At 45.2% G+C, this 57,671-nt stretch carries 51 protein-coding genes and 2 pseudogenes (2 of these 53 cut by a window edge); 27 read left to right on the top strand and 26 right to left on the bottom strand.

Going from position 1 to position 57,671, the window contains the following annotated elements; genetic code table 11:
- The 3 genes from MFP28_RS09795 to MFP28_RS09785 form a co-directional block, all read left to right on the top strand.
- Positions 1-240: the 3' portion of a CapA family protein gene (locus MFP28_RS09795; protein WP_002907283.1), read on the top strand. Its footprint begins 1,143 nt before the window's first position; 240 of the gene's 1,383 nt are visible here — the last part of the coding sequence; its start codon lies beyond the left edge, outside the window; its stop codon occupies positions 238-240.
- Positions 241-425: 185 nt separating this feature from the next.
- Positions 426-626, top strand: coding sequence for a hypothetical protein (locus tag MFP28_RS09790; RefSeq protein WP_002907282.1), 201 nt, complete (start codon positions 426-428; stop codon positions 624-626).
- A gap of 89 nt (positions 627-715) precedes the next feature.
- On the top strand, positions 716-1,387 hold the full coding sequence (locus MFP28_RS09785; RefSeq protein WP_002907281.1) for a hypothetical protein: 672 nt from the start codon (positions 716-718) through the stop codon (positions 1,385-1,387).
- Positions 1,388-1,506: 119 nt separating this feature from the next.
- Here the strand turns inward: MFP28_RS09785 and MFP28_RS09780 are convergent, their stop codons facing one another.
- Entirely contained in the window at positions 1,507-2,379 is an 873-nt protein-coding gene (locus MFP28_RS09780) for an AraC family transcriptional regulator (protein WP_002907280.1), read from the bottom strand.
- A 105-nt stretch (positions 2,380-2,484) separates the two neighbouring features.
- On the opposite strand from MFP28_RS09780, the pseudogene MFP28_RS09775 reads away from it, so the two are divergent.
- Positions 2,485-3,930 (top strand): annotated as a pseudogene (locus MFP28_RS09775) (glycoside hydrolase family 1 protein).
- A gap of 69 nt (positions 3,931-3,999) precedes the next feature.
- On the opposite strand, the gene MFP28_RS09770 reads toward MFP28_RS09775, so the two are convergent.
- From MFP28_RS09770 to MFP28_RS09760, 3 genes are all read right to left on the bottom strand, one after another.
- Positions 4,000-5,724, bottom strand: coding sequence for an ABC transporter permease/substrate binding protein (locus MFP28_RS09770; protein WP_002907277.1), 1,725 nt, complete (start codon positions 5,722-5,724; stop codon positions 4,000-4,002).
- Positions 5,725-5,738: 14 nt separating this feature from the next.
- The gene (locus tag MFP28_RS09765; RefSeq protein WP_002907276.1) at positions 5,739-6,929 is read right to left on the bottom strand and encodes a quaternary amine ABC transporter ATP-binding protein; all 1,191 of its coding nucleotides are present in this window, start codon (positions 6,927-6,929) and stop codon (positions 5,739-5,741) included.
- A 248-nt stretch (positions 6,930-7,177) separates the two neighbouring features.
- The gene (locus MFP28_RS09760) at positions 7,178-7,819 is read right to left on the bottom strand and encodes a GntR family transcriptional regulator (protein ID WP_002907274.1); all 642 of its coding nucleotides are present in this window, start codon (positions 7,817-7,819) and stop codon (positions 7,178-7,180) included.
- A gap of 184 nt (positions 7,820-8,003) precedes the next feature.
- Here MFP28_RS09760 and MFP28_RS09755 point away from each other — a divergent pair, with 184 nt between their 5' ends.
- The 7 genes from MFP28_RS09755 to MFP28_RS09725 all read left to right on the top strand — a co-directional run bounded on the left by MFP28_RS09755 (position 8,004) and on the right by MFP28_RS09725 (position 15,187).
- On the top strand, positions 8,004-8,861 hold the full coding sequence (locus tag MFP28_RS09755) for a Cof-type HAD-IIB family hydrolase (protein ID WP_002907273.1): 858 nt from the start codon (positions 8,004-8,006) through the stop codon (positions 8,859-8,861).
- Positions 8,861-9,493 (top strand): SGNH/GDSL hydrolase family protein, encoded by a 633-nt coding sequence (locus tag MFP28_RS09750; protein WP_002907272.1) that lies wholly within the window; start codon positions 8,861-8,863, stop codon positions 9,491-9,493. The genes MFP28_RS09755 and MFP28_RS09750 overlap by 1 nt, the downstream gene beginning before the upstream one ends.
- 143 nt (positions 9,494-9,636) lie before the next feature.
- Complete coding sequence (locus MFP28_RS09745) at positions 9,637-10,032, top strand: CopY/TcrY family copper transport repressor (RefSeq protein WP_002901456.1); 396 nt, start codon at positions 9,637-9,639, stop codon at positions 10,030-10,032.
- A gap of 18 nt (positions 10,033-10,050) precedes the next feature.
- Positions 10,051-10,422 carry a cupredoxin domain-containing protein gene (locus MFP28_RS09740; protein WP_002901455.1) on the top strand — a complete coding sequence of 124 codons (372 nt, stop codon included), beginning with the start codon at positions 10,051-10,053 and terminating at the stop codon, positions 10,420-10,422.
- Positions 10,423-10,432: 10 nt separating this feature from the next.
- Positions 10,433-12,655, top strand: coding sequence for a heavy metal translocating P-type ATPase (locus tag MFP28_RS09735; RefSeq protein WP_032916084.1), 2,223 nt, complete (start codon positions 10,433-10,435; stop codon positions 12,653-12,655).
- Positions 12,656-12,953: 298 nt separating this feature from the next.
- Complete coding sequence (gene spxB, locus MFP28_RS09730; protein WP_002907270.1) at positions 12,954-14,729, top strand: pyruvate oxidase; 1,776 nt, start codon at positions 12,954-12,956, stop codon at positions 14,727-14,729.
- 110 nt (positions 14,730-14,839) lie between these two features.
- Positions 14,840-15,187: a VOC family protein gene (locus MFP28_RS09725; RefSeq protein ID WP_002907269.1), complete on the top strand. Its 348-nt coding sequence runs from the start codon at positions 14,840-14,842 to the stop codon at positions 15,185-15,187.
- A gap of 135 nt (positions 15,188-15,322) precedes the next feature.
- Here the strand turns inward: MFP28_RS09725 and MFP28_RS09720 are convergent, their stop codons facing one another.
- The 4 genes from MFP28_RS09720 to MFP28_RS09705 form a co-directional block, all read right to left on the bottom strand.
- The gene (locus tag MFP28_RS09720) at positions 15,323-16,198 is read right to left on the bottom strand and encodes a cysteine ABC transporter substrate-binding protein (RefSeq protein WP_002907268.1); all 876 of its coding nucleotides are present in this window, start codon (positions 16,196-16,198) and stop codon (positions 15,323-15,325) included.
- An 88-nt stretch (positions 16,199-16,286) separates the two neighbouring features.
- Entirely contained in the window at positions 16,287-17,036 is a 750-nt protein-coding gene (locus MFP28_RS09715) for an amino acid ABC transporter ATP-binding protein (RefSeq protein ID WP_002907267.1), read from the bottom strand.
- 8 nt (positions 17,037-17,044) lie between these two features.
- A complete protein-coding gene (locus tag MFP28_RS09710; RefSeq protein WP_002907266.1) occupies positions 17,045-17,722 on the bottom strand; it encodes an amino acid ABC transporter permease in 678 nt (225 codons plus the stop codon).
- Positions 17,682-18,362: an amino acid ABC transporter permease gene (locus MFP28_RS09705; protein ID WP_032916081.1), complete on the bottom strand. Its 681-nt coding sequence runs from the start codon at positions 18,360-18,362 to the stop codon at positions 17,682-17,684. The genes MFP28_RS09710 and MFP28_RS09705 overlap by 41 nt, the downstream gene beginning before the upstream one ends.
- A gap of 332 nt (positions 18,363-18,694) precedes the next feature.
- On the opposite strand from MFP28_RS09705, the gene MFP28_RS09700 reads away from it, so the two are divergent.
- Positions 18,695-19,843, top strand: coding sequence for a DUF3592 domain-containing protein (locus MFP28_RS09700; RefSeq protein ID WP_223331368.1), 1,149 nt, complete (start codon positions 18,695-18,697; stop codon positions 19,841-19,843).
- Positions 19,844-20,071: 228 nt separating this feature from the next.
- Entirely contained in the window at positions 20,072-21,511 is a 1,440-nt protein-coding gene (locus MFP28_RS09695) for a 6-phospho-beta-glucosidase (RefSeq protein ID WP_002907263.1), read from the top strand.
- A gap of 96 nt (positions 21,512-21,607) precedes the next feature.
- On the opposite strand, the gene MFP28_RS09690 is transcribed toward MFP28_RS09695, so the two are convergent.
- The 3 genes and pseudogenes from MFP28_RS09690 to MFP28_RS09680 form a co-directional block, all read right to left on the bottom strand.
- The gene (locus tag MFP28_RS09690; RefSeq protein ID WP_002907262.1) at positions 21,608-22,555 is read right to left on the bottom strand and encodes an alpha/beta fold hydrolase; all 948 of its coding nucleotides are present in this window, start codon (positions 22,553-22,555) and stop codon (positions 21,608-21,610) included.
- Between the two features lie 395 nt (positions 22,556-22,950).
- Positions 22,951-23,616 (bottom strand): HXXEE domain-containing protein, encoded by a 666-nt coding sequence (locus MFP28_RS09685; RefSeq protein ID WP_002907260.1) that lies wholly within the window; start codon positions 23,614-23,616, stop codon positions 22,951-22,953.
- 16 nt (positions 23,617-23,632) lie between these two features.
- Positions 23,633-25,414, bottom strand: a pseudogene (locus tag MFP28_RS09680) (serine hydrolase domain-containing protein).
- A gap of 259 nt (positions 25,415-25,673) precedes the next feature.
- On the opposite strand from MFP28_RS09680, the gene MFP28_RS09675 reads away from it, so the two are divergent.
- The 4 genes from MFP28_RS09675 (at position 25,674) to MFP28_RS09660 (ending at position 29,246) form a co-directional block, all read left to right on the top strand.
- Positions 25,674-26,354: a response regulator transcription factor gene (locus tag MFP28_RS09675; protein WP_002907256.1), complete on the top strand. Its 681-nt coding sequence runs from the start codon at positions 25,674-25,676 to the stop codon at positions 26,352-26,354.
- A gap of 1 nt (position 26,355) precedes the next feature.
- Positions 26,356-27,231: a sensor histidine kinase gene (locus tag MFP28_RS09670; protein WP_002907255.1), complete on the top strand. Its 876-nt coding sequence runs from the start codon at positions 26,356-26,358 to the stop codon at positions 27,229-27,231.
- Between the two features lie 454 nt (positions 27,232-27,685).
- Complete coding sequence (locus tag MFP28_RS09665) at positions 27,686-28,519, top strand: CPBP family intramembrane glutamic endopeptidase (protein ID WP_002907254.1); 834 nt, start codon at positions 27,686-27,688, stop codon at positions 28,517-28,519.
- A gap of 109 nt (positions 28,520-28,628) precedes the next feature.
- Entirely contained in the window at positions 28,629-29,246 is a 618-nt protein-coding gene (locus MFP28_RS09660) for a helix-turn-helix domain-containing protein (protein ID WP_002907253.1), read from the top strand.
- A 110-nt stretch (positions 29,247-29,356) separates the two neighbouring features.
- On the opposite strand, the gene MFP28_RS09655 is transcribed toward MFP28_RS09660, so the two are convergent.
- The 8 genes from MFP28_RS09655 to pabB form a co-directional block, all read right to left on the bottom strand.
- Entirely contained in the window at positions 29,357-30,079 is a 723-nt protein-coding gene (locus tag MFP28_RS09655) for a lantibiotic ABC transporter permease (RefSeq protein ID WP_002907252.1), read from the bottom strand.
- On the bottom strand, positions 30,072-31,004 hold the full coding sequence (locus MFP28_RS09650) for an ABC transporter ATP-binding protein (protein ID WP_002907251.1): 933 nt from the start codon (positions 31,002-31,004) through the stop codon (positions 30,072-30,074). The genes MFP28_RS09655 and MFP28_RS09650 overlap by 8 nt, the downstream gene beginning before the upstream one ends.
- Positions 31,005-31,149: 145 nt before the next feature.
- On the bottom strand, positions 31,150-31,845 hold the full coding sequence (locus MFP28_RS09645; RefSeq protein WP_002907250.1) for an ABC transporter permease: 696 nt from the start codon (positions 31,843-31,845) through the stop codon (positions 31,150-31,152).
- Between the two features lie 12 nt (positions 31,846-31,857).
- Positions 31,858-32,766 carry an ABC transporter ATP-binding protein gene (locus MFP28_RS09640; protein ID WP_002907249.1) on the bottom strand — a complete coding sequence of 303 codons (909 nt, stop codon included), beginning with the start codon at positions 32,764-32,766 and terminating at the stop codon, positions 31,858-31,860.
- Between the two features lie 144 nt (positions 32,767-32,910).
- Positions 32,911-33,603 carry an ABC transporter permease gene (locus tag MFP28_RS09635; protein WP_002907248.1) on the bottom strand — a complete coding sequence of 231 codons (693 nt, stop codon included), beginning with the start codon at positions 33,601-33,603 and terminating at the stop codon, positions 32,911-32,913.
- 37 nt (positions 33,604-33,640) lie between these two features.
- Entirely contained in the window at positions 33,641-34,399 is a 759-nt protein-coding gene (locus MFP28_RS09630) for an ABC transporter permease (protein ID WP_002907247.1), read from the bottom strand.
- Positions 34,400-34,415: 16 nt separating this feature from the next.
- Complete coding sequence (locus tag MFP28_RS09625) at positions 34,416-35,324, bottom strand: ABC transporter ATP-binding protein (RefSeq protein WP_002907246.1); 909 nt, start codon at positions 35,322-35,324, stop codon at positions 34,416-34,418.
- Positions 35,325-35,427: 103 nt separating this feature from the next.
- Entirely contained in the window at positions 35,428-37,197 is a 1,770-nt protein-coding gene (pabB, locus tag MFP28_RS09620; RefSeq protein WP_002907245.1) for an aminodeoxychorismate synthase component I, read from the bottom strand.
- A gap of 132 nt (positions 37,198-37,329) precedes the next feature.
- Here pabB and MFP28_RS09615 point away from each other — a divergent pair, with 132 nt between their 5' ends.
- From MFP28_RS09615 to MFP28_RS09575, 9 genes are all read left to right on the top strand, one after another.
- On the top strand, positions 37,330-37,701 hold the full coding sequence (locus MFP28_RS09615) for a hypothetical protein (RefSeq protein ID WP_002907244.1): 372 nt from the start codon (positions 37,330-37,332) through the stop codon (positions 37,699-37,701).
- 88 nt (positions 37,702-37,789) lie between these two features.
- The gene (locus MFP28_RS09610; RefSeq protein ID WP_002907243.1) at positions 37,790-38,872 is read left to right on the top strand and encodes an AI-2E family transporter; all 1,083 of its coding nucleotides are present in this window, start codon (positions 37,790-37,792) and stop codon (positions 38,870-38,872) included.
- A gap of 240 nt (positions 38,873-39,112) precedes the next feature.
- The gene (metE, locus tag MFP28_RS09605) at positions 39,113-41,365 is read left to right on the top strand and encodes a 5-methyltetrahydropteroyltriglutamate--homocysteine S-methyltransferase (RefSeq protein ID WP_002907242.1); all 2,253 of its coding nucleotides are present in this window, start codon (positions 39,113-39,115) and stop codon (positions 41,363-41,365) included.
- Between the two features lie 137 nt (positions 41,366-41,502).
- Positions 41,503-42,381 (top strand): methylenetetrahydrofolate reductase [NAD(P)H], encoded by an 879-nt coding sequence (gene metF / locus MFP28_RS09600; RefSeq protein ID WP_002907241.1) that lies wholly within the window; start codon positions 41,503-41,505, stop codon positions 42,379-42,381.
- Between the two features lies 1 nt (position 42,382).
- Positions 42,383-43,327: an AraC family transcriptional regulator gene (locus tag MFP28_RS09595; protein WP_032916287.1), complete on the top strand. Its 945-nt coding sequence runs from the start codon at positions 42,383-42,385 to the stop codon at positions 43,325-43,327.
- A 108-nt stretch (positions 43,328-43,435) separates the two neighbouring features.
- Positions 43,436-45,673 (top strand): alpha-galactosidase, encoded by a 2,238-nt coding sequence (locus MFP28_RS09590; protein ID WP_002907239.1) that lies wholly within the window; start codon positions 43,436-43,438, stop codon positions 45,671-45,673.
- Positions 45,674-45,918: 245 nt separating this feature from the next.
- Positions 45,919-46,761, top strand: a complete 843-nt coding sequence (locus MFP28_RS09585; protein ID WP_002907238.1) for a Cof-type HAD-IIB family hydrolase — start codon at positions 45,919-45,921, stop codon at positions 46,759-46,761.
- 11 nt (positions 46,762-46,772) lie between these two features.
- On the top strand, positions 46,773-47,369 hold the full coding sequence (locus MFP28_RS09580; protein WP_002907237.1) for a histidine phosphatase family protein: 597 nt from the start codon (positions 46,773-46,775) through the stop codon (positions 47,367-47,369).
- On the top strand, positions 47,366-47,968 hold the full coding sequence (locus tag MFP28_RS09575; RefSeq protein WP_002919643.1) for a histidine phosphatase family protein: 603 nt from the start codon (positions 47,366-47,368) through the stop codon (positions 47,966-47,968). The genes MFP28_RS09580 and MFP28_RS09575 overlap by 4 nt, the downstream gene beginning before the upstream one ends.
- 58 nt (positions 47,969-48,026) lie before the next feature.
- On the opposite strand, the gene MFP28_RS09570 is transcribed toward MFP28_RS09575, so the two are convergent.
- From MFP28_RS09570 to MFP28_RS09555, 4 genes are all read right to left on the bottom strand, one after another.
- On the bottom strand, positions 48,027-48,500 hold the full coding sequence (locus MFP28_RS09570; protein WP_002923265.1) for a hypothetical protein: 474 nt from the start codon (positions 48,498-48,500) through the stop codon (positions 48,027-48,029).
- Complete coding sequence (locus tag MFP28_RS09565) at positions 48,481-49,392, bottom strand: phosphodiester glycosidase family protein (protein ID WP_002907233.1); 912 nt, start codon at positions 49,390-49,392, stop codon at positions 48,481-48,483. Before MFP28_RS09565 ends, MFP28_RS09570 begins: the two co-directional genes overlap by 20 nt.
- On the bottom strand, positions 49,389-50,438 hold the full coding sequence (locus tag MFP28_RS09560; protein WP_002907232.1) for a bifunctional glycosyltransferase family 2/GtrA family protein: 1,050 nt from the start codon (positions 50,436-50,438) through the stop codon (positions 49,389-49,391). Before MFP28_RS09560 ends, MFP28_RS09565 begins: the two co-directional genes overlap by 4 nt.
- A 293-nt stretch (positions 50,439-50,731) precedes the next feature.
- Positions 50,732-51,553 carry a PrsW family intramembrane metalloprotease gene (locus MFP28_RS09555; protein ID WP_002907231.1) on the bottom strand — a complete coding sequence of 274 codons (822 nt, stop codon included), beginning with the start codon at positions 51,551-51,553 and terminating at the stop codon, positions 50,732-50,734.
- Positions 51,554-51,713: 160 nt separating this feature from the next.
- Here MFP28_RS09555 and MFP28_RS09550 point away from each other — a divergent pair, with 160 nt between their 5' ends.
- Positions 51,714-54,770, top strand: coding sequence for an AAA family ATPase (locus tag MFP28_RS09550; protein WP_002907230.1), 3,057 nt, complete (start codon positions 51,714-51,716; stop codon positions 54,768-54,770).
- 61 nt (positions 54,771-54,831) lie between these two features.
- Here MFP28_RS09550 and hutG read toward each other — a convergent pair whose 3' ends face one another.
- From hutG to MFP28_RS09535, 3 genes are all read right to left on the bottom strand, one after another.
- Positions 54,832-55,821, bottom strand: coding sequence for a formimidoylglutamase (gene hutG / locus MFP28_RS09545; protein ID WP_125336415.1), 990 nt, complete (start codon positions 55,819-55,821; stop codon positions 54,832-54,834).
- Positions 55,822-55,963: 142 nt separating this feature from the next.
- Positions 55,964-57,505: a histidine ammonia-lyase gene (gene hutH, locus MFP28_RS09540; protein WP_032916282.1), complete on the bottom strand. Its 1,542-nt coding sequence runs from the start codon at positions 57,503-57,505 to the stop codon at positions 55,964-55,966.
- Positions 57,506-57,510: 5 nt separating this feature from the next.
- Positions 57,511-57,671 carry the 3' end of an APC family permease gene (locus tag MFP28_RS09535; protein WP_002907227.1) on the bottom strand. It continues 1,192 nt past the right edge of the window, so 161 of the gene's 1,353 nt are visible here — the last part of the coding sequence; its start codon lies beyond the right edge, outside the window; it ends in the stop codon at positions 57,511-57,513.

Here is a 57,671-nt window from a genome sequence, read left to right as displayed (position 1 = left end):
ACACCAAAGGGCACGCAGATAAAAAGTGCTCAGGCTCATCCGAGCTGGGTCAGCCGAGTTGAAAAGGGCACTACTTCGGCAGACGGTCTACCTTTATACACTTACCAAACCTGGATTTTGGACGACTTTGTCGAAGGTGGCAAGTATCGAGACAAACTGGATCAAGAAACCAGAGCACGGATTGATACCGCCTATCAGGAAATGAATTCTCATGTTGGACTGAATTGGCCGGAGCAATAAATTACTTGACTAAGATTTTTAGCCAGATTGGATTTGCCAATCTGGTTTTTGCTGTTTTAAAATTGAGGACTTTGTTATAATTAAAAAGGATTATAGAACTGTTAATGAGTGAAACTGACAGCTTTCGAGCTCGTCTATTATTTTGACTTATTTGATTAGAAAGAAAATGAAATGCATTTTGGTTTGTGGCTGCTTTTGTATTTTATACCCATGTTTATCTTGTTTTTGTTGCTAGTGTGCTCCATGGTCTTGTTGATTTTCTGTCTGTTTCTGAGAAGAAATCTCTTCAAGGAAAAGCAGGGACGCAATTTGTTGCTAGCTATCTTTTGGCTGGGGCTCTTCAATCTTCTGCTGAACTTGCTAGTATAAAAACGATGAGGTCGTAAGGAGAACAATCCAAATGAAATGATAGGGACTAGCTTTATCCTTGTTTGTTGAAACTAAATATTGATCGAGTATTAAAGAAAGGCGAAATATGAATTTTTTTGAACAACTTTTTCTTTTAATAGACTTTTTAATTCACTTTTTACCACTCTTGTTTATCTTTGTTGTTTTTATCGTTTCATGGATAGTTTATATCTGTATAAAGAAGCCTTTCTACAAAAGCATTTATGGGAAAGTGATTAGTCTACTCTTTTTGGGAACTTTGATTTGGAATATTGTTTATTTTGGCGGAGAAGATCATGGTGGCTCTTACCAATTAGTAAAATTAAAGCCAGGCGAAGCTGTTTATGTAAAGATTAAAAAGCCTAATTTTGAGCTAATACAGGGTTCAGGAGTCAGTGTTTTAAAATTTAAAGATAAAACAGATGGGAAAATTAGAATATACGATTCTTATTTGAGAGAGCAGATAGGTGAAAATGAGTATATCTACGATGCAGAAAAAAAGTCTGTTCACTACTATAATGAAAATGATGGAGGGATAACAATCCCAAACGAACAGGCTTTATCCGATTTAGGTATTGAGTTTAACGAAAGCTATAGCATTGATGTCAACTTTACCCAAAATAGAGCGTTTGTTTTTAGTGTAAGCGACAGTGATCAAGATATCACTGTCCAAAACGAATCAGATAAACCCATATCTTTTTATGTCAAAGCCTATCACAGAGTCTATGGCTCAGAAGGCAGGGACCGAGATCTAGAATAATATCTTACAAAATACGTTGCTATTTCTATCCTTCTTATAATATTAGCATTACAAAAAACGAATACCTCAAAGTTCACTTAGCTTAGCAGGTATTCGTTTTTTATTTTCTATTTAGAGCTTCATTTCTTCCGATACTGGCTTGGTGTCATTTGGTAGTATTTTTTAAACTGGCGGTTGAAGTTGGACAGGTTATTAAAGCCTGCTTGGCTGGAGATTTCCAGTACAGAGAGGTTAGAGTGCTGCAGGAGTTCGGCTGCCTTGCGCAGGCGGAATTGGATCAGGTACTCAATGCAGGAAACACCCAGATGCTTCTTGAAGAAGTTCATGAAATGGGTGGAGCTGTAGCCACAAATGCCAGCCAGTTGGTCAATATTCAGGTCTTCTTGGTAGTGGGCATTGATGTAGTCAATGATGGAGCGGATTTTTTCTTCCTTGCGGTAGCCTTCTGGTGATAGGTCTTTGGAAATGACATAGCCGTTCTCAAAGAGCAGGTAGAAGAGCTGGTTGAGTTGGGCTTTGAGCTGAAACTCGTAGTGAGATTTACGGAAATAGCCTGTTTCCATAGCTGCTAAGAGGCACTGGCGAATCTCCGCATAGGCTGTATCATTGGGCTTGATCACATGAGTCAAGTCCAGCTGACCATTGTAGAGGGGCTGCAGGTAGTTGATGCTGGCCTGATCCATGGCAGAGTAGCCCATCAGATCCAGATGAAAATTAATGGCGTCCATATAATGGTGCTCGTCGTTGATGGGGTGGATGGAGTGTAGGGCATTGGGGCGAATCAGGATAATATCACCTTTTTCGCTGTTAAAGTAGTCGTCGTCAATATGAAATTGTGCTTTTCCTTCGTGGACATAAATCAGTTCAACATCGGTATGCCAGTGGAAAAGAATATCTGGATGACCATTCTCAGTGATGGTGCGGGTCAGAGAATAAGGGGTTCCTTGGTTTTTGAAAACGGTATTTTTATGTAGTTGGCCTAAATCAATCATGGGGACACTCTTTCATAGAATAGTACAATTTATTAAGATAATTGTGTTAGAAAATATGTTTGACAACTATTATAATATAAATATAAAAAAAACGAAAGCGAGAAAATGCAAATGGGTAAATTTCCGCAGAATTTCCTCTGGGGCGGTGCAACTGCAGCCAACCAATATGAAGGCGCCTATAATCTGGATGGAAATGGCCTGTCTGTTCAGGATGTGACTCCAAAAGGCGGAGTGCCAGCCAAGCCAGGTGATCGCAATCCTTTGATTACCGAGGGGCCGACACCAGATAATCTTAAGCTGTAAGGGATTGATTTCTATCATCGCTATAAGGAGGACATTGCCCTCTTTGCAGAGATCGGCTTCAAGGTCTACCGGACTTCCATTGCCTGGTCTCGGATTTTTCCAAACGGAGACGAGCTGGAACCTAATGAAGCTGGTCTGCAATTCTATGACAATCTTTTTGATGAACTGGCCAAATATGGCATTGAGCCGCTGATTACCCTGTCTCACTATGAAACACCCCTGTATTTGGCTCGTCAGTACAATGGTTGGGCCAACCGTGATTTGATCAGCTTCTACGAGCGCTATGTCCGCACGGTTTTTACTCGCTACAAGGATAAGGTCAAGTATTGGCTGACCTTTAATGAAATCAACTCTGTTCTCCATGCGCCTTTTATGAGCGGAGGCATTGCCACGCCAGCTGAAGAACTATCCAAGCAGGACCTCTATCAAGCAGTTCATCATGAGCTGGTGGCTTCTGCATTGGCAACGAAAATCGGTCATGAGATTAATCCTGATTTTAAGATTGGCTGTATGGTCCTGGCTATGCCAGCCTATCCTATGACACCTAAGCCTGAAGATGTGCTAGCAGCTCGGGAATTTGAAAATCAAAACTATCTCTTCTCTGATATCCATGCGCGTGGGAAATATCCAGCCTATATCAATCGTTTCTTCAAGGAGAATGGGATTGAGATTCAGTTTGCGCCAGGTGACAAAGAGCTTTTAGCTGAAAATACTGTAGACTTTATTTCCTTCTCTTACTATATGAGTGTGGTCGCGGCTCATGATCCAGAAAATTATTCTTCCGGCCGAGGCAATCTTTTAGGTGGCATTATGAATCCTCATCTGGCTAGCTCAGAATGGGGCTGGCAGATTGACCCAGTTGGCCTGCGTTTGGTATTGAATAGCTTTTATGACCGCTATCAGCTCCCTCTCTTCATCGTGGAAAATGGTCTCGGGGCCAAGGATATCTTGGCGGATGGTCCAAATGGTCCTACGGTTGAAGATGACTACCGTATTGATTATCTCAAACAGCACTTGCAGCAGGTAGGAGAAGCGCTGGAAGATGGCGTAGAATTGCTAGGTTACACGACTTGGGGCTGTATTGATCTAGTCTCAGCCAGCACGGCAGAACTTAGCAAACGTTATGGCTTTATCTACGTTGACCGCAACGATGATGGCACCGGTAGTTTAGCCCGTTACAAGAAGAAGTCCTTTGACTGGTACAAAGAAGTCATCGCGACGAATGGAAACAGTCTCTATCAGGATTGAATGACTTAAACAAAATGGCTCCTTATAAAAAAAGGATGAATCAAAAGATTCATCCTTTTTTATATACTTTTATTTCTTCCAGCTTTCGACTTCTTTCTGGTGGTTTTTGATCCACTCTTTGGCTGCAGCTTCTGGTGAGCTGCCTTCGTTAATCTTAAGCATGACTTCTTCCATGTCCTTTTGAGTCCAGTTGAAGTTGTCTAGGACCTTATTGACTTCTGGTAAGTCCTTTTCTAGATTTTTCCGAGTCATAGTGTGGATAGCTTCCTTACCGCCCATGGTTCCCTTAGGATCCTTGAGGTATTTGAGGTCGTATTTGGAGAACATCCAGTGTGGTGACCAGCCGGTTACGATAATATCTTCTTTATTCTTAATAGCCTGATCCAGAGCAGTGGTCATGGCTCCAGTTGAGGAAGAAGAAAGATTCCAGCCACTGAGATTGCTGTATTCTTGCATAGTCTTCTCAGTCGCGGTCATGATACCAGCACCGGGCTCAATACCTGTGATGGTTTTCTTGGCTTGGTCTGACAGGTCTTCGATAGAGTCGGCATCCATATAACTTGGTACGACTAGCCCTGTCTTAACGCCCTCAAGGTTTGGCCCCAAGTCCACTAGCTTATCCTTGTACTCCTCATAGAGAGCAGCGTGGGTGGTCGGCAACCAGGCAGAAACCATGGCATCGGCTTCGCCATTAGAAACGGACTTCCACATAACGGCATTGTCCAGCGGTGTGATGGTGACATCGTAGCCCATTTCCTTGAGAGCTTCCGCTACGACATTGGTTGAGGCAACTTCGGAGTCCCATTCAACATAGGCAAGGTTGACCTTTTCTTTTTTGTTTTGCTGGAGCTTGGTTACTTGATTTCCGACAAAGGCTGTCAGGATAACAGCAGCCAGAGCAGACCAGAGCATAATCTTGTTGCGTTTTTCCTTAGTAGTGACCGGTGATTTTTTAGCCAGAGGTTGGTTGAGCTTCTGGGTCAGGCGGTCAATGATAATGGCCAGGATAACCAGAGACACCCCATTGACAAATCCGGAACCGATGTCGGCATGCTGCAAGGCAGAGAGAACGCCGCGGCCCAGTCCTGGCGCCCCAATCATAGAGGCAGTAACGACCATAGACAGAGCTAACATGATGGTCTGATTGACCCCAGCTAGGATGGTATTTTTAGCCAGAGGCAGCTCAACTTTGAAGAGCTTCTGCTTGCCAGTGCCCCCGAAGGAGTCTGACGCTTCAATCAGCTCGGTCGGAATCTGACGAATGGCTAGATTGGTAAAGCGGACAGTCGGTGGCAGGGCAAAGATGACAGAGGCAAAGACCCCAGGCACCATACCGATACCGAAGAAGGCCACGGCCGGTATCAGGTAGACAAAGGCCGGCATGGTCTGCATAAAGTCTAGCAAGGGCTTGATAACGGCTTCGACACGGTTGCTCTTAGCCATCCAAATCCCCAGTGGAATACCGATGATAATGGAAATGGCACTGGAGACGATGACCAAGGTCACAGTGTTCATGAGATTTTCCCAGAGGCCTTGGTTGTAAACAAAGAGCAGGCCTAGGAAGGTGAGCAGGGGCAGCCCCAGCTTACGCTTGGAAATCAAATAGGTAAAGATAGTGATGACTGCGATAAAGAGCAGGGGCGGAATGAAGAGCAGGGTGTCTGTCATCCCATTCATGATGGCATTTCCGATAGCCTGAAGGACCGAGAAAAGCCCGGAGAAGGTATCTGTTACCCAGTTAGTAAAGGCCTCAACCCATTGAGAAACGGGGATTGGCTGTTGTAAAATATTCAAAATGCGAACCTCCCTTATTCTTCAGATTCAGTAGTATTGGCCAAGGCTTCGATGACTCGACCTTTGATAATAACGCCGACTAACTTGTCCTTATCATCTACAACGGCCAGAGGCGCTGGTGAATCGTAAATCAGCGGGAAAATATCAGTAATCAGGGTTTCCTGAGTAACCTTGCGTACGTTCTTATCAATCACTTCAGCCAGTGCTTGATGCTGCTTGCGGGCATCGCGGGCGGCTTCGGCAGTTAGACTGCCCTTGAGCTGCCGCTTCCTATCCACAGCCAGCAGCATACTGACCTCTTCTTTTTTCATGCGATTGAGAGCAACAGTTGGTCCGTCGATGTCAATGTTGGTGGTCAGTGGCGTTGTCATGATATTCTGGGCAGTCAAGACCTTGGAGCGGTCCACATCTTCAACGAACTCTCGAACGAAGTCGTTGGCTGGATTGGTCAGGATTTCCTCACCCGTGCCAATCTGCATAATCTGACCGTCAGCCATGATGGCAATGCGGTCACCGATACGCAGGGCCTCATTGAGATCGTGGGTGATAAAGATAATGGTACGCTCATGCTCTGCCTGCAGATCCAGTAACTCATCCTGCATTTCTCGGCGGATGAGGGGATCTAAAGCTGAGAAGGCTTCGTCCATGAGCAGAATATCAGGATTGTTGGCCAAAGCTCGAGCTAGGCCGACCCGCTGCTGCATCCCACCGGAGAGCTGATCGGGGTATTGGTCCTTGAAGGACAGGAGACCGGCATTGTCCAGAGCTTGTTCAGCTAGGCGCGTGCGCTCCTCCTTATCAACACCTCGGACTTCCAGACCAAACTCAGTATTTTCTAGAATAGTCCGATGCGGGAAGAGTCCGAAGTTCTGGAAGACCATATTGAGCTTGTGGCGGCGAACGTCACGCAGCTCCTCTTCGTTCATCTTGGCCACATCTTGGCCGTCGATGTAAATGTCGCCTGATGTCGGGTCAATCAATCGGTTGAGCAGGCGGATAAGGGTAGACTTCCCACTACCGGACAGTCCCATGATGACAAAAATTTCTCCGGTCTGAACTTCAAAGTTTACATCGTAAACTCCGACAGTAGCACCGGTTTTTTCTAAGATTTCCGTTTTGCTTTTGGCTTGCTGCACCATTTCCAGTGCCTGCTTTTGCCTTTTCCCGAAAATTTTAGTCAAATGTTTTACTTTTAGTTTATTCAACTTATTTCTCCTTTTGCATAAGTGACTACATGTTTATTTTATAGAGTTGTCACTTAAAAGACCATCACAGTATAACACCGTGTGGTCACTTTGTCAAACCCAAAAGACCGTCAGACCGGCATTTTTCGGCTATTATAAAAAAGGGAGGGTGATTTTCTGGAATATTTCTGAAAGTCATAAAAACCTTGTCAGACAGCGGATTTGCCTGTCTATTCTGTTTTTTTGACAAAGAAAAAACAAGTGCTGTTTCACTTGTTTGTTTCAATTTCATTAAAAAATAAATTATGCATCAAACCAACCGATAATTCGTTGCCAACAAAGTAGATAGTATTGCCGGCTTCCAGTTTAGTATAAGGACCAGGCGAGATTAGGAGTTGGTCGCCCTGCTGGACTGCGACAATGGTAGCGCCAGTCGAGTGCCAGATATTGAGCTCATTGATAGATTTTCCTAGGTTGAGGGCGTCTGCTGAGAGTTGGAGCTCGTAGGGATTGAAAGGGAAGCGCTGCTGGACATCCTTGGTACGACTGAGAAGCTGATTGAGTAGCTGGGAAAAGTTGGCAAATTCTTCCTCTTGGCGCTGGATGCTCTGGTGGAGCTTGCTTTTGAGGTCCTGCAGAGAGTTGACATCTTTATAGGTCTCAAGGAACTGCTGGGCTTTTTCCTTGGAAGAAATGAAGGCTCCACTGCCGTGGCGGACTTCCATGATTTCCAGATCTACCAGCACATTAATAGCCTTGCGGGCTGTCTCAGGTGAGACATTGAAGTTGCTGGCTAGGGTAGAGCGGGCATAGATCTTGCTTCCGATGGGATATTTGCCGTCAACGATTCGCTCGGCAATGGCGACGGCAATCTGCTGGTAGCGTGGGAATGCGACTTCTTTTTTGCTCATGAGGACCTCCAATTTTACGACAGGAATATAGCTATGATTATAATATAAAACTGGAAGATTGAAAAGTGTCCTTCGTAAAATCGACTGTCTTATTCGCCTCTTCTCGCCTTTCTTTTTACTTTTTTAAGTAGTATAATATGTCTAAAAGTTAGAGGTCTTCTGGAAAAGGAACAGTAAAAACCAGATGATAAAGATAGGAATGGATAAAAAGATGACTGTAAAGATGATAGCGACAGACATGGATGGAACCTTGCTAGACGGACAGGGCCAGCTGGATTTGCCGCGTCTGGCTACTATTTTAGAGGAGCTGGAGAAGAGAGACATTCGCTTTGTGGTGGCTACTGGTAATGAAATTCCACGGATGCGACTGCTATTGGGAGATTTGGTAGAACGAATGACCTTGGTAGTCGCCAACGGAGCGCGGATTTTTGAAAAGAACCAGCTAAGCATGAGCAGCTTCTGGGAACCTGGATTGATTAGGGATGCGCTGGATTACTTTGCTGGGCGTGAAAGGGAGCTTCAGCTGGTTGTGACCTCCGAAAGAGGCGGCTTTGTCCAAGAGGGGACAGAGTTTCCCTTGATTGAAAAGGTTATGACCAAGGAAATGGCTCAGCTTTTTCACAAGCGGATGAACTTTGTGCCAAGCCTTCAGGATTATCCCTTTGACAAGGTCTTAAAAATGAGTATGATGGTAGAAGAGGCTGCAGCAGCAGAGCATGCTCGTCTGATTAATCAGCATTTTGCAGGCCGATTGAGCGCGGTTGCTAGTGGTTATGGAGCCATTGACATCCTCCAAGATGGGATGCACAAGGCATGGGGCTTGCAGCAACTGATGGCTAAGTGGCAGATTCAAAGCTCGGAAATCATGGCTTTTGGCGATAGTGAAAATGATATAGAAATGCTTGAATTAGCTGGTATTTCTTACGCTATGGAGAATGGGGATGAGCGGGTCAAAAAGGTAGCAGATTACCTAGCACCGGCCAATACAGAAGCCGGTGTTCTACAGGTGATTGAGCAATACTTAGAAGAGGAAAAAGAATAATGGCAGTACAATTATTAGAAGAATGGCTTCTCAAGGAGCAGGCAAAATTGCAGCAAAACTACAGAGAACTCAATCAACTCTCCGTCAAGGAGCCAGACATCATCTTTATCGGAGACTCCATTGTGGAATACTATCCTCTCTATGAGCTCCTGCAGACGGATAAAAGACTGGTCAACCGTGGCATTCGGGGCTATAAGACTGATTTGCTTTTAGACAATCTAGATGCCCATCTTTTTGGGCAGGCTCTGGATAAGGTCTTTATCCTGATAGGTACCAATGACATTGGCAAGGAGATGCCTCAGACAGAAACGCTAGCTAATTTAGAAGCCGTTATTCAGGAGATTTCTCGTGACTATCCTCTGGCTCAGATCCAATTGCTGTCGGTCCTGCCTGTCAATGAAGCTCCAGCCTACAAGAGCACGGTCTATGTCCGCAGCAATGAAAAGATTCAGGCACTCAATCAGGCCTATCGCCAGCTGGCCAGCGCCTACACAAACGTCCAGTTTATCAATCTCTACGCTGCTTTTCTGGACGAGGAAGGTCAGCTGCGCCCAGACTACACAACTGACGGCCTCCATCTGACCATTTCTGGCTATGCAGCCCTGTCCAAGGCTTTGCAGGAGACGTTATAGAGATAAAAATAGGGAGCGAAAAAAGCCCAACCAGACAAATCTTCAAAGGAAGATTTTTTTAAAACTTTTGGTTGACAAATGTAAATCTTAGGGGTAAAATAGGATTATAAGATTTACAAATGTAGATTTAGAAAGGAGAGGTCATGCAAATTTCCAATGCGGAATGGCGCATCATGAAGATTATCTGGATGGAAGGCAAGCAGACCAGCACGGATTTGATTGCCGTCTTGTCCGAGCGCTTTGACTGGTCGAAGTCGACGGTCAAGACTCTCTTGACCCGCTTGGTGGAGAAAGGATGTTTGACTAGAGAAAAATCAGGCAAAGCCTTTGTTTACTCGGCTTTGTTGAAGCAGGACCAGAGTTTAGACTTGGTCGTTGAGGATGTGAAAGACAAGGTTTGCTCCAAAAGGATTGTCCAGGTGCTTGAAAACTTGATTCAGGCGAGTGACTTTACGCTTGCAGATCTTAATCAGCTGCAGCAGGTCCTGGAAGAAAAGAAAGCAGAGGCTGTCGAAACAGTCCCTTGCAATTGTATGTAATAGAAAGAAGGAAATTCCATGTTTGGATTGTTGATTAGTATTGTTTGTTTACTTGTGGTTGCTTTTATTGCTTGGTGGTTCTTTGCAGAGCATGAAAAGGTAAGCGGCCACGCTCGTCAGAAATCAGGTTATCAAGAAATTGAAGTCGAAGTTATGGGGGGCTATTCGCCTGAAACCATTGTCCTGAAAAAGAATGTTCCAGCCCGGATCATCTTTAATCGCAAGGATCCATCTTCATGTCTGGCTCAAGTGATCTTTCCAGATTTTGGCGTTCATGAAGATTTGCCTTTAGGTGAAAAACATGTCATTGAAATTACGCCAGAAAAAGCGGGCGAATATGGGTATTCATGTGGAATGAACATGATGCATGGTCACATGATTGTGGAATAAAGGAGTAGGTATGGTAGAAAAACAAAAAGCAGTTGTGGAAAACGGAGTGCAAAAGATCCGTATTACAGCAGAAAAGGGCTATAGTCCCAAAGAATTTCAACTTCAAAAAGGGATCCCTGCTGAAATCACCTTCCATCGGGTCAATCCTTCCGGCTGTTACAAGGAAATTTGGTTTGAAGATCAGGGGATTTTAGAGCCTTTGGAAGTCGGTGTGGATAAGGTGATATCCTTTACCCCGACAGAAACAGGGGACTTCGAGTTTTCATGTGGAATGAAGATGCAAAAGGGTTCCTACACGGTTGTGGAAAAACGCCGTCGTGTCTTAAGTTTACGGGATCGCTTTTGGTTTACTAGTATCTTTACCCTTCCTTTATTGATCTTGATGATCGGGATGATGGCAGGATTTGTATCCCATACAGTCAGTCGCTGGGGGACTTTTCTAGCGACAACGCCGATCATGTTGGTAGCAGGAGTTCCTTTTATCAAGAGTGCCTGGGCCTCATTTAAGAAGCACCATTCCAATATGGATACCTTGGTAGCTCTTGGAACCCTGGTAGCCTATGTCTATAGTGTATTTGCCCTTTTTACTGGTCAGCCAGTATACTTTGAGGCTGCGGGTTTTATCATCTTCTTTATCCTCTTAGGGCAAATCTTTGAAGAACGGATGCGTAACAATGCCTCCGAGGCTGTGGAAAAGTTGTTGGATTTGCAGGCAAAAACGGCTCAAGTTCTCCGTGATGGGAACTATGTCGAGGTGGCGGCAGAAGATATCCAAATTGATGACTTGATTCGGGTCCGTCCTGGGGAAAAGATTGCGGTTGATGGGACGATTGTAGAAGGAAGTACGACCATTGATGAGTCAATGGTGACAGGTGAAAGCTTGCCTGTGGAAAAATCAGTTGGTGATGCAGTTATCGGCTCCACTATCAACAGCAATGGGACCATTCTCTTTAAGGCTGAAAAAGTCGGTAGTGAGACCCTCTTATCTCAAATTGTGGACTTTGTCAAAATGGCCCAATCCAGTCGTGCTCCTATTCAAGATTTGACGGATAAGATTTCAGGTATCTTTGTTCCAGTGGTGACGATTTTGGCCATTGCGACTTTCTGGGTTTGGTCCGTGCTTCTGGGCGCGTCGCTTCAAGAGGCCATGCTCTATGCAGTCTCTGTCCTCATTATTGCCTGTCCTTGTGCCCTTGGTTTAGCAACCCCAACAGCCCTGATGGTCGGAACCGGCCGTAGTGCCAAGATGGGGGTTCTGATTAAAAATGGAACGGTTCTTCAAGAAGTGCAAAAGATTCAAACCGTTGTGTTTGATAAGACAGGGACTATTACCATTGGCCAACCACTTGTAACCGATGTTGTAGGAGATGAAGCGCGTGTCTTGACACTGGCTGCTAGTCTTGAAACTTTTTCAGAACATCCACTAGCCCAAGCGGTGTTATCCCAAGCAGAAGAAAAAGGTTTGGTGTTATTCCCTGTGGAAAACTTCCAAGCGATTGAAGGAAAAGGGGTCCAAGGTCAGATCGACCAGCAGTTGGTGACCTTGGGAAATGGCAAACTTCATGACGGGACAGCGATGGATCCGGAGCTTGAAAAACGGATGGTAGAGTTGCAAGAGCAGGCCAAAACAGTGATTAGTTTGTCTGTGGATGGGCAAGTGATTGGCTTGATTGCCATTCAAGATGCTCCGAAGGCCAGCTCAAAAGAAGCGATCAAAAAGCTCAAAGAACGGGGCTTGAAAACGGTCATGTTAACGGGGGATAATGAACGGGTGGCCCAAGCTATTGCTAAGCAAGTGGGAATTGACACCGTCATTGCTGATGTCCTTCCTCAAGAAAAAGCTAGCGCCATCCAAAAACTGCAAGAAGCTAGCAAGGTCGCCTTTGTTGGAGATGGGATCAATGATGCTCCAGCTCTCTCGATCGCGGATGTGGGGATCGCTATGGGATCTGGAACGGATATTGCGATCGAGTCCGGTGGCATCGTGCTCACGCAAAATGATTTACTTGGCGTTGTGCGCGCCTTTGACATGAGTCAAAAGACCTTCCGCAGGATCTTACTCAATCTCTTCTGGGCCTCTATCTACAATATCCTTGGGCTTCCAATTGCTGCTGGAGTCTTTGTAGGACTGGGATTGACCCTCAATCCAGAACTAGCAGGTCTTGCTATGGCCCTTAGTTCTTTGTCTGTTTTGACTAGCTCGCTGCTTCTCAATGTTGAGAAAATTGATTAAATGAAATAAAAAGTGATACAGAATTTTGTATCGCTTTTTGTTCGATTTCCTACAGCTACAAGTCTTAGAGGTGCATGCAAATTATAATAAAATATCCTATTCTACTATAAGTTTGTGAAATTTTCTCAAAAAGAACATCTGTCATGTAATAGGGATTGAGCATCTCTGAGCATATTCTTATACAAGTGAGAAAAAACATGGTAAATTGATATAGTAAAGTTTCTTGAAGCGTTTTCATTCACAAATGGAAATGTTTTCAATAACTGAAAATTTAATTTATTGAAGGAGAGTTATTCTTATGACTCAAGGAAAAATTACTGCATCTGCAGCAATGCTCAACGTATTGAAAACATGGGGTGTAGATACCATCTACGGTATCCCATCAGGAACACTCAGCTCACTCATGGATGCTTTGGCTGAAGACAAAGATATCCGTTTCTTGCAAGTTCGACACGAAGAAACTGGTGCTCTTGCAGCGGTGATGCAAGCTAAATTCGGAGGCTCAATCGGGGTTGCAGTTGGTTCAGGTGGCCCAGGTGCGACTCACTTGATTAACGGTGTTTACGATGCAGCTATGGATAACACTCCATTCCTTGCTATTCTTGGATCACGTCCAGTCAACGAACTCAATATGGATGCCTTCCAAGAGCTTAACCAAAACCCAATGTACAACGGTATTGCTGTTTACAACAAACGTGTAGCTTATGCTGAGCAATTGCCAAAAGTGATTGACGAAGCTTGTCGTGCTGCTGTTTCTAAAAAAGGTCCAGCTGTTGTTGAAATTCCAGTAAACTTCGGTTTCCAAGAAATCGACGAAAACTCATACTACGGTTCAGGTTCTTACGAGCGTTCATTCATCGCTCCTGCTTTGAACGAAACTGAAATCGACAAAGCTGTTGAAATCTTGAACAAGGCTGAGCGCCCAGTGATCTATGCTGGATTTGGTGGTGTTAAAGCTGGTGAAGTAATCACTGAATTATCACGTAAAATTAAAGCACCAATCATCACAACTGGTAAAAACTTTGAAGCTTTCGAGTGGAACTATGAAGGCTTGACAGGTTCTGCTTACCGTGTTGGTTGGAAACCAGCCAACGAGGTGGTCTTCGAAGCAGACACCGTTCTTTTCCTTGGATCTAACTTCCCATTTGCTGAAGTGTACGAAGCTTTCAAGAATACTGAAAAATTCATCCAAGTGGATATCGACCCTTACAAACTTGGTAAACGCCATGCCCTTGACGCTTCTATCCTTGGTGATGCAGGTCAAGCAGCGAAAGCAATCCTTGACAAAGTGAACCCAGTTGAGTCTACTCCATGGTGGCGTGCAAACGTTAAGAATAACCAAAACTGGCGCGATTACATGAACAAACTCGAAGGTAAAACTGAGGGTGAATTGCAATTGTATCAAGTTTACAATGCAATCAACAAACATGCTGATCAAGACGCTATCTACTCAATCGACGTAGGTGACACTACTCAAACATCTACTCGTCACCTTCACATGACACCTAAGAACATGTGGCGTACATCTCCACTCTTTGCGACAATGGGTATTGCCCTTCCTGGTGGTATCGCTGCTAAGAAAGACAATCCAGATCGCCAAGTATGGAACATCATGGGTGACGGTGCATTCAACATGTGCTACCCAGACGTTATCACAAACGTTCAATACGACCTTCCAGTTATCAACCTTGTCTTCTCAAATGGTAAATATGCCTTCATCAAGGACAAATACGAAGACACAAACAAACACTTGTTTGGTTGTGACTTCCCTAATGCTGACTATGCGAAAATCGCTGAAGCGCAAGGTGCTGTAGGATTTACAGTTGACCGTATCGAAGACATCGATGCAGTTGTTGCAGAAGCTGTGAAACTCAATAAAGAAGGTAAAACTATTGTTATCGATGCTCGCATCTCTCAACATCGTCCACTTCCAGTAGAAGTACTTGAATTGGATCCAAAACTTCACTCAGAAGAAGCAATCAAAGCCTTCAAGGAAAAATACGAAGCAGAAGAACTCGTACCATTCCGCCTCTTCTTGGAAGAAGAAGGGTTGCAATCACGCGCAATCAAATAATTCCTCTCGTCGAAAATCAAGTGTAAACTTTGTAGACTTTATTCTTTGATTTTCTTAGAGTGGAACTTGAAAAGATCGGAGCAATCCGGTCTTTTTATGGAGAATAGTAAATGAATTTAAATCAATTAGATATTATCGTTTCAGATGTTCCCCAAGTCTGTGCTGACTTGGAGCGTATTTTTGATAAAAAAGCCGATTATGTTGATGATGGTTTTGCTCAGTTCACGATTGGCAGTCATTGTCTCATGTTGTCCCAAAATCATTTGATTCCTTTGGAAAATTTCCAGACAGGAATCATTCTTCATATCGAGATTGAGGATGTAGACCAGAATTACCAGCGGTTGAAAGAGCTTGGTGCTGAGATTTTACACGGCCCAGCTGTAACTGATTGGGGAACGGAATCGCTGCTAGTTAAAGGCCCTGCTGGTCTAGTGATTGATTTTTATCGAATGAAATAGGTCTGTTAAAATAGAAAAAACGCATAAAATCAACTGATTACAAAAGTGTTGATTTTATGCGTTTTTATGTGAACTATTATTATATTTCGGATAGAAATTAAGTTTTTGTCAACTTCTTGCTCTATATCAGCAGGTTTATTTAACTTCCCCGCCTTCAACAACTAGGTCGTCAGCCTTAGCAGCTTCGCCGTATGTTGGGTGGAGAGTTTCTTCATAGGCCTTGTGGAAGAAGTTTTCTTTGCCGAGTTTCTTGATTTCGTCGTTAATGTAGTTGAGTAGCTCGGTATTGCCTTTCTGCACAGCTGGGGCAATGGTATCTGGATCACCTAGCGAAGTGATGCCGACTTCAAAGCCTTTGTTTTCCAGCGCCCAAGCTAGGACTTCAGTATTGTCTGTAGAAAAGGCATCGCCGCGGCCGTCCAGCAGGGCTTGGTAAGCATCGCTGTACTGATCATACTTTTGCAGCTTGATATTCGGATAGTTCTTTTCAAAGTAGGTTTCAGCCGTGGTTCCCTTGGTGATGATTAGGGTCTTGCCTTCCAACTGCTCAGGCTTGGTGATAACTGAGCCTTTTGGTGATACGACTCCGAGAGATACTTTCATATAGGGCAGGGCGAAGTCAACTTGTTTTTTTCGCTCATCTGTGACAGTGAAGTTGGCTAGGGTAATATCGACCTTGTTGGAGATTAAGTATTCAGCCCGGTTGGCAGCATCTACAGGCACATACTCTGGCTTAACACCCAAATCTTTGGCTAGCTGGTCGCCCAGATAAATGTCATAGCCTTGATATTTGCCCTTGTTATCTACATAACCGAACGGTTTCTTATCGCTGAAAACCGCAATGCGGAGCTTACCGCTCTTTTTAATTTCCTCCAGACTGCGGGCCTTGACTGTTTTGCTGGAAGCTGCGTCTTTGTTACCAGCATCTTTCTTGCTGGAATTGCCACAAGCGACAAGGAAGAAAGCCAGAGTAAGGGTTGTTAAAGCAAAGATTGTTTTAGATAATTTCATAAGAGACTCCTTTATAAGATATGGAAATGCGAAGAAAACACAGAGCTACCAAAGAGCAGCCACATCAGAGGTGGGGTAGGCATCACTGTCAGCCTAGATGGCTGAAGTCAAAGACATTGAGAAATTCCTGGGCTCGCTGGGTTTTGGGTTGGCTGAAGAACTGCTGGGCGGTATTTTCCTCGAGGATACCACCTTGGTCCATGAAGATGATCCGATCTGCAATGGCTCGGGCGAACTGCATTTCGTGGGTCACAATCAACATGGTCCGGCCTTCCTCAGCCAGGTCATTAATGAGCTCTAGCACTTCACGGACCATTTCGGGATCTAGCGAAGCTGTTACTTCATCAAAAAGGATGATTTCTGGGTGCATGAGGAGCGAACGGACGATCGCCACCCGCTGCTTTTGGCCGCCAGACAGTTGGCGAGCAAAACTGTGCTTTTTATCCGCCAGGCCGACCCGCTCCAGCAGGCTTTCAGCTTCCTTGATGACCTCGTCCTTCTTGCGCCCTTGAGCCTTTATGGGGCCAAGAATCAGATTTTGCAGGACATCCAGATGGGGGAAGAGCTCATAGCTTTGAAAGACCATGCCGATCTTCTGACGAACGAGATGGAAGTCCTTTTTCTGACTGAGGATGGATTGGCCGTCTAGCAAAATATCGCCAGATTGGATGCTTTCAAGGCCGTTGATACAGCGAAGCAGGGTCGACTTGCCGCAGCCAGATGATCCTAGAATGACCACGACCTCTCCTTTTTGGACAGAAAGAGACAGACCTTTAAGGATGGCATTGCTGCCGAAAGACTTGCGAATGTCCCGTAATTCTAAAATGATTTCCGACATGGTGTCCGTTACTCCTTCCAGATGGTTTCCAAATAAGAGGACAGCTTGGAAATAGGGAAGCAGACTGCGAAGTAAAGCAGCAGAATGCAGCCATAAATCCAAAAAGCAGCAGAAGGGATAGACAGACGATTGCTGTCAATGATCTGCTGGCCGACCTTGACAACCTCAATGACTCCGATAAGGACGATGAGTGAGGTTGTCTTAATCATCCGCGTGATTAGGTTAATCGCCTGCGGCAAAAGCCGTCGCAGTACCTGTGGGATGATAATGTAGACATAGAGCTGGCGCTGCGACAGTCCCAGTGCCTGACCACTCTCAAACTGATGCTTGGGCAGGGAAGTAATGGCACCCCGTACCAAGTCACCCATCTCCGCAGTTCCCCAAAGAGAGAAGACGATGATGGCTGAAAGCTCACCAGAGATATTGATGTCGAAGTTTCTGGCTAAGCCAAAGTAAACCAAAAAGAGCAGAACCAGCTGGGGCATGACGCGGATAAACTCTAGATAGGCTCTGGACAGAAAGCGCACGACTTTTGAGTGCGAGGTCATGATGATGCCAAAAAAAGTTCCTAAGATAAGGGAGATGATGACCGAGAGGATGGAAACGCCAATGGTAACGCCCAGCCCCTGTAAGATACGTAAGAAATTATTCCCCTGAAAGAGAACCTGAATGCCCAAATCTTGCACGCCGCAGCCTCCTTTCTATCCAGCTAAAGCCAAGTGAGATTGGCAACAAAATAATCAGATAAGCGATGACCAACATGAGCAGAGCCGTATCTGTCTCGTAGTAAAGGCCAATCAAGTCCTTAGCAACAAACATTAGGTCTGCCAAGGCAACAGCTGAAAATACTGAGGTTTCCTTGATTAAAAAGATGACATTGGCACTAAAGGAAGGCAGGGCAATAGCTGCAGCTTGAGGCAGGATGACATAGTAGAAGACTTGTACTGGTCGTAGGCCGATAGAGAGTCCGACCTCCCTCTGCGTCCGGCTGACTGCTTCAAGGCCGCTTCGGAAAGACTCAGCCATATAGGAACCGCCCAGAAAGATTAGCCCAATCGTCGCACAAGCCTCAGAGGATAGAACGATTCCAACACGAGGCAGGCCGAAGAAAAGAAAGAAAAGCTGCAACAACAGCGGCGTATTGCGGGAAAACTCGATATAGGCGGTTGCTAGCGGCTTCAAAACTGGGATCTTGTAAAAGCGAATCAGACTGACTAAAAATCCAACAGCAATCGACCCCAAAATCCCCCAAAAGGCGATGAACATGGTTAAAAGAAAGGCCTCTTGATAGAGGGGATAGTAATCACTGACGACGTCCCAGTTCACGGCTCTCACTCCTTAAACACTTGATGTTCCTAGTGTAGCATAGATAACAGACCTTTAGTAATATGTATTTTTTATCGCACTGATAAGGAAAATCTATCACTGGTTTGAAGAGAAATGCCAGATTGGGAATTTGTTATTTCAGTTGTGAGCTCGATTAAACCAAGGTGGTTATAAAAAATTGCGCTTTGATTTTGGATGAGTATAAAAAGGCTAAAAATCCCTGACCTATGGTATAATAGGATAATATGACAAAAGACAATACTATTTCAAACAAATTATACAAACTACTCTTTGCTTTATTCAGCTGTTTCGTGGGGCTGTCGTTTCTGTTCATGATGCTGAAAGATGTCTCGTCCACTAATTGGTATAAGAGTCGATTTCAGGGGTGGAAGACCATAACGGCTGAGGTGAGCGATTTTACGACCAGTCCGGAAAATCGCTCTACGCCCGCTTACTACCCTATTTATCACTACATTGTTGATGGCCAAACCTACCAGGGGATTTCAGACATCTATCAATATGAGGTGCCTAAGTCTGGGGAAACCATTAGCATTCTCTATAATCCCAATTCGCCTGAGCAGAGCCAATATAAGAATGACATCCCCATCCCTATCCTTGTACTCATGCCATTGCTGGGATTCTTATTATTTATGGCATTTGCTGCCGGCTCCCTCTATCAGGCCTTTAATCCTCTACAGGAGCCAAAGTCGCAACCTAAGGCTGCAAAAAGGATTAGTATTGTTGAGGGAACAGTTCGTAAAGAGAATCCCATTGTATCTTTAGTCTACCTAAGCCTGATTATGATAGCCCTCACTTATATCTGTATCACTGCAACAGGGCAATTCAAAGCCGTATTTTATGGTTGGAAAACTACATCCGCTCAAGTCATTGACTATGATGTGTATGAAACCGGAGGAAGTAGAGGAGGAAGAGGATTAAGTCTTTATAATAGCATCTACCAATATCAAGTAGACGGCGTAACTTATGAAGGCCATTCTGTTCTCGGTAGATTTACACAACCCAAAATTCACAGTCAAATCCCTATTGCCTATAATCCTGAGTATCCCTATCAGAGTGCTTCTAGTGAAAACCGTCATTTCTTTTATATAGTCTTCTTGCCTGGCTTTAGTCTATTGCTAGTCGGCAAGATTCTCTCTCTAATTATTGCTGCTTGGATAAAGAAGGCTAGACTCGCTCAAGCCAGAAGACTAGGGCCTGTCTATGACGGCTATATTATCGATGTTATCCCCGCTGAACAGTTTAGAGAGTATAATCAGTTGCATGAGATTTGGCTTGAATTTGATATTAACCAAGTGCCCTATCAAACCAGCATTTGCCTGCCCTTAAGAGAACATCATTTTATCTCTTACAGCCAGAATCCTAGACCTATACCAGTCTATGTGGATCCTCATGATGATAGCCAGTTCCTGATAGATGACAATGATATCTATGCTATTACAAATAAAATACAGATTAGTTGATTCTCCTCCTAATGCCAGCTCCCTCATCATTGACCAGCAACTGGCTGTCCTACTGTCTTGAACTGCTTTGAGGTGCCTCCACATGAGTTGAAGAATATCGGGAATGCCGAACCTTACAGACACCGTGGGGCTTGGAATAGTACCAGTTTTCCGTAGGATGCTAGAAGTTTATTTGCTGATTGTTTATTATAATATAAGAAAACACTTGATTTACAAGGAGGCAAAAAGATGACTGAAAAACTGACTTTTCCTGATGGTTTCTTGTGGGGCGGAGCGACAGCTGCCAACCAGTGTGAGGGAGCTTATGATGCAGATGGTCGTGGGTTGGCTAATGTAGATGTGGTGCCGATTGGTGAGGACCGTTTGGCCATCATTACGGGTAAGAAAAAGATGTTTGACTTTGAGGAAGGCTATTTCTACCCAGCCAAGGAAGCTATTGATATGTACCATCGCTTCAAGGAGGACATTGCTCTCTTTGGTGAAATGGGGTTTAAGACCTATCGTCTGTCCATTGCTTGGAGCCGGATTTTCCCTAAGGGGGATGAGCTGGAGCCCAATGAAGCTGGCTTGAAATTTTACGAAGACCTCTTTAAGGAATGCCACAAGTACGGCATTGAGCCTTTAGTGACCATTACTCACTTTGACTGCCCCATGCACTTGATTGAGCAATATGGTGGTTGGCGAAATCATCGCATGCTTGAATTTTACGAGCGTCTCTGCCGCACTCTCTTTACCCGCTACAAGGGCTTGGTCAAGTACTGGCTGACCTTTAATGAGATTAATATGATCCTCCATGCACCATTTATGGGGGCTGGGCTCTGCTTTGAAGAAGGCGAAAATGAGGAGCAGGTCAAGTACAAAGCAGCCCATCATGAGCTGGTCGCGTCAGCCATTGCTACCAAGCTAGCTCATGAGATTGACCCGGAAAACAAGGTTGGCTGTATGTTGGCGGCAGGGCAAAATTATCCTAACACCTGCCATCCACGCGATGTATGGGCTGGTATGGAGGAAGACAGGAAAAACTATTTCTTCATCGACGTACAAGCGCGTGGTGAATATCCCAACTACGCCAAGAAAGCTTGGGAGCGCGAGGGCATCAGTGTCGAAATGACAGAAGAGGACCTGCAGCTGCTCAAGGAGCATACGGTGGACTTCATTTCCTTCTCTTACTATGCTAGTCGGGTGGCTTCGGGCGATCCTAAGGTTAATGAGCTGACCGAGGGCAATATCTTTGCTTCTCTCAAGAACCCTTATTTGGAAGCTTCTGAGTGGGGCTGGCAGATCGATCCTCTGGGCTTGCGCATTACGCTTAATACCATTTGGGATCGTTATCAAAAGCCCATGTTTATCGTGGAGAATGGCCTGGGTGCAGTGGATAGTCCGGATGAAAATGGCTATGTAGCTGATGACTACCGCATTGACTATCTGGCGGCCCATGTCAAGTCTATGAGGGAAGCCATCAACGAAGACGGCGTGGTTCTGTGGGGCTACACAACCTGGGGCTGTATTGATCTAGTATCAGCCGGCACTGGCGAGATGAAGAAGCGCTATGGATTTATCTACGTGGACCGGGACAATGAAGGTAAAGGAACACTCAAGCGCTCCAAGAAAAAATCCTTTGACTGGTACAAGGAAGTTATCGCGACTAACGGAGCATCTGTGAAATAAACTAAGGCTGAGATATGAATGTCTCAGCCTTTTTTAAGTATGTATTTTTAATAGGAACTTTAGTCTAACTGAAATTTAAATACTTTACAAGATTCATTATTTCAAGAATTCCTTTATTTGCTGGGCGATTTCCTCTGGCTTTTCATCATGGATATAGTGGGAGCCTTCTAATGTCACAAGTTTGGATTGGGCATTCTGCGCGACAAACTCTTTTTCCAGTTTGGGAGCTTCTCCGCCTTTCTGGACAGCTGCAAAGATAAGAATTGGAATCTGCGGCACAGGTTCTTTATTAATCGTTTCAACATTTTTCTTCCGATTCTTGACTTCGTTCATGACCGCCTGGGTGATTGACCGCTGGTGGAACAAGGCTTTAAAGACAGCTTTTTCCTGATCATTGAGAGCCCCAGACTTTATGGCCGGGCTGCTATTTTCATCAAAGAAAATCGGCAGGCGAGCCAAGCCTAGCATTCTCCCCAGCTGGATAGTCTGATAAGAGCCATAAAATTTCTGCTGGTCGGACACCTCCGTATGAGGCATGGTCATATCCAGCCCGATAATAGCTTCTATTTCTTCTGGGTAATGATTGGCCCAGTGAATCGTTTCTAAACCGGCAATCGAATGCGGAACCAAAACATAAGGACCGGATATCTTAGCAGCTTTGAGGGCCTTACGTGTCTGCTCCACTTGTCTATCCAATGAGCGGTCATCGTTTCCATCATCGCTGTAACCATAGCCCAGACGTTCTACCACGACGATACGATAATCATCCTCCAGCTTGGAATAAAGAGCTTTGAAATCCAGAACCGGAGCATTGGTGCCCAGTCCTGCTAGAAAAACTAAGGTCTTCTTGCCCTTGCCGGCAGTGTAGACATTAAGCTTCTTACCCTCTACCTCGACTAGCTGACCAATCGGCTTCTCAATGAGCTTGCTTTCCTGAGCTATTTGAAAGCGGTTATAGAGAAAGATAGCCAATAAGGCCAGAGCTAAGATTCCTACCAGCCAAGTGATTGTTTTAAGGATAAATATAAAGATTCTTTTCAACATAGGGATTCCTTTCTGTTCATCATATTTTAGACTCGCATACTTTTATTTATAATCTTTACTCCAAGCGGTCGTATGGTGATTTACACTAAAAGCGAATAGAAGTTTAATCAGGTGAAGTGATAAAAGAGCTGTCATACTGATTGGCAATTTACTGTAACTAATAAGAAGAATGCAACCCAACCCCGCCATAGAAGCACCAGTTAATGCTTGCTCCCTGCAATCTTTCAGTAGTTCGCTGACAAACATTAGATATGTCTGGTTGGCCGCAAGGCCAAACTTAAAATAGCAGAATAAAACTAGGCAACTTTTTGGTTTTCGGTGAGTATTAGTCACTCAGCTATGCCTTCGACTTCTCATAGAATTTTTAAAGAAGATTATGAAATGGGAAAGGGAATTCAGTTTTTTTCTCTTGCGATATATTTTTCATAATAACGATTGCTATCAAAAGGATAAGGGGTCTCTTTTGATTTGAACAGTTGCTCAGGGATAAGAACGACACTACTTACAAGAACTATTCCACTGATAATGGCTAAAATGATTATTGGCAAACTGGGGAGATTTGTAGGATACTGAATCAGAACATAGTAGAGAGCATGAAGCGTAAAGACAACCGCTGTCGCAAAACCTGGGTTATAAATGGTTCTTTTTCCTACTGTTCGAAAACGTCGGTACATACTGAACCCAAAAATCAGGTGGCCAATCATTTCAAAAAAGCAAAAGATAAGATTCCAGATGACAATGATCTGATTGACACCGTAGAAAAGACAGACAATACCAATTAATTCAGCTAACATAATAGTCAGCATATCAGAAAATTGATTCATAGGATAGCGATCGGGCTGTTGAGAGCGCCGAAGCATGTTGTAGTTATAATGAAAACCGCCAGGAAATCTCCATTCTTCTAGACAGTGCAAAGGGAGCATGACATAGATTATAGCGACAAATCTGCTTCCAGCATCTAGTGTGGTCCAATTTGTGATAAGATATAAGAGAATACCGATTCCCATAACAAAGAGAATGGGAATCCAGATTTTTAACCAAGCAGAAATCAGTTTGAACATAACAACACCTCATTTATCAAAGTACCCACCACTGGTAAAGAGACCAGTAAAGGATATTAGCGGCCACTGCTAAAGCAGATAGGCTGGTCACGGCTGTTAGGAAGAGGCGTCCTTTACTGAGCTTTTCTCTGAACTTTCTGAAGAGAGGTAACAGAGCGGATACGGTTAGCAGGAGTCCCAAGGCAGCAAAGAGCATGTAGCGCCACTGAGCGATTTCGCTGAAATCTCCTGAAGTTGCTGACATGAATAGCAGAAAGAGATTGATTGGAACAGCCAAAATACCAACAGCTGTTAGGAGGTTCCAGACCTTCCAAGTGCGGTCTGGCTGGTCTTGTTTTTTATGGAAGATGAGTCGATAGGCTCCTAGAAGCGGGCTGATGAGGAGCAGGCCGAGGGCGTAGATGATACCAAGTCCGGCCAAACCTAGAACAACATAGTCTTTAAAGAAATCAAAGTCAGAGACTTTCTCATAGTCTGCGACAGCCACTGCGATACGGGTCTTGCCTTGGCTCTGATAAATGGTCCAGAAGTTGTTTGGCAATCGCTGATCGTCAGATGGTTCCTGCAAGTAGTCTGCGGAGACTGGAATCATTTTAAAGATAGCTAGAGGGCCTTGATTAAAGTTGCGCAGAGTGCGATAATAGCCTGGACTGAACTGCTCTTGCGTTTCTTTGCTGGCCGTTTTACGTGGCCCAAAGACGAGCTCTGGCATTTGGAAATTATAATTTTGCTCTGCACCTTGATTGGTCATGACGACATAGCCGATACCGTGCTTCAAGTCCAACATTATCCGTGAAGTAGCGCCAGCTGTATTTCCGCCGTGGCCCAACACAGTAGTACCGTATTCGTTGGCCCAGAAACCGTGGGCATTGCGGATGATATCCGTGTCAGGGTAGGTGGAACTGACAGTATAGAGGGTGTTCCAGGTCTCTGGGCGATCAAAGAGCGTCTTGCGAGCCAGCAGGGCTTGGGCGAACTTCTCCAAGTCTTTAAAGGTGCCAGTAGCCGCTCCGGTAGGATAGATGCTAGTGATGAAATGGTCCTTGCTCAGCAAGTTTCCTTTAGTGTCGTAACCCTTGGTTTCTTGACGCTTTTTCTAAACGTAGGAATTGTCTGATAGATCCGGCAAAATAGCCGTTTTATCCATGCCCAGTGGTTGGAAAATATGCTCATGGGCATAGTCGGAAAAAGTCTGACCAGAGATCCGCTCGACAATCAGAGCAGCCAAGCCAGCACCGTAATTTGAATAAGCTGTGACTGTACCGGGTTCAAAGGACTGGATAGGTTGTTGTTCTTTAAGGATTTCTTCGATACTTTTGTCACTTCGCATGTAGAAGGTAGTCTCGTCAAATCCTGCCTGATGATTCATCAGATCCAGCATGGTGATAGGTTTGTCATAGCGGAGATTTTTGAGGAAGCCTTCTGGCAGATAGGTGCGGATGTCTTCTTCTAGGTTAATCTTGCCTTGTTCCCAGAGCTGCATAACAGAGAGCCAGACGGTCAGCTTGGTTACAGAGCCCCATTCAAAGACGCTATCATCATCGGCCTTGATGTCTTTTTCCTTATCCATGTATCCAAAGTTGCCTTGATAAATGGTACCGTCCTTGTCAAAGACTGCCGTTGCCATGCCGGCTGTTGTCTTTTCATGTTCCTTGACATAGTCTTGGATTTTCTGGCCGATCTGGTCCCGTTCGATACCAGATGGCAGCTTTTGAGACTCCTCAGCCAGTGCAGTAGCTGGCTGGAAGAGCCCCAGAGTTATAATGGTTAGAAGTGTTAGAATCAATGATTTCTTCATGCGGCTCTCCTTTTTCCTTATCCCTCAAGGGCGAAAGTAATACTTCTAAAAATGATTTTGCAAAAAATTTTAAACATTTTGAGCCTCCTTTTTATAGCACATACATTTCTTATTTCTTTCTATTTTAAAGTTCAATTCTCAAATATCCTTCAAGTAATTCTAAAATATTTCTAAAGTTTTTCGAATAGTCCATCTTTTATTGACTTAGCCTCTTATCCTTGCTACACTAGTGATAGGAAATTTCTGGAGGCGAGTGTTTATGGCTCATATTTTACTCATCGAAGACAATAGTGATATTCATGAAATTCTAAAAGATCTTTTTCAGAAGGAACACACGGTTTATTCTGCCTATTCGGGGACGGAGGGCATTTCGCTGTTTGAGCGGGAGGAGATTGATTTGGTCCTTTTGGACATCATGCTGCCGGGGAAGAATGGCGATGAAGTGTTGAGGGAAATTCGCAGCAGCAATGCTACGGTGCCGGTGGTTATGCTGACGGCTCTTGGGGAGAAAGCGCTGGTTAGCCAGTACCTGCTGAATGGTGCTAATGATTATATCGTCAAACCCTTCAATCTGGATGAGGTTTTTGCCCGTATCACCGTGCAGCTGCGCAGCCAGCAGGCTTTGACTGGCGAAGAAGAAGGCCAGTCCTTTAAAAATATTCGTCTGCTCAAGGCTACCTTTGAGGCGGTCTGCGGTGAGAAAAGCGTCCGTCTGAGCAAGAAAGAATATCATATTCTCCAGCTCTTGCTCCGTCATCCCAAGAAGATCTACACCAAGGAAGAGCTCTTTGAGCAGGTCTGGGAAGAGAGCTATCTGCCTGGGGATAATACCCTGAATACCCACCTCAGCAACCTACGTAAGAAACTGGCTCAGTTGGACCCGACAGAGGAATACATAGAGACTGTTTGGGGACTAGGTGTTCGGCTCAAGGAGGACTGATATGTTGGTGTTAGTGATTTTATTTGCCCTCATCAGTCTGTTTCTGGGCATTGGTTTCATACGCTATCATCTGGCGGTCAAGGATGTAGCTCAGCAGATTCGTCGGAAGCGGCAGACAGGGAGCCAGAATCGTCTGGCTCCTGCTGCTCATGCACCCAGTATTTTAGAGCTGACAGAGGAAGCAGAGTTGCTCTTTCGGGAGCTAGAAAAGACCACCTTTGTTGTCCAGCAGGAAAAGAAGACGCTGGATATGGCTATCAGTAATATCGCCCATGATATCCGAACCCCTCTGACCATTGCCAGCGGCTATACCCAGCAGCTCTTGAAGGATGAGAGTCAGGAAAGTCAGCAGCTAATCAAAATTGCAGATAGTCTGGGAATGGTATCCAAACGGCTGGAAGCCTTGATGGAGTATCGCCGGCTGATGGAGGGTGCCATTCGAGCCAATGTCCAGCCGACAGATATATCCCAGCTAGTAACCCAGCAGCTTTTTACTTATTATGACGCCTTTCAGAAAGCCCAGATTGACCTGCAGGTAGAGCTGGCTGAAGGTCTAGAGTTAGAGACAGACCCAGAAATTCTGGAGCGCATTGTCCAAAATATGATAAGCAATGTCCTCAAGCACGGCCGTAAGGCCGCCAGCATTTCTCTGAAAAAAGAGGGCGAGCATTGTATCTTTACTGTCAAAAATATCGTCCAGCAGCCTATCCAATATCTAGATAAGCTGACCAATCGCTTTTATTCAGAAAATCTATCCAGCAGCGAGGAGTCTTCAGGGCTGGGGCTATACATCACCCAGCAGTTAGTCGAAATCCTAGGCGGGGACTTGACAATGAAAGCCGAGGACGACTGGTTTGAACTAGTTGTGACATTGTAAAAAAGACTTGAAAAAGCAAAATAAGGAAGGCTCAGCTCTATCAGCTAGTCTCAAAATCCGCTCATAAACCTCAGCTAATTTTTAAATTGGCTGAGGTTTATTTTTAGATTAAATCGAAGAAAGACATGATAAATATGCCTTTTTGTTTTGTAATTTGAAAAGCAAGCCATATTAGCTAGGTCATTTTACCGGTCAAGGTGAAAAACCAGCCAACTGCTCTAAACCCTTGATATAACTGACTTGCAACTGACGGTTGACAAAGATTCCAAGTTCAATCACTCAATAAGCAACTAGATTTTTTCTTTATTCCAAGTCCAGTCGCTAGAAAGGCAACTGGCTTTTTTGTTAATCTGAAAGCAGAAGCCGAGTTTTTGATTTCGGAATGAACGAGTCGCTGTCTTTGAAGATTTGGATCAAAAACTTGAGTTTAATTATATTATAAGGAGGTATTCTCATGAATACAGAAACAACTATCAAACCACAACCCAAACTAATTTTGCCGTTCCTGGCTTGGAACTTCGGCTGGACATGGGGATTCTGGCTGCTGGACATTATCCTCAAAAACCTTTGGCCAGACAGTCCACCTACAGCCTATCTAGCTCTTGAAGCTATTCTAAATGGTATTGCTATGTTTGGGCCTATGCTAGCCAGCCTAATCGTACTGAAAAAGAAAGGCTTCAAGGCCATTTGCTCCTATCTCTTTTCAGGCAAGAAAGAGACCTGGCTCTACTTGCTAATCTATGGTGGCGGTCTGACCGCTTTCTATGTCCTAGCTTCTGGCGGCAAGCTGGTAGACGGCGCTTTAGTAAGATTTCCTTGGTTTTTTATCTATTGTATTGTCCTATCGGGCGGGATTGAAGAATTTGGCTGGCGCGGCTTCCTACAGCCGGCCTTAGAGAAAAAGTTTTCTTTCTTTGTCTCTACCTTGATGACCGGTATTATTTGGGCCATTTGGCATATTCCTCTCTGGTTTTACGATCGCTTTTATGATAGAAGCCAGGATCTTTTCTCAGTTTATATCATTTTCTGTATCCTTCTATCTTTTTGGCTTGCAGCTCTGTATAAGAAGACCCAGTCTGGCCTTGCTTGTAACATCTTTCATGCGCTCTCCAACACCCTCATCCCGACTTTTGTTGGAATAGCTCAAGCTAACAATCAATTGGATTTCTCTCAAGTCAATCCCTTCCTTTACTTTGGAGGTGTGATTCTCCTGACACTTTATAGTATCTATCTCTGGTATCGGACGGATAGGGAGGAAAAAGCTCTTCCATCTAAAGAAGAAGTCTAGCATTTGATGAAGAGATGACAATCAGACTTTGCAGTTTCTCCGCCTTGTGCTATAATAAGTTTCAATGAAAGAAAGTATAAAAAATAAGAAAGAGTAGGTAAAACAATCCATGAATCTATCAGACAGAATCCAGTACCTGCGAAAAGTGCGGGGCATTTCTCAGGAGGGGCTAGCCGACCAACTCGGTGTGTCTAGACAGGCCGTTTCCAAGTGGGAGAGCGAGCAGAGTATGCCTGATTTGGATAAGATCATTTCCATGAGTGACTATTTTGAGGTGACCACAGACTATCTGCTCAAGGGAGTTGAGCCTGTAGTACAGAAAGAGGAAGAGCAGTCAATCAAGCACAGGAGGATAGCCAGCAATATTTGCTATCAGCTCTCTCTTGGCTTTATCGGTCTGGGCATCATCCTCTCCATTATCCTAGCTGATTTTCTCAAGATCAGTATCTTGCTAACGCCGGTGCTGATCGTTCAGGGAGTAGGGCTGCTGGTGTGGGGAATGGGCCGCAATCTATCCGAGGTAAGACCTTCTTTTCAGGTTAAGCTAGCCTTGATTTTATTCTTGATCTTTGTTCCCCTCGGATTTCTATCTAATGTTCTTTTTCCTCTGGGCAAGATCTTTCCATATCCGACCAGTCTGGCAGCTAGTCTTGCCTTTGTCACTTTCTACCTTATCCTAGGAGTCTGCATCAGTTTGTTCTTTAAAAAGCAAGATTGGAAGCAGTGAAAGAAAGCCGATAAAGCCGGCTAGACCAGAAAGGGTGAAATCCGCTCATCATCCAATTAAAATCCGCTCAAAAAAACTCAGCTAATTTAGTGATTAGCTGAGTTTTTATTTTACAAATCTCTCTTCTTCAGTGTAGCCAGTCCTGCTAAGCTAAAGACCGTGATCAGACTGAGAGCAAAGATAGCTGTTTTGGTGATGACACCTGGTATTGAAGCGTCTCCGTAGAAGAACTCCATCTTGATAGCCTTGAACCATTCATTATTGGCATCGACCATTTGACTAGGGAGACCGAGTAAGATGTAGGTCATGATATAGGTGATAAAGACGACACTATAGTTTCGAGTCAAGTAGAGGACAAAGCTGGTAATGCAGTACCAAGCATAGGTACAGATGACCTGCATGACAAAGAGTATTGCGAATTGTCCCCAGAAATTAGCTGGCAGGGTTCCCATATTACCGCCGGTTCGGACAAATTCGATGACAATACCTAAAATGTAGAGCAGTATGAACTGCATAGGAAGTAAGCTAGCGATAACCAGTGCTTTAGAGAAGTAATACTGGGTCCGAGTCTTGCCTGTAGTCAGGTTATTGTGATAAAGTTTGTCATTGAGATCAACACCGAGAAGCAAGCTAGTCATGACATTGCAGGCAATAAAGAGCATGCCGATGTTGTAGGAGACGACATCTATGGCAAAAAAGATACCGTTGTCGGAAATGGCGACTTGGGAAGTGAAAATGGCGAGGAGAATTCCAAAGATGCAGAAAGCCTGGACTCCCCAGAATCCTACGGAGCGGAAGAGACGGTAGTAATCCGCCTTGATACTATTAAACATGAGTGTTTCCTCCTTGTTGGTTGATTAAGTCTGTAAAGTATTTTTCTAAGTCTTTGTGGGCGTAGTAGATTTCCCCGATTGGGATGTCGGCTAGGACTAATTCCTTGGCAATCTTGCGAATTTCTTGTACTTGGCCGGAAATATGTAGCTCATCTTCCTTGTTGCTTGGTCTGAGCTGGTAGCCTAGCTTGTCTTGCACTAAATGAGCAGCTTGCTTGATATTATCCGTTTTTAGGATGATATAGTCGCCGCTTTCTCGGTTAAATTCTTCCTTAGACAGCTCCTTGATGAAATGCCCTTGATTGATAAAACCAAAGCGAGTTGCGACTAGATAAAGCTCGGACAGGATATGGCTGGAAATAATGATGGTGATGCCTAATTCTTGATTGAGGCGCTTGACCATTTCTCTAAATTCCTGAATCCCAACTGGATCTAAACCATTAATGGGCTCGTCCAGGATGAGCAAGTCGGGACGCCCCAAAATGGCAATGGCAATGCCCAACCGCTGTTTCATCCCTAGAGAGAAATTGCGAAATTTTTTCTTTCCAGTATCCGTCAGGCCGACATATTGCAGGGTTTCTTTGATGACTTTGTCAGCATTTGGAATGCCCCGGTCGGTACAGTAGTAGCGTAGATTTTCATAGGCCGACATGTGGGCATGAGCTACAGGGGTCTCGATAACAGATCCAGTATGGTTGAGGGCTTTTGTCCATTCTTGTTGGTTCTGAGAGCCCAGAACAGACACGGCCCCTCCGCTAGGATAGATGACTTGCGTGATGATTTTGATCAGCGTGGTCTTACCAGCACCGTTTTTTCCGATGAGACCGTAGATCTCTCCTTTCTTGATGGAAAGACTGACATCTTTCAGAGCATACTGATCACCGTATTTTTTAGTGAGTCCTTTCACTTCTAAAACATTTTGCATGATGTTTCTCCTTTAATTACTTTGTTTATACTTTTAGTATACAAACTAAATTTCAAATATTTCTCAAGAAATTCTAAAATATTTCTAAAGAAATTTAAAATTGAAAAGATTAAAATGAGCCAGTCAAGAACCAGCTCATTGTTTACTATAAATCCTTTTTGTGGAAAGTATAAAGACTTGCTGCGGTGAAGATTGTTCCTAAGACCAAGGCGATTAGAATAATTCTTAAGGTTACACCGTTGCTTTGAAGCGTCTCAAAGTCAAAGCTCATGGTGAAATGCTGCAACCATAATGATTTGGGATAAAATTGAGCCAGAGCTCCGGTTAAGGATGCGCAGAAAAGGTAACCTCCCAGAGCAGCAATCATAGATTTACTCAGATAAAGAATAAAGGAAATAATGGCTGTCCAAGCCATGACGGTCAAGCACTGCACAAAGAATAGAAGAATAAACTGAAGCAGGAAGGTGGCGGATAAATCACCAATACCGTTTAGGATAGCTGCTAGGATAAAGTTGATGCTATAAAAGAGAGCTAGCTGCAGGAACGTTACGCAGACCATGACTAGGGCTTTAGAGACGAAGAAACTGGTACGGGAAACGCCGCTGGTTAAAGTATTCTTGTAAAGCTGCTTGTTCAGATCTGTTCCGATGACGACCATAGAGAGGATAATGATGATAAATGTATTATTACCGATAGCGTTGGACACAGCTTGTATAAGCTGGACGGCATTTAATTTGCCAAAGACTGCGCTCAAGGTCGTCAGTAGAAAGATGAATTCGGTAATCCAAACAGCCTTGGAACGAAAGAAACGGTAAAAATCTGCTTGAAAAGTATGTAACATGGTTTTTTCTCCTTACTGGACTAAATCTGTAAAGTATTTTTCTAAATCTTTGTGAGCTGCATAGATACCATTGACATGAATGTTGGATAGGACCAACTCCCTGTTGATGTCATTTAGTTCCTGCTCTTGGGCGAAAATGTGCAGCTCATCAGATTTATCAGCTTCCTTGAGCTGATAGTGGAGCTTACCTTGGATGAGATTGGCAGCCTGATCTCTATCGCTGGTTTTGAGGACGATATAATCTTCGCTGGCTCGGTCAAAATCGTCTTTGGTGAATTCTGCGACGAGTCGTCCTTGGTCAATCACGCCAAACTTGGTGGCTACCAGATAAAGCTCAGACAAGATGTGGCTGGAAATAATAAAAGTAATCCCTAATTCTTGATTGAGTCGCTGAATCATCAATCGAAATTCCTTGATGCCAAGCGGATCGAGGCCGTTGATAGGTTCGTCTAAAATCATGAGTTCAGGCTTGCTTATAAGGGCAATTGCGATTCCCAAGCGCTGCTTCATTCCTAGCGAAAAGTTGCGGAATTTCTTTTTACCAGTATTGCTCAATCCGACATAGGCCAGAGTTTCCTTGATGAGCTGGTCAGGTTTGGCAATCTGGTGGACCTTGCAGTAGTAGTTGAGATTTTGATAAGCAGTCATCTGATTGTAAGCGACCGGTGTTTCAATGACGGTTCCTATCTTGCGCAGGGCTTCATTCCATTCCTTAGAGTTTTGCGAACCAAAGACAGACACGGTTCCGCTGTTGGCATGAATGAGCCGACTGATGGTCTTGAGAAGAGTGGTTTTGCCAGCTCCGTTCTTGCCGATTAAACCGTAAATTTCGCCCTTCTGGATCGAAAGACTCACATGATCAAGGGCATATTGCTGGCCATATTGTTTGGTAACTTGCTTTACTTCTAAAACAGTTTGCATGGTATATTCTCGCTTTCTTAGGTTTGATTTTAGTATACAAGCTAGATTTCAAATATTTCTCAAGAAATTCTAAAATATTTCTCAAGAAATGCAGAACCAATTCAAAAGCAATAAAAAAGCAGCCAAAGGGCGGACTGCTTAAATTTATAAGTCCCTGTGCTGAAAGGCTTGGTAACCACCTAAGAGAGAACCAGCTAGGATAAGGAATAAGAATAGTTCAGAATTTATCTGAGGGAAAACGATGACGAGGCTAGACTGAAGCATAATCAGGGCGAAAAAGACGAGATAGCTGGCTAGGGTGGAGCGGGTCAGGTAGAGAAGACAGGTAACTACAGAACTGCAGGTCATAATAAAGAGAAAGGAGCGAAAGAAAGACAAGGAAAAGCTCCATAAAAAGTTCTTTGGCATAGTCCCAAGTCCATGGAAGAGGCTCCCAAAGATAAAGGCTGCGGCAAAAGCTGCCGCCATTTGCAAGATGATAATTGTGATAAGAACAGCTATTTTGGATAAGTAAAATTCTTTTCTAGAAATCCCGCCAGCTAATATATTGTTGTATAGTTTTCTAGTCAGGTCACGACCTAACAGAAAGATGATGAGCACAAGGATAGTAATCATGACAAAGGGCAGGAAATCTTTAGCAAGCTGCCCGAGAGCTTCAAATCCTGTCCAACCTTGGATGACTATTTCTTCTGGATCAGAAGACGTAGAGATATAAAAATTAAAGTTGCGTTCACCAAGAGAGCTGATGAAAATGAGAAAAAAGAGCAGCCCTTCTATTAGCCAAAAAAGCTTAGAGCGGACAAGCTGGTAGAGCTCCGCCTGGATAGTATGTAACATGAAATCTCCTCTGAATGTTTAAGATTGTTCCTACTTTTTATAAATTTTTCTTTTTGAAAACCATCAGCCCGCCACCCATAAAGAGCAAGGTGACCGTTACCACTGTCAGGATAGCCTTGATAACAGCCCCGCCATCTGCTGCCATATCTGTGTTAAAACGCATGGTCAGATAGATCAGCCATTCATTGTCCGGATAAAAGATGAGGGGAATAGTCAGTAAGGTACCGCCAAGGAAATAGGTCAGAAAGCTAGATACAATCGAGTGGCTGGCATAGAGTACAAAAGAAATGATGGCAATCCATGTAATCGTGCTGAGAAATTGAACGAAGAGAGCAGTTCCCAGCTGAGACAAAAAAGAGCTGGGGGCACTGCCAATTCCGTTGGACAGACTAGCAGTCACAAAGGAGATAGATAAAATCATCAGGAAGTTAAAAGCTGCGATGCTAACGCAGACAAAGAATTTAGAAAAATAATAGTTGAGCTTAGAGATGCCGTAGCTCAGACAGTTTTTATAAAGTTTCCGAGACAGATCCACTCCAAGGACCATACTGATACCAATGATGGTGAAAAGGATCAGACTGTCTGTATTGCCTGCAAAATAGTCTAGAGCTTGAAGGCCGGTTAGTTTTCCTAGAGCTTGAGTAGCAGCCTCATTTCTGGAGATATTTGCTCCAAAATGAATATTTGCTTGGAAGAAGGTTGCTGAGAAAATCACACAAACTAATAAAAATTCAGTAATCCAAAAGCCTTTTGAGCGCATGAGCCGGTAAAAATCAGCTCGAATGAAATCCATCATGATAAGCCTCCCTTTGTCATTTGACCAAGTCTGTAAAGAAGTTTTCTAGGTTTTGTCGTGCATAGTAAATCTCCTGCACTGGTATATCTGCGGCTGCAAGTTTCTTGACAATCTTGCTAATCTCATGCGAATGGGTAAAGATATGAATCTCGTCAGAAGCATTGACCACCTTGATACGATGCATGAGCTGGTCGTGAATCAGCCGGCTGGCTTCTTCTAACTGCGACGTTTTAAGCACGATATAGTCTTCGCTCTGTTCTTCAAACTCCGCCTTGGAAATCTCGCGAATCAGCCGTCCCTCCTCGATAATGCCGAACCGAGTACCCACCAAGTAAAGTTCAGACAGGATATGGCTGGAGATGATAAAGGTCATGCCCAACTCCTCGTTGAGCCGCTGCACCAGCTGGCGGAATTCCTTGATGCCGACTGGATCCAGGCCATTGATAGGCTCGTCCAGTATCATCAGGTCAGGTCTGGTAAGAAGCGCGATAGCCAGACCCAGCCGCTGTTTCATTCCGAGTGAGAAGTCGCGGAATTTCTTCTTGCCCGTATCTGTCAAGTCCACGTATTCTAAGGTTTCACGGATGACCTTGTCCGCATGGGGAATATGGCGGAGCTTGCAGTAGTAGCTGAGATTTTCATAGGCTGTCAGGTGGTTGTGAGCGACCGGTGTTTCGATGACCGATCCGACCCGTTTGAGGCTCTGCGTCCATTCTTGATAGGTCTGAGAGCCAAAAAGGGAGACATTGCCACTGCTTGCTTCCAAGAGCTGGGTGATGACCTTGATCAGAGTGGTTTTTCCGGCCCCGTTCTTGCCAATCAAACCATAAATATCTCCTTTTTTTATCGTCAGACTCACATCGGTCAGAGCGTACTGTCGGCCGAATTTCTTGCTGACTTGCTGTAAAACCAAAACATTTTCCATGATTGAGTCTCCTTTTCATGATGTTAGGAGAGAAAACTCCTCTTCTTATTAATTAGTATAGCGCCAAACCTTCAAATATTTATAAAGAATTTCTCAAATATTTCTAAAGTTTTTGATGAGGATTAAAAGCAAGTGGCAAATTGTGGAACTCTTCATCCTCAATCTCCAGCTCGTACAGTCCTCTGACTGCATTGCAGGCGTAGATTTTCTCTACTTGAGCCAGATCAGCTAGCGTTAAAACTTTCTCAGTAGCCTGTCCATTATCCAGTAGCTGCTGACGGTAGATGCCCTTGAGTAGGCCTAGTTCAGCTGGAGGCGTATAGAGCTTGCCGTCTAGCTCCAGCAGCAGATTGCCGATAGAAGTTTCCAGTAGTTGGCCTTGGGCATTGTAGTAAATCTGTTCTTGCTGCTCCAAGGTTAGATGAGGACGATGACTGGTTTTGAAATAGGTGAAAGGCTGGGCTAGATTGGCGGTTTGCTCGACCAGTTTTGCCTTTCTGAAAGTCTTTGTTAGCGGTAGTAGAGGAGCCGTTTCTAGCCCAATACTGCCGTCTTTTTTAAGAGCTATACGCAGCCTGTAATCTTTTTCTTTGTCTAGCTGAGTGCAGGTTTCTTCTAGCTCTTGCTTCAGTTTGTCTTGGTCAAAAGGATAGGCGAAGTAGCCGGCTGCTTCTGTCAGTCTTTGCAGGTGCTGCTCTTGCCAGGTTAACTTTCTATTTGTCACTTTTCCTGTAGAAATCAGGTCGAATCGCGGATTCTTTCGATAGAGGACGGCAGATTTTTGCTGGGTTTCGATGTATTCAGATTTCCAGGTGCTGTCCCAAGTGATGCCGCCGCCAACGCCATAGATGGCTTTCCTTCCCTCCAGCTGAATGGTGCGGATGGCGACGTTGAAAATCCGTCTCTGGTCTGGCAGGCAGATGCCGACTGTACCGCAGTAGACCCCGCGGGCGGCTTTTTCTGTTGCCTTGATGATAGCCATGGTCGAAATCTTAGGAGCGCCTGTGATGGATCCGCAAGGAAAGAGCGCCTTGAAAATCTCTGCCAGCCCGACTCTCTCCTGCAGCTGGCTTTTGATGGTAGAGGTCATCTGCCATACTGTAGAGTATTGCTCGACGCTGCAGAGATGCTCAACCCGCTCGCTGCCTGTTTGAGAAATACGATTCATGTCATTGCGAAGCAGATCGACAATCATCATATTTTCAGCTCGGTTTTTGGCATCCTGGGCCAGCCATGCAGCCTGCTCTCTATCTTGCTCTAAAGTCAGTCCCCGATTGGTAGTTCCTTTCATCGGACGAGTGGTCAGTTGACCTCGGTGCTCCTCGAAAAAGAGCTCAGGGCTGATGGACAAGATGGAGGTCTCATCATGCTCTACATAGGCATTGTAGGCCGCATTTTGCTCAACGACTAGCCTGTTGTAAATAGCCAAGCTATCCTCAGGATTGAGCTCCGTGCACAGTTGCACCGTGTAGTTGACTTGATAGGTATCGCCCTGGCGGATATGATGATGAATGATCTCGATAGCCTTCTGGTACTCTTGCTCAGAAGTCAGCCCCTGCCAAGCCGCTGGCATTTCCACTTCCTCATAGGTCAAGGGAATGGCAGCCTGCTCAGCCTTATCATGGATAGTAAAGTAGAGGAGGTATTCTTTCTGGAGCGGAGCCGAATGAACTTGGAACTTTTCCTCAAAGGCTGGAGCTGCTTCATAGCTGACATAGCCGACAGCATAGTATCCTTTCTCCTGCCAGCCCTCAATCTCTGTCAAAAGTTCCTCCACTTGGTCCAGGCGGCGAGTCTTTAGCTCCTTGATGGGATTCGTAAAAATCAGGCGTTGGCCCAACTGCTTAAAATCAATAATCGTTTTCTTGTGCATAAAGTTATTTTATCATAAGATAATTTGAATGAAAACGGATTTATCGGATGAAACAGTCATTCTTTTCTAATGGTTGACAGATTAGAAAGTGTCTAGGTATACTATTTTAAAAAAAGAAAGAACGAGATTTCTATGAAGTCGAATAAATTGTTATTGGTAAATGGGGTTGTGAGTATTATAGCGGGAATTCTTATCATCTATTTTTCTTTACAAAGATCGAGTTTTGAGTTTGTTGATTTGATTGTCAGCTTCATTGAAAATTACATATGGGCACTTCTGATTATGCTAATTAATGTTTTCTTGTTGATACTTTCCTTAGCGGGTATGTCTCATTATAGTGGGGACTCAAGGGTCAATAAGATGAATCATCAGATGCTGCTTTTTGCATCTATCATGGGATTTATTCCTTTTCTAGCTATCTTTGCAGGCCTTCTGTCCATAGGGGCTGGATTTCTATATCTTCAAGATTTTCCAAAATTCAAGAGCGATGACAAAGCAGACTGACCTATGTGTCGCTCTGCTTCCTCCTGCTCGAAAGCCCGCGAAAATTATGATAAAATAAGGAAATGACAAAACCTTAAAAGGACACCTTATGAAAAAAATAAATGAATCCTATAAACTAATCGTCTTTGCAGCGCTTGCTTTGGCTTTGGTTCTCTATATCGGGAACATCTGGTCGGGCTTACAAAGTCTAACTTCGGTTTTTTCGCCTATTATACTGGGTGGAGTTCTAGCCTTCATCTTTAATGTCCCGATGAAAAAGCTAGAAGACTTCTTGGACAAATGCCGAGTCCCTCAGAAGTTGCAGCGCGGTTTGGCCTTGATTTTAGAGGTGCTGATTTTAGCTCTCATTATGACGGGGATTGTCTCCATCGTCGTGCCGACTTTGACCACAGCGGTCAATCAGCTGAGCGCAACAATCGGCAAGGTAGCGCCTCAGGTAGCCAAGTGGCTGCAGCAGTCTGGCTTGCTTTCCTCTAGCCAGCTGAAAGATTTGACCAAGCAGCTGCAAAACAGTGACATTGTCAACCGAGCCATCTCTCTTCTGGGCAGTCTGACAGGCAATATCTCTGCCATCTTTGGCAATTTCTTCTCTGTCATCATGTCTATTTTTCTCATGTTTGCCTTCTTGAGCAGCAAAGAGCACTTGCAGACAATCACTAGCCGTCTCCTGCAGGTTATGCTTCCAGAGAAGGCTGTCAAACGCCTATCCTATGTCGGTTCTGTCATTGTTGAGACCTATGATAAGTTTCTGATGGGGCAGATGATTGAGGCCGTCATTGTTGGGATTTTAGTCTTTATTGCCTACTCTCTGACAGGCCTGCCTTATGCGGCCTTGACAGGAGTTCTGGCTGGAGTGCTCTCTTTCATTCCCTACATAGGCCCATTCTCAGCTTGTGCTCTAGGTGCTATCTTTATCTTCACCGACAGCCCTTGGAAAGCCCTTCTTTCAATCGCAGTCTTTCAGGGAGTGCAGCTGATTGAGGGCAATGTTATCTATCCGCGCGTGGTAGGCCAGTCCGTCGGTCTCCCAACGCTCTTTACCCTAGCTGCCGCCCTGATTGGAGGTAATCTCTTTGGTTTGGTCGGCATGATTTTCTTCACGCCTATATTCGCAGTTATCTACCGCTTAGTTAGAGAGTTTGTTGTGGAGAAGGAGGAGAAAAAGCGTTAGTGAAAGAATGAAAAGAAACCAGCGAGATTTTATTCTCGCTGGTTTTTCTTTTTCCAAGGTCATAATTTCTACCTATAGCAAACAATAATTTCAGTCAATAGTGTTGTTAAAATAGGGATTTTGAATTGGTTGATGAGGTTGGTTATAGTTTTAGGCTATATAAAACTCTGGGAAATTCCAATTATACAGAGGGGGGATTTTCTGATAAGATAAAATCAAGAAAAATTTTGGAGGACGTTTATGTCAACGACTATCATTGGTTTCCCACGTTTGGGTGAATTCCGCGAATTGAAATTTACAACTGAAAAATACTTTAGACATGAAATCTCAGCAGAAGAGCTTCTGGCTGCAGCTAAGGAGCTCCGTGCTAAGCATTGGAATATTGTTAAGAAAAAAGGAATTTCTGAGATTCCATCAAATGATTTTTCTCACTATGACAATGTGCTGGATGCGGCCTTTCTCTTTAACGTAGTACCATCATCTGTGCAAGGCTTGGAGCTGACTGACTTGGAGTGTTATTTTGCCTTGGCTCGTGGCTATCAGGGCGAAAAAGGAGATGTCCGAGCTCTTCCGATGAAGAAATGGTTCAACACCAATTACCACTATATCGTTCCTAAATTTGAAAAAGAAACCCAAGTCAAGCTGGCTGGGCATAAGATTTTTGATGAATTTGCAGAAGCTAAAGAGTTGGGCTTGGTAACCCGTCCAGTTGTGGTTGGCCCATTCACCCTCCTGCAAGTATCTGACTTTGAAGACGGTGTGGCTCCGGCTGACTTTGTAGATGCACTAGCTGCAGCTTATCAAGAAGTTTTTGCAAAATTAGCAGAGTTGGGCGCAGAGCGTATCCAGTTGGATGAGCCAAGTCTGGTCAAGGATCTGTCAGCAGAAGAAAAAGCTCTCTTCTTGGACCTTTATAAGAAACTTTTGGCAGACAAGAAAGGCTTGGAAGTCTTGGTTCAAACCTACTTTGGTGACGTTCGTGACATCTATGCAGACCTTGTAGAGCTGCCAGTAGATGCGATTGGTCTGGACTTTGTAGAAGGCAAGAAAACTCTTGACCTTGTAAAAGGTGGCTTCCCAGCTGATAAGACACTTTATGCAGGGATTGTCAATGGTAAAAATATCTGGCGCAACAACTATGAAAAGAGCTTGGCAGTGCTTGAGCAAATTTCAGCTGAAAATCTTGTTTTGACAAGCTCATGCTCACTTCTCCATGTGCCATTTACAACGGCTAATGAAGAATTTGAACCAGCAATCTTGAACCACTTTGCCTTTGCGGTGGAAAAATTGGATGAAATCCGTGACTTGGATGCTATCCGCAATGGCGGTGGTGCAGAAGCACTTGCTGCCAACAAAGAACTCTTTGCGACTGAACGTGTGGGTGAAAATGCGGAACTTCGTGCTCGTATCGCTGGCTTGACAGATGCTGACTACACTCGTTTGCCAGCCTTTGCAGAGCGTGAGGAAATCCAACACAAGACACTCAATCTGCCACCGTTGCCAACTACGACAATTGGATCCTTCCCTCAAACTAAGGAAGTTCGTGCCAAACGCTTGGCCTTCCGTAAGGGTGAGCTGTCAGCAGAAGACTATGACAAGTTCTTGGCTGAGCAAATTGATGAATGGATCAAGTGGCAAGAAGAAGTCGGCTTTGACGTGCTGGTGCACGGTGAGTTCGAGCGTAATGACATGGTTGAGTACTTCGGTCAAAACCTGTCAGGCTACCTCTTCTCTAAAAATGGTTGGGTACAATCATACGGTATGCGTGGGGTTAAACCACCAATCATCTGGGGTGATGTGACTCGTCTCAACCCAATCACTGTTAAATGGTCTAGCTATGCACAAAGCCGTACAGACAAACCTGTCAAAGGTATGCTGACTGGACCTGTTACCATCCTCAACTGGTCCTTCCCGCGTGAAGACATCTCTATCAAGGATTCTACGCTTCAAATCGCTCTTGCTATCAAGGATGAAGTTCTTGACCTTGAAGCTGCTGGTGTTAAGATTATCCAAATTGACGAGGCTGCTCTTCGTGAGAAATTGCCACTCCGTCGCAGCGATTGGTATGAAGATTACCTTGACTGGGCAATTCCAGCCTTCCGCTTGGTACACTCTACAGTAGCGCCAGACACACAAATCCACACTCACATGTGTTACTCAGAATTTACAGATATCATCCCAGCTATTGACAACATGGATGCGGACGTGATTTCCTTTGAAGCTAGCCGCTCTAACTTGGAAATCCTGGATGAGCTCAAGGCTAAGAACTTCCAGACAGAAGTAGGACCTGGAGTTTACGATATCCACTCACCGCGCGTGCCAAATGAAGGAGAAATTGACCATACGATCGAAGCTATCTTGGCTAAGGTGCCAAGCAGCAAGGTCTGGATCAACCCTGACTGTGGTCTTAAAACTCGTGGTATCCCAGAAACTAAGGCTAGCTTGGAGCGCTTAGTAGAAGCAGCCAAAGCAGCTAGACAACATTTGCAATAATCCTCCTAGAACCTCAACAGTTGATCTTGATGGAGGAACATACCAAAATTGAAGCAGAGCTGACAATCCTGCAGGAGCTGTTTTTGTAGGATTGTCCTCAGCTATCACTACCATCATTGAAAGGAACTTTTTGTTATATGGTTCGTCGTCACACACCCAGTCTCTCATTTGAAGTATTTCCTCCCAATCCGGCAGTAGGCAATGATAAGATTTTTCAGGCGTTGAGAGAGATGCAAGATCTGGCTCCTCACTTTATCAGTGTGACAGCTAGCAATAATAAGTTTGACATTGAGGAGACGACGGTTCGTTTGACGGAGTTTATCGCCAACGACCTCAAGATTCCGACGATTGCTCACCTACCTGCGGTCTATCTGACCAAGGACATGGTGTCTAATATCTTACAGTCTTTGGATCGGGTTGGTGTCCATCAGATTTTAGCTTTGCGAGGGGATATTTTTCCAGATGTGGCGCCTAAGGATGATTTTACCTATGCGACTGACTTGATCGAATACATCAAGACAGAAGCACCGCATTTTGACATCATCGGAGCCTGCTATCCAGAGGGCCATCCAGATTCTCCAAATCAGATTTCGGATATTCAAAATCTGAAGAAAAAGGTCGAAGCTGGCTGTTCTAGTCTGGTCACCCAGCTTTTCTTTGACAATGAACGTTTTTACGACTTTCAGGACAAGTGCATTTTAGCGGGTATTGAAGTGCCTATCCATGCTGGGATTATGCCGATTCTCAATCGCAATCAGGCTCTGCGTCTGCTCAAGACCTGTGAGAATATCAAGCTGCCAAGAAAATTCCGGGCTATTCTGGATAAGTACGAACATGACCCAGAGTCTCTGAGAGCAGCTGGTCTGGCTTATGCTGTGGACCAAATTGTTGACTTGGTGACCCAGGATGTAGCGGGCATACACCTTTACACTATGAATAACGCTGCAACAGCCTACCATATCTATAAGGCTACCCATGCCCTCTTTAATCATAATCCATCTGTTCAATCTTTTTAAGATGAATGAAGAAACCACTAATCAGCTTCATTTGCTGTTTAGTGGTTTTTGTTTTATAATAAGGATAAAAAAATTATCCAAATCTAAGGAGAAGCTGATGGAGCATTCGCTGACCTTGGTTAAGTCTATGCAGTTTGGCCAAGAAGATTGTTTTTTTGCCTTCTGTGGTTATTCAAAAACGGAAGCCCATCATAGCTTTGGGCCGGCTGTCCGGGATGTTTATGTCATTCATATCGTACTGGAGGGACGGGGGACATACTCCGTTGGCAATCAGCGCTATGATTTGCAGGAAGGGCAGGGCTTTGTGGTGCCGCCAGGTCAATCGGTCTTTTATCAGGCTGATGGAGAAGAGCCTTGGTCTTATGTCTGGATGGGACTGGGTGGATGTCTCTTACCCCAGTACCTGCAGGCTCTGGGTTTACAGTCGGGTCAGTGGTCTTTTGAGCTGAGTTCTTTGCAGGAATTTAAGGCTTTGGTCTTTGAAAGTCTGGCTTACGAGGGCAGCGGAATAACAGCTGAACTGACTCTGCAAAGGCAAGCTTATCGCTTCTTAGAGCTCTTGTCCCAGCGTCTCAAGCAGACCTCTTTAATCACGGAAAGCCGTCGGGTCAATCCTTATGTCCAGCAGGTCTTGGAACTACTGAGCAGTCATCTGCCAGAAAGTTTATCTGTGCAGGAGTTGGCGCAGAAATTGGCGCTGCACCCTTCCTACCTATCTCGGCTTTTCAAGGATGAAGTAGGAAAAGGGATTAAGGAGTACAGCAATGACTTGCGACTCAATATGGCAGCTGATCTGCTGACGAGCAGTCAGCTTTCGGTGGAAGAGATTGCCAGTAAGACAGGTTTTGCCGGAACACAGAGCTTTTCAAAAGCCTTCAAGAAGGCGCGCGGCCAGTCGCCTTTGAATTTTCGCAAGGCTAGCTCTCATCTGGGGCAGGAGCTGTAAAAAGTCACATTTGGATAAATAATACTAGAAAGAAAGGCTTACCAAAAGGGGTGGCCTTTTTTATAATGAAAGTGGAAGTTTGATTGCAGACTGTGAAAGGAGAAAGTCATGAATAAGGCGAGTATTTTGTTTAAGGAAGAGTGCAGGCAATTTCATCTGACTAATGGCGAGATTTCTTATATCTTTCGGGTTTTGGAGGATGGTAAACTCTTGCAGCTTTACTACGGTGTGGCTGTACCGGAGCGGGATTATTCTTATCTGGTGGAGTTGCAGTATCGGCCCATGACGACCTATAGGAAAGAAGGAGATTTACGCTATTCTTTGGAGCACGTGCGGCAGGAATTTCCAGAATACGGCACGACAGATTTTCGTCATCCCGCTATCTGTCTGCGGCAGGAAAATGGCTCGCGTATTACTGATTTTGTCTATGTCAGTCATCAGATGCTAGATGGTAAGCCAGCTTTAGAGGGGCTGCCAGCTACTTATACTGAGGCTCAAATGGAGGCTAAGACTCTTATCTTGACCCTGCGAGATGCGTTGACAGAGGTGGAAGTTCAGCTGTTTTATACGATTTTTGCTGATTGGCCTGTTATCGCTCGCTCCAGCAAAGTGATTAATCAAGGCAGGGGAACTTGCTATTTGGAATCCCTAGCTAGTCTATCGCTGGATCTGCCAGATGCTGACTATGACTGGCTGCAGCTATCAGGAGCATGGGCTCGGGAACGCCATATCAAGGAGCGCCCGCTTCAGCAGGGGATTCAGTCTATTGAGTCAACCCGCGGCATTTCCAGTCCTCACCATAATCCCTTTGTAGCTCTTAAGCGACCGGAAACGACTGAATTTTCAGGTCCAGTGCTAGGAGCGGCCTTGGTGTATTCAGGTAATTTTCTCATTCAGGCTGAGGTGGACACCTATGATGTGACACGGCTGCAGCTAGGCATCAATCCTTTCGGTTTTGAGTGGAAGCTGGCTGCGGGCCAGTCCTTTACCAGTCCAGAAGCTCTGCTGGTATATTCTGAACAGGGCCTCAACGGCATGAGTCAAGCCTTTCATCAGCTATTTCGTCGACGACTAGCTAGGGGTTACTGGCGCGAGCGAGCGCGTCCTGTTCTCATCAATAACTGGGAAGCTACCTATTTTGACTTTAGTGAGAATCAGCTGCTGGATCTTGCTGAAAAGGCTCAGCAAGTAGGAGTTGAGCTCTTTGTGCTAGATGACGGCTGGTTTGGCCAGCGGACTAATGACCGCGCTGGGCTGGGTGATTGGTTTGTCAATCCAGAAAGGCTACCGCGGGGTCTGGGCTCGCTAGCAGAGCGAATTCACGGTTTGGGCATGAGGTTTGGTCTTTGGTTTGAGCCGGAAATGGTCAATAAGGACAGCCAACTCTATCGAGCTCATCCTGACTGGCTGCTGGCAGTGCCAGATAGACAGCCCCACCATGGTCGGAACCAGTTTGTTTTGGACTATTCTCGGTCGGAAGTAGTGGATGAGATTTTTGAGCGTCTGTCGGCGGTTATCGAGGAAGCGCAGCTGGATTATATCAAATGGGATATGAATCGCCCTCTGACGGATGTCTTCTCAGCTGCCTGGCCAGCTGATCAGCAAGGAGAGATTTTTCACCGCTATATCTTGGGTGTTTATGACTTGTATGAGCGTTTGATTAGTCGCTATCCGAGATTGTTATTTGAGTCCTGCTCTTCGGGTGGAGGCCGCTTTGATCCAGGTATGCTCTACTATGCTCCTCAAGCTTGGACCAGTGATGACTCAGATGCGATTGAGCGCTTGAAAATCCAGTATGGAACCAGTCTTCTCTATCCGCTTTCATCCATGGGAGCCCATGTCTCCATCGTGCCCAATCACCAGACCAATCGTCTGACTCCGTTGAAGACGCGGGGGAATGTCGCCTTTTTCGGTTCCTTTGGCTATGAGCTGGACCTTAATCAGCTAAGTCCAGAAGAATTGGCTGAGGTCAGGGAACAGATAGCTTTTTACAAGCGCCATCGAGATCTGATTCATAATGGAACTTTTTATCGACTGCAGTCGCCATTTAAGGGAGATGGGCAGACAGCTTGGATGGTTGTTAGTCAGGATCAGAATACTGCACTTTTAGGCACTTTCAAGGTCCTCAATCAAGTCAATCGCTCTCATCAGCGTTTGCAACTAAAAGGACTGGCTGTGGATAAGGTCTATCGGCTAGAGGGGCATGCCTATATGGGGGCTGAGCTTATGCGAGTTGGGCTGGTCACCACGGACGCTTCCAGCGGTCAGCTTTTGGAGGACTCTAAGCAAGAGCCAAGCTATGACTTTGATTCAAAACTTTGGCTGTTTGAAGCAGAGGATGAGTAGATAAGCTAGGAAATAAAAAGAGCAGAAGGAACAAGCTGATTAAAAGCTGTCCTTCTTCTTTTTTTCTCTGAATAAAGAAAGGATAGTACCAGTATCTCTGATAATTCTATAGGAAGAGGCTTTCAAAAAGGTGTATAATAGAATGGACTTTAGTAAAAGCAAGCTGAGGTAGAGTGAGAGAATTTGTAAAAATTGAAGAAAGCATTCGGCAAATGCGAGGAAGAACATGAGGAAGAGGGGGATTTATGACGAGAAAAATCATCTTTCTGGACGTGGATGGGACCATCATCAACTATGATAATCATATACCGGAGTCTGCTATGGTCGCCATTCGCAAGGCACGGGAAAAGGGCCATCTGGTCTATGTCTGCACAGGTCGTAGCAAGGCTGAGATGCCGCCGGAAATTTGGGATATTGGCTTTGATGGCATGATTGGGGGCAACGGCTCCTATGTGGAGCATGAGGGGGAGGTTATTCTGCACCAACTGATTCCGCGAGATGTCGCTAAAAGGCTAGTCGACTGGCTTCAGGAGCGGGGGCTAGAGTTTTACCTAGAGAGTAATAACGGTCTATTTGCAAGCAGGGGCTTCCGCGAAGCAGCACGACCAGTGCTTCGGACCTATGTACTTGGAAAAGGTGTCAATCCAGAAAAAGTAGTAAATATAGAGGCTGAAGAAGCTCTTCATGGCCTAGTTTATGGTGGGGAGATCTACCGGGACGACCTGAACAAAGTCAGCTTTATTCTCAGAAGCTATCAAGACCATCTGGACTCCAAACGGGCTTTTCCTGAGCTCAAGGCAGGTACGTGGGGTGGCAAGGGCGAGCATGCTCTCTTTGGTGACTTAGGAGTCAAAGATATTACCAAGGCGCATGCCATTGAGGTTCTGCTGAAGCATCTTCATGCTGACAGGGCAGATACTCTGGCTTTCGGGGATGCCAAGGTTGATATTCCTATGCTAGACTATTGTCAGGTCGGAGTTGCTATGGGAAATGGCGGAGCGGAAATCAAGGCCATGGCCGATCTGGTGACAGATTCGGTCAGCCAAGATGGTCTCTACAAGGCCTTTGAAAAGTTAGAACTCATCTAAAGGAGATGTGAATGATGGCAAAAACTCTTTATCTGATGCGGCATGGCCAAACGCTTTTCAACCTGCGCCACAAGGTGCAGGGCTGGTGTGATGCTCCTCTGACTGATTTTGGCATCTATCAGGCCAAGGTGGCAGGGCAATATTTTAAGGATGCCGGTATTACATTTGATGATGCTTATAGTTCTACTCAAGAGCGGGCCTGTGATACCTTGGAATTGGTAACAGACGGGAAGCTTCCCTATAAGCGTGTCAAGGGACTCAAGGAGTGGAACTTCGGGACCTTTGAAGGGGAAAGCGAGGATCTTAATCCGCCCCTGCCCTATGGAGATTTCTTTGTGACCTATGGCGGTGAATCACAAGATCAGGTGCAGGAGCGTATGGCAGCGACCATTCTCCAGCTCATGCAAGAGACGGATGGTCAGTCTGTGCTCATGGTCTCCCATGGCGGGGCTATGGCCAATTTTGCCAGAGCTTGGCGGAAAAACTGGCGTCTGGATGACCTAGGTCACATGACCAACTGCGGGATTTTGAAGTTTACTTTTGAAGATGACCAATTTTACCTAGAAGAGGCCATTGGCCACGATTTTAGCGAATGGGAGGGAAAATGAAAGATTTATATTTGATGCGGCATGGTCAGACTTTTTTCAATCAAGAGGGCTTGGTACAGGGAGCTTGCGATTCTCCTTTGACAGAACTGGGGCAGGATCAAGCCCGGCAAGCAGGAGCTTATTTGCAAGAGCGGGGCATTCGTTTTGGTCAGCTCTACTCCTCCACCCAGGAGCGGGCTTCTGATACTTTAGAACTTGTCTCCGGTCGGACCGACTATACTCGCCTTAAAGGCATTAAAGAATGGAACTTTGGTCTCTTTGAAGCCCAGCCTGAACGCCTGCAGCCGAAATTTCGACCAGGAGCCACCTCATTTGAAGACCTATTTGTTCCTTATGGTGGAGAAGGAGTGGACCAAGTCGGTGAACGCATGCTGGTCACTCTGACGGAGGTCATGGAGCAGGCAGGAGCAGAGCCAGTCTTAGCTGTTAGCCACGGCGGTGCCATGTGGGCCTTCTATCTCAAGATTGCAGCGCAAGCCTTGGATCCTAAGGTGCGCTTTGGCAACTGCGCCATCTGCCATTACCATTATGAGCCGGGACACTTTAAGCTGGCAGAAGTCATTGATCCGCTAACGGGTAGTGTGTATGAATGTGAATGAAGACTCAGAATGATTATCACTAGAATAAAAACCTCAGATTTTTCTGAGGTTTTTTGGTTTATACTTGGCTGTAGGTTTCACGACGACTTAGTTTTGTATCTTCTTTTTTGCTGGGTATTGGCTGTGCCTGGATTTCTTTATTCCACTCACTTCGAGTAAAGACCATGGAGAGTAGTGCCAGAGCCGCAAAGGCTGCTCCTACGTACCAGTAGGGCATATCCAGCGTCGTTGAGCGACCAGATAGGTTGACGATGCCACGGAAGAGCATGCCGGCTGTCATAATGGCTACAGCTGAGTTCCAGAGGTTGAGGCTGAGCCGAGAGAGATTAGGGATGCCCTTCATAAAGAGCAGGAGGAGGATGCCACCCACCAGAGGAATGGTGAAGAGATAGTGCATATGGCTAGATGTTTCGCCGAAGCTGAAGGATTCATAGATTCTGCTGAAAGCAAAGAAGAAAATAGTTAATAGGGCGTAGATAAGGGCTGTTTTTCTAAAACGCTTTTTGCTGGGATTAGTAACCGATGTAGACAATATCACTCACCGACCTTTCTGAGATAGTGTTTCCGTTGGTGGTAGGTTTGTTAATGACCTGACCGTTAAAGTAAAGTGTAGAGGAGCCGCCGCCATCAAGGTTGTAGGCGGTCTTGACACCGTAAGATTTCATGATTTCTGCCATCTGGTAGAGGGAAAGTCCCTCGCTTTCTGAGGTGCGTCCGTCTGAAACGATGATGATGTAGTGGTTTTCATCAATGATACCGATAGCAGTCCGGGGATTGGAAGACATAGACTGGCCGACTTCGGAGTTGGTATCAACGGCAATCTCACCATTTTCTACAAGAGATGGGCCGAAGGCCAAGAGATTGACCACACCGTCTTTGACCAGTTGATCGGCAGAGACTTGGTCTTCATAGATAATCTTGAAGGAGCCGTCTTTGTAAATAGCCAAATCACCATTGCTGGAGTCTTCTCGGACGGTATCGCGGTAGACGACGCCATTGCGGATGACATAGCCAGTCGTATTGGCTCCATAGTAGTCACCATTGACCGCTAGGATGGCATTGTTGTTGGCGGCCGTTTCTGAGGTCTTGGCGGTGACATTGTTTCCGTAAGTGTTTTGGGCAAAGGCTGTTTTCAGGTATTCTGATGAGCTGACGGTCACATCAGCGATGTAGACCTGGGTGTTGCTGACGGTCTTTTCAGTTAGCGTGACCGAGATGTTGTCGTCTGAATAGCTGGTATCCGTCACAGTTGCTGTTTCGGCAGCCTTGCTGGCAGCCTCGGCATTGGATGACGAACTTGCGCTTGAAACCGTGGAAATGGTCTCTGCGATGACAAAGGTTTTCAGCATGGAGTAGCTGAAAGAAGCTATTAGAAGCAGCCCGAAAATGGAGGCGTAGACATAGCGTTTCTTTAAAAATTTCATGATGCGGTGTGTGTCCTTTCCTTAAAAATAAATCTCTTTTGCACCATCCAGGAGACGGTAAAGAGCAAGATGCCGACAATGATTTTGACAATCAGAAGATTGAGGCCAAAGACAGCATAGAAGAGGCGAATCAGCAGTGTATCTAGGATAAAGAGCACTACAGCTAGGCTGAAATAGCCAGTTCCTGTCTTGAGTATACTGTCGTCGTTCTTAAAGACCAGCTTTTTATTGGTCGAATAGTTAAAGATTGAGCTGGTTACGCGGGCAATCCCATTTGCGAGAAGAATTCTCAGGCTGATTGGCACAGCAGTTAAAAATAAGAGAGCCAGTGCGTAGACGATGTAGTCCACGACGAAGCTGCTGAGAGAAGTCAGGGCAAATTTGAATATATTTTTATAAATCATGAGCCCATCCCGAATCGGCCGGAAGTGCGAGCCTTGATTGTCATTGATATAGACCGTCTCAATAGGCACTTCCAAAATGGGATATTCCTTGCTGGCTTCTAAGAGCATGTTCATTTCATACTCATAGCGCTGCCCCTCTACCTTTAGCATAAATGGAATCATGTTGGTCGTAAAGGCTCGCAAGCCTGTCTGAGTATCGGAGACACCCACGCCAGTCTGAAGCTTGAAGAGAGCCCGAGTCAGACTATTACCGAATCGGCTGCGTAGGGGCACCTTGCCAGTAAAGGCGCGTGCTCCCAGAATCAGCCGATTAGGATTTTCAGAAGCCTTGCTCGCTACACGGAAAATATCCCAGGCCTTGTGCTGGCCATCCGCATCTGCTGTTACAACCGTTCCATAGTTCTTCAGTGTCTGGATAAAGGTAAAAGCAGTTTTTAGCGCTTGCCCTTTGCCTTGATTGACCTGATGACGGAGCACGGTCGCGTATTGCTCTGCCTGTTCAAAGACTATCTGGCATTTGGAAGAGCTGCCGTCATCGATAACAATGATATGAAAATCACTTTTATGGTGAATTTTTTTTATCAGCTTAATAAGATTATAATCAGGCTCATAGGCCGGAATCACTAGATAATCCATATCCATACCTCTTTCTTAGATGATTTGTAGAAAGTATACAGACTGCGGCTTAAAATTTCCTAATATAAGTTAGTTTTAAGAAAATGTTAACATTTCTTTAAGGAAAGAGCATGGAAAGAAGAGGATTAGAGGTGGTTTTGCACAATGAATGTTAGAGTATGACAAAGGGATTATGTAGATATCTCTAAAAATAGGTCATTCCGATTTTTGCAATTGCTTGGTATGTCTTAAATGTAGAATGTTAAAAAATATTCCTGAATACCCCCAAAAAAAACGACCCTAACGGTCGTTTTTTTGCATCATTCCACTTCCAATTCTTCTTGGTCAATTTTATGAGCTGTTCGGTAGGCTTGGTAAAAGATAAAGACAGCCAGAGCAGTCATAGCTGGTACGATGATTGGGATATCCGTTTCGATAGCAGTCAGCGGTGAGTTCCAGAAGAAGTGGAGAACGAAGGCTGCTAGGAAGTAGAGGAGCCCCACTCGGAAATAATTTTTCTGAGTTTTGGCATAGCGTAGCATGAGAGCTAGACCGAGAGTGGTTAGGGCGGTGTAGAGCCAGTGAGAGGCGACGCCGCCAGTGATACGGCCTAGGATACCAGAGATAGTGAAGGAGAAGCCTTCGGGCAGGTCAGAGAGGATATAAGAGAAGTCCTCGCTAATCTGAAAGCCCATGCCGGCCGTTATACCCAGCATCAAGAAGGATTTGAGCTTTTTGACGGGGACTAGATAGACAGCGAAGGCAACTGCCAACAGCTTGAGTGGTTCTTCAACCAGCGGAGCTGCGATGGCATTTTCTAGGTCACTGAGCAGAGTATTTGGGAAGCTGGTGCTGACCCATTCGTGGATATAGGTGTTGGCCAAGCCAGAGGTCCAGCCTGAAATGAAAAGGCCGCCTAGCAGAGCTATCCCAAGGCTAAGTGCAGGCGTCTGCCATTTTTTACCCAGTTGGCGAATCAAGAGTAGGGCAGGGACGATATAGAGCAGAGCCAAGAGGGCTGACAGTCCGACAATTCCATAGGAAGTACCTGACATACTGCCAGTGGTATAGGCTTGTGTCTCGTATTCTAAGCCAATCGCGCTCAGAAGGAGAAAAATGAAAAGAACAATATTTTTCTTCATAAGTAACTTTCTAAAATTTTATTTTCATCCTAGTATAACAAAAAAATCCTAAATAAAACCAATTTAAAAACTGGAAATTAAGGGTTAGTATAATACTTTACTTGCCAAACTGTCTCTTTTTGTTTATATTAGTTCTATAAGGTTTCTTGGAGGCGTTTGCATGTCGAAAAATCTGTTGAGGTTGAAATTGCTGGGAAGTCCGAGTGTCTTTCTCAATCAGGAGGAAGTCTTTTTTCCTTTTGCCAAAATCAATGCTCTGCTTTACTATCTTTACATCAATGGAGCAGTCAATCGGGAGGAGATTGCAGGAATCCTCTGGGAAAACAAGGATAATCAGACCGCCAAAAAGAATTTGCGCAATACCATTTATCAAGCTAACAAGTTACTAGGTGGGGAATGGATTGTCGCTCCCAACCGGACTGTGCTGTCGCTTAATCCCGAGTGTATGATTGAAAGTGATGTAGAACGCTTCACGGATCATCCTGCGGAGCATCTGTCGCTCTATCAGGGGGATTTTCTGCAGGGCTTCTATCTCAAGGACAGTGAGGCCTTTGATTACTGGGTGTCTAAGATGCGGACGCGATATGAGCAGCTTTATATCCAAGCCTGCTACCAACAGCTGGAAACAGAAAAAGACCAGCTGGATTTGGAAGAGGCTGAGCGGAATTTGCGCCGCTTGATCAGCATTGATGAGTTTGATGAGAAGAACTACCATCTGCTCATGAAGCTCTATCAGGATAATGATCGGCCTGGTAAGGTGATTGAGACTTATTATAAATTGGTCAATATTTTGGATAAGGAACTGGGCATTAGTCCTACGGAACCTATCCAGCAACTATATCATGAGGTGCTTGCCAAGGACCGGAGCGAGCGCAAGACTAAGCAGTTTCTGCGCAATACGGACCACTTTTTCGGGCGGGTTGATGAAATCAAGCGCTTGGAATCTTACTTTTCTAAGGTGATAGAGACTCAGGAGGCGCGTGCTCTTGTCCTAGTCGGTGGTACTGGTATCGGAAAGCGGACAGTGACTCGTCAAGTACTGGCCAATCAGACCAAGTATTTCCAGATTGTCATGGCTGAGTGCTTTAAGGAAGAGATGAAGGCAGAGCTGCAGCCTTGGCGTGGCTTGCTGGACGGCCTGGGCGACTTGGTTATTCAGCACCAGATTCTTTCTATCAGCCAGTGGCAGGTCATTTTGGAGAGTTATTTTCCTATTTTGACAGGCGGCACTTCTGGTCGTCAGTTGGATGCGGACAAGCTGGCTCAGTTTGTGGTGGATATTCTGCAGAAGATTTCTAAGAAAAAAGCTTTGATAATCTTAATTGAGGACTGTCACTGGATGGATGAGGCCAGCGTTGCTGTCTTGGAGCAAGTTATGAATCATTTGACCGGCTATCCTGTGGCCTTTGTGCTGACCAAGCATCTGAGCACCCCTTCTTATTTGGAACATTTTTTCAATCACCTGCTGGTTCGCAATAAGCTAGGCTTTATTGAGCTGCAGCCGCTGAATTTTAAGGATAGTGCAGCTTACTTGCAAGCCCAGACAGGTCAGTTAGCCATACCTGAAGAAGGCTTTGAGGATATTTATCGGGTCAGTCAAGGCATCCCTTTCTTCCTATCGGAATACGCTGAGCAGCTCCTGCGAGGCGAGAAGTTTCATCCGCTGACCCCGGCCATCAAGGCTAAGCTGTCTCTGAAGCTGGATTACCTGAGCAGTCAAGAGGAGGAGTTGGTGGACTGTCTGGCTTGCTTTAGGGGTCCTGCATCGGTTTCGCTCTTAGCCAGGCTATTAGGCCTGCCGATGGAAGAAGTGGTCGAAATCACTGAGGAGTTTGGACAGAAGGAGCTCTTGATAGAAGAGGAGCAGGGCGAGGAATTGGTAGTGTGGTTCAGCCAGGAGCTTCTGAGAATCTACGCCTATGAGCGTTTATCGCTTGCCAAGAAGCGAATGCTGCATCACCAGATTGCCCAAGGTATGGAAGACCAGCTGGGAGACTCTCTCTATCATGCCCAGCTGCTCAATGAAATCGCCTATCACTACAAGCTGTCCAAGCAGCCGATTAAGTCTCTGGAGTACGAGCTGCATTATCTCGAGGCTACTCTGAAGTTTCATCACGAGCTCTTTCCGATTTACTCGCGGGAGTTTGGCTTTATTGAAAAGACGGATGATAGCAATCAGTCAGCGGTTTTAGACCAGTTTGACCGTATCCGTCGGGAGATAGAGGGCTTAGAGAGAAAACACCAGAATCACAAGGATTTTCAGCTATTGGTTCTCCGCTTTCTCTATCTAGAAGGGCGCTATGCTATCCGGACAGGGGATTACCAGCAGGGGATGGACAATATCCAGCAGGTGATTGCTTCGGCCAAGGAGCTGCAGCAGATGGATTTTCTCCTAGAAGGCTATCGGCAGATGATTTACTACTGTATCCAGACGGAGAATATCCCTGAGATGCGCTACTATACGGAGCTGGCTCTGGATGCTTCGGTCCAGGCCAACAATCACGAGGCCATTGCTATCAACCTCCGACTCAAGGGGCTCTATCATCTCATGATTGGAGATGAGGAGCAGTCGCTTCACCATCTCTACCAGTCTATTGATTGTTTCAGCTTGACGGCTTCGCTGCGTTCCAAGTACTCGATTCAGATTGCAGCGGCTCTAGACTACTTGGCGGAGATTGAGCAGATTCGCGGGAATTTCACGGCATCTCTGGCTCATCAAAAAGAGGCCATTAAGCTGACGGAAAATAAAACAGCAGAGCCTTCGATTTTTGCTTTCTATATCGGCTTGGGTATGACTTACTATCAGATGAAAGATTATGAGCAGGCGGAGCGGATTTTCCTCAAGGCGAAAACAGCCTTGAAATCTCTCAGCTTCCCTTGGAAAGAGACCCAGTTGGAAGTTTATCTGGCCTTGATTGGCTGCGTGAAGGGAGATTGCCAGTCGGTGCTTGATCTGCTGCGGAAAAAGGATAGCCTCATCAGTCGCTATGGCAATCCGCGGGACAAGGGGCTGATCTACTATCTGATGGCTGTGATTAAGTATGGACTGCTGACTGGCAGCTTGCAGGAAGCAGACTTTGAAGACTTGCTGGATCAGGACTTTGAGACCTACTATGAAACGGCCAAAAGCCAGCTTAATCCCTACAGAGATCGGCACCAGCTAAAGGAATTAGAAAACTTACGCCAAGGCCTATCTCAGGCATTAAACGCACAATAAAAGAGGATGAAAGCAATATTCATCCTCTTTTGATGTTTCTAATGAAGTTTTTAAATGCCTATCAGTCATGTGCTTGTGCCCAGACTTGGGTCAGGTAAAAGACAAAGCTGGCTGCCAGATTAGCTGTATGGTTGTCTATATCGTGAGGTGGAGAGACTTCGACAATGTCAAAGCCGATCAGCTTGCCTGAGGCAGCGATGTGCTGGAAGACCAGAACCGCTAGATTGGGATCCACACCGAGCGACTGAATGGCACTGACACCAGGCGCTGCACCAGCTGCAAAGCAGTCAATATCAATGGTCAAATAGACCTGCTCCTTGCCGGCCAAAAAGGTATCGACCACCTTACAGACTTCCTTGTAACCCATTTGGTACATATCCATTCCAGTCAGAAACTGGATAGCCTTGGATTTTGCCACAAAGTCAAAGAGAAAGAGATTGTTATTATGCTCCTGAATCCCTAGGATAAGGTAGTTAAAGGCCTGCTTCTGAGCCAGAGTGTCATCGAACATCTGGCGAAAACCGGTACCAGAGTTAGGACCAGTCTGGTCATAGGGACGCAAATCAAAGTGGGCATCCATATTGATAACGGCCAAGTCTTGGTCAGATGCTAGTGACGACTTAAGTCCCAGATAGTGGCCGTAGGCTGTTTCGTGGCCGCCTCCTAGGACAATGGGCCGGAGATTGAGCTCTCGCAGGCGTTTGACTGCCCGAGCCAAGCTTTGCTGCAGCTGCTCCAGAGAGCGGTTAGGCCCGTCAATATCGCCAACATCAAAGACGCGGACGTTTCTACCAAGATGCCAAGGAAGCTTGGCTAGCTGAGTTCGGATAGCTTGTGGTCCTTCGACAGCCCCCACTCGGCCGTGGTTGATATAAACCCCTTTGTCACTCTTGAAGCCAATCAAAGCAAAGTTGACGCCATCAAAGGGCCTTAAGTTAGGGTCATTTAAGTCCAAAAACTCAATAACCATGCCCCACTTGGCAGCATATAAATCATCATCCAGTCTCTTATGATAGTAGCTGTTATCTAGCTGATAGTAATCTTCTAACATGATTTTATCCTTTTCCATAACGATACTTGCGACTTTATTATAAGAGTTTCCACCAAGCCTGTCAATGACTTTTGGCGGGAAAAGAAGCCCAGCTGAACGAGAGCGGGCTTCTTAGGTTAGCTTTTTTACAGAGTCATCAGCTTTAGAACTGAATGCTCAAGTCTACAGCCTTTTCAACGGCTGCTAGGAATTCTTCGTTTTCAATCAGCTCAGAAGCTTTGTTGAGCTCTTCATAGATTTCGATGTCCTTGTCAAACTCGATAAAGCGGACATGCTGACGGAAGAGGTCGTAGGCTGGCTTGGTTCCTTTACCAAGTTCATGGTTTTCTGGTTTCAGATCCAGAGCTTGGCAGGCTGCCATGATTTCTGTTGCCACGATGCGGCGAGAATTCTTGAGAATTTCAGCTGCCTTACGTGCTGCAGTAGTTCCCATGCTGACAAAGTCTTCTTGGTTTTCACAAGATGGGATAGAGTCTACGCTGGCTGGATGAGACAAGACCTTGTTCTCAGAAGCAAGCGAAGCACAAGCGTACTGGGTAATCATAAAGCCAGAGTTGAGTCCTGGGTGTTTGACCAAGAATGATGGAAGCTTGCTCAGTTGGCTGTTGACCAGACGTTCTACACGACGCTCGGATACATTTCCGATTTCAGAAATAGCGATGCCTAGGAAGTCGAATGGCTGTGCCATTGGTTCTCCATGGAAGTTACCGCCTGAGATGACATGACCTTCTTTGGTAATGATAGGGTTGTCTGTAACAGAGTTGATTTCAATCTCAACCTTGGTCTTGACATAAGCGATAGAGTCCTTGCTGGCACCATGAATCTGCGGAATACAACGCAGGGTATATGGGTCTTGGACCCGCTGTTGAGTGGCTACGGTTGTGTTGCCACTGCCTTCTAGAAGGTTGCGGATATTGCGGGCTGTAGCCAGCTGTCCGCTTTGAGGTCGAATGGTATGCAGGTCTTCTTCGAAAGGACTGGTAATACCATTGTGGACTTCCATGGAAAGAGCGCCAGCGACATCTGACAGTTTAAGCAGCTGGATGGCATCGTAGGTAGCCAGAGCTCCGATACCTGTCAGGACAGTCGTTCCGTTAATCAGCGCCAGCCCTTCCTTGGCTGCTAGAGCAATTTTCTCGATACCAGCCTTGTCCAAAGCTTCTTGTCCAGAGAGTAATTGGCCTTGATAGTAAGCGCGGCCTAGTCCTAACATAGGCAGAACCATGTGAGCCAGCGGGGCCAAGTCACCAGAAGCTCCCAAAGAGCCTTTTTCTGGAATGTAAGGGACAACGCCTTTATTGAGCAATTCCAGGAGCTTTTCGACAGTAGAGAGACGGATACCAGAATAGCCCTTGACCAAGGAATTAATCCGGATTAGCATAATTGCACGGACTGCATCTTCAGGCAGGGGATCGCCGTAGCCTGAAGAGTGCGTACGGATTAGGTTTTCTTGCAGTTGAGTCGTATCTTCTGGTGAGATGCTGACATTGCAGAGAGAGCCAAAGCCAGTTGTAACACCGTATACGACCCGCTTTTCGCGGACGATATCATCCACGATTTTGCGGGAAGCTTCTACAGCTTTCTTAGCTTCTTGGTCGATTTCGCAAGTGGCTCCATGACGAGCTACTGCGATGACGTCTTCTAAAGTAAGGTGTTCGCCATCCAAATTGATTACATGTGTCATAAGATTCATTCTCCTTCTTGTTCAAGAACTTTATTTTTACAAATCAGTACTATATAGATAAAGTATACTGCACTGGCGATAAGGACACCGATGAGGCCGTAGACATAGTTCATTGGGTTTTCACCCCAAATCATGACGAGGCTGACTAGAACCGCCAAAATTGGAA

Origin of the sequence: Streptococcus sanguinis (assembly GCF_050234405.1) — a bacterium.
Taxonomy (GTDB): domain Bacteria; phylum Bacillota; class Bacilli; order Lactobacillales; family Streptococcaceae; genus Streptococcus; species Streptococcus sanguinis_W.
Note: the sequence above shows the minus strand (reverse complement) of the source record. Positions and strands in the feature narration are given on the sequence as shown.

What these genes read in the sequence shown, in the direction of transcription:
- MFP28_RS09785 (WP_002907281.1), top strand. Translation starts at nt 716, where the DNA reads ATGAATTTTTTTGAACAACTTTTTCTTTTAATAGACTTTTTAATTCAC.
- MFP28_RS09780 (WP_002907280.1), bottom strand. Translation starts at nt 2,379, where the DNA reads ATGATTGATTTAGGCCAACTACATAAAAATACCGTTTTCAAAAACCAA.
- MFP28_RS09760 (WP_002907274.1), bottom strand. Translation starts at nt 7,819, where the DNA reads ATGAGCAAAAAAGAAGTCGCATTCCCACGCTACCAGCAGATTGCCGTC.
- MFP28_RS09755 (WP_002907273.1), top strand. Translation starts at nt 8,004, where the DNA reads ATGATAAAGATAGGAATGGATAAAAAGATGACTGTAAAGATGATAGCG.
- MFP28_RS09750 (WP_002907272.1), top strand. Translation starts at nt 8,861, where the DNA reads ATGGCAGTACAATTATTAGAAGAATGGCTTCTCAAGGAGCAGGCAAAA.
- MFP28_RS09745 (WP_002901456.1), top strand. Translation starts at nt 9,637, where the DNA reads ATGCAAATTTCCAATGCGGAATGGCGCATCATGAAGATTATCTGGATG.
- MFP28_RS09740 (WP_002901455.1), top strand. Translation starts at nt 10,051, where the DNA reads ATGTTTGGATTGTTGATTAGTATTGTTTGTTTACTTGTGGTTGCTTTT.
- MFP28_RS09735 (WP_032916084.1), top strand. Translation starts at nt 10,433, where the DNA reads ATGGTAGAAAAACAAAAAGCAGTTGTGGAAAACGGAGTGCAAAAGATC.
- spxB (WP_002907270.1), top strand. Translation starts at nt 12,954, where the DNA reads ATGACTCAAGGAAAAATTACTGCATCTGCAGCAATGCTCAACGTATTG.
- MFP28_RS09725 (WP_002907269.1), top strand. Translation starts at nt 14,840, where the DNA reads ATGAATTTAAATCAATTAGATATTATCGTTTCAGATGTTCCCCAAGTC.
- MFP28_RS09720 (WP_002907268.1), bottom strand. Translation starts at nt 16,198, where the DNA reads ATGAAATTATCTAAAACAATCTTTGCTTTAACAACCCTTACTCTGGCT.
- MFP28_RS09715 (WP_002907267.1), bottom strand. Translation starts at nt 17,036, where the DNA reads ATGTCGGAAATCATTTTAGAATTACGGGACATTCGCAAGTCTTTCGGC.
- MFP28_RS09700 (WP_223331368.1), top strand. Translation starts at nt 18,695, where the DNA reads ATGATGCTGAAAGATGTCTCGTCCACTAATTGGTATAAGAGTCGATTT.
- MFP28_RS09695 (WP_002907263.1), top strand. Translation starts at nt 20,072, where the DNA reads ATGACTGAAAAACTGACTTTTCCTGATGGTTTCTTGTGGGGCGGAGCG.
- MFP28_RS09690 (WP_002907262.1), bottom strand. Translation starts at nt 22,555, where the DNA reads ATGTTGAAAAGAATCTTTATATTTATCCTTAAAACAATCACTTGGCTG.
- MFP28_RS09685 (WP_002907260.1), bottom strand. Translation starts at nt 23,616, where the DNA reads ATGTTCAAACTGATTTCTGCTTGGTTAAAAATCTGGATTCCCATTCTC.
- MFP28_RS09675 (WP_002907256.1), top strand. Translation starts at nt 25,674, where the DNA reads ATGGCTCATATTTTACTCATCGAAGACAATAGTGATATTCATGAAATT.
- MFP28_RS09670 (WP_002907255.1), top strand. Translation starts at nt 26,356, where the DNA reads ATGTTGGTGTTAGTGATTTTATTTGCCCTCATCAGTCTGTTTCTGGGC.
- MFP28_RS09665 (WP_002907254.1), top strand. Translation starts at nt 27,686, where the DNA reads ATGAATACAGAAACAACTATCAAACCACAACCCAAACTAATTTTGCCG.
- MFP28_RS09660 (WP_002907253.1), top strand. Translation starts at nt 28,629, where the DNA reads ATGAATCTATCAGACAGAATCCAGTACCTGCGAAAAGTGCGGGGCATT.
- MFP28_RS09655 (WP_002907252.1), bottom strand. Translation starts at nt 30,079, where the DNA reads ATGTTTAATAGTATCAAGGCGGATTACTACCGTCTCTTCCGCTCCGTA.
- MFP28_RS09650 (WP_002907251.1), bottom strand. Translation starts at nt 31,004, where the DNA reads ATGCAAAATGTTTTAGAAGTGAAAGGACTCACTAAAAAATACGGTGAT.
- MFP28_RS09645 (WP_002907250.1), bottom strand. Translation starts at nt 31,845, where the DNA reads ATGTTACATACTTTTCAAGCAGATTTTTACCGTTTCTTTCGTTCCAAG.
- MFP28_RS09640 (WP_002907249.1), bottom strand. Translation starts at nt 32,766, where the DNA reads ATGCAAACTGTTTTAGAAGTAAAGCAAGTTACCAAACAATATGGCCAG.
- MFP28_RS09635 (WP_002907248.1), bottom strand. Translation starts at nt 33,603, where the DNA reads ATGTTACATACTATCCAGGCGGAGCTCTACCAGCTTGTCCGCTCTAAG.
- MFP28_RS09630 (WP_002907247.1), bottom strand. Translation starts at nt 34,399, where the DNA reads ATGATGGATTTCATTCGAGCTGATTTTTACCGGCTCATGCGCTCAAAA.
- MFP28_RS09625 (WP_002907246.1), bottom strand. Translation starts at nt 35,324, where the DNA reads ATGGAAAATGTTTTGGTTTTACAGCAAGTCAGCAAGAAATTCGGCCGA.
- pabB (WP_002907245.1), bottom strand. Translation starts at nt 37,197, where the DNA reads ATGCACAAGAAAACGATTATTGATTTTAAGCAGTTGGGCCAACGCCTG.
- MFP28_RS09615 (WP_002907244.1), top strand. Translation starts at nt 37,330, where the DNA reads ATGAAGTCGAATAAATTGTTATTGGTAAATGGGGTTGTGAGTATTATA.
- MFP28_RS09610 (WP_002907243.1), top strand. Translation starts at nt 37,790, where the DNA reads ATGAAAAAAATAAATGAATCCTATAAACTAATCGTCTTTGCAGCGCTT.
- metE (WP_002907242.1), top strand. Translation starts at nt 39,113, where the DNA reads ATGTCAACGACTATCATTGGTTTCCCACGTTTGGGTGAATTCCGCGAA.
- metF (WP_002907241.1), top strand. Translation starts at nt 41,503, where the DNA reads ATGGTTCGTCGTCACACACCCAGTCTCTCATTTGAAGTATTTCCTCCC.
- MFP28_RS09595 (WP_032916287.1), top strand. Translation starts at nt 42,383, where the DNA reads ATGAATGAAGAAACCACTAATCAGCTTCATTTGCTGTTTAGTGGTTTT.
- MFP28_RS09590 (WP_002907239.1), top strand. Translation starts at nt 43,436, where the DNA reads ATGAATAAGGCGAGTATTTTGTTTAAGGAAGAGTGCAGGCAATTTCAT.
- MFP28_RS09585 (WP_002907238.1), top strand. Translation starts at nt 45,919, where the DNA reads ATGACGAGAAAAATCATCTTTCTGGACGTGGATGGGACCATCATCAAC.
- MFP28_RS09580 (WP_002907237.1), top strand. Translation starts at nt 46,773, where the DNA reads ATGATGGCAAAAACTCTTTATCTGATGCGGCATGGCCAAACGCTTTTC.
- MFP28_RS09575 (WP_002919643.1), top strand. Translation starts at nt 47,366, where the DNA reads ATGAAAGATTTATATTTGATGCGGCATGGTCAGACTTTTTTCAATCAA.
- MFP28_RS09565 (WP_002907233.1), bottom strand. Translation starts at nt 49,392, where the DNA reads ATGAAATTTTTAAAGAAACGCTATGTCTACGCCTCCATTTTCGGGCTG.
- MFP28_RS09560 (WP_002907232.1), bottom strand. Translation starts at nt 50,438, where the DNA reads ATGGATATGGATTATCTAGTGATTCCGGCCTATGAGCCTGATTATAAT.
- MFP28_RS09555 (WP_002907231.1), bottom strand. Translation starts at nt 51,553, where the DNA reads ATGAAGAAAAATATTGTTCTTTTCATTTTTCTCCTTCTGAGCGCGATT.
- MFP28_RS09550 (WP_002907230.1), top strand. Translation starts at nt 51,714, where the DNA reads ATGTCGAAAAATCTGTTGAGGTTGAAATTGCTGGGAAGTCCGAGTGTC.
- hutG (WP_125336415.1), bottom strand. Translation starts at nt 55,821, where the DNA reads ATGTTAGAAGATTACTATCAGCTAGATAACAGCTACTATCATAAGAGA.
- hutH (WP_032916282.1), bottom strand. Translation starts at nt 57,505, where the DNA reads ATGACACATGTAATCAATTTGGATGGCGAACACCTTACTTTAGAAGAC.